Source organism: Thermodesulfovibrionales bacterium (assembly GCA_035686305.1).
GTDB lineage: Bacteria > Nitrospirota > Thermodesulfovibrionia > Thermodesulfovibrionales > UBA9159 > DASRZP01.
In genome coordinates, this window is the sequence record DASRZP010000050.1 from 1 (window position 1) to 57671 (window position 57671).

Below are 57671 nucleotides of genomic sequence, written 5' to 3' on the forward strand. Positions count from 1 at the left end.
CAAGAGATTTTCCGGCAAGGCAGCGTACATCCTCAGCGGTATGAAAACGCTCCTGCACTATTCTCCCGAACCACTGACATTCTCTATGGACGGAAAATCATGCAGGGGATATTCGGCAATCATATGCAAGGCCGCGCGGTACGGAGGAGATTTCAAGGTGGCTCCTGATGCCAGCCTCATGAGTCCTTTGCTCTACGCCGTCATCATGGAGGGCAGGAGACGGTTCGACGTCCTCAGATATTCACTCGGCATCATGTGGGGGCGCCACCTGAGATTTAACGATGTGCACTATCTGAAGGGGGATTCTGTGAGGATCGAAGGAATCGCCAACGTTCAGACCGACGGCGACTACCTTGGCAAGACGCCGGCGGTCATAACGGCCGTGCCGGAGGCCCTGAAGATCGTTTTTTAGCCGGATAATTTATGGTAGTATTGCAAACAACTGCCAGGCGGGGATCGAAGGCCTGTACATAGAGTGGGGGTCATTGGAGCCTGCTGAGCATTCCTTCAAATTCGCAGGCCCGTGTGTCGTGTTCGCCGGTCAGGGACTCGAGCTCTTCAAAAAGAGTGTCGATCCTCTCCTTTGAGATATGGATGGCCTTGGAGAGCCTCCTGATGGACTCGCCATCGCCCTTCACTGAGGCCTCCAGCAAGGCCCCGGTATCCTGTTCGGCTTCTCTTTCGAGCTTCATAATCGTATCTTCGACCTGGGCTATCCTTTGCTGAAGGGGCCCGAGTGTCCTCGATCGGTTTGTGATTATCTCTGCCCGTATGCGCCGGAGCTCTTTTCTGTTGGCCCCCCTGCTTTCCTCCTCTCTGTTGCGGAGAGCAGAGGGTTCGGATCTCTCCTCATCCTTCCATCCGACTCGGTCGAGGAAATCCTGATAGGTGCCTTCAAAGACGCTCACCTCTCCGCCATCGAAGACGATCAGCCGCTTTGCCACGGCGTGAAGGATCATTTCACTGTGGGTGACGATCATGAGGGCGCCGCCAAAGGCGTCCAGTGCCTCGATCAGGGAGTCGATGGATTCCATATCGAGATGGTTTGTCGGCTCGTCCAGAAGAAGGAGGTTCGCAGGGCTGACAAGGAGTTTGCAGAGGAGCACGCGGCTCCTCTCGCCCCCTGAAAGGACGGAGATCTTCTTCAGGGCGCTGTCGCCTTCGAACATCATGGCGCCGCAGATTTTCCGCGCAACTCCCCGGCTGCGATCGGGATGGACGTCCATGATCTCTTCTTCGACGGTCTTCTGGAGGTCAAGACGGCCGATATTTGTCTGGCCGAAATAGGCGGGCTTCAACTGGGGATGTCTCGTTATAGCGCCCTTGAGAGGGATCAGCTCACCGGCGAGGAGGTTGAGCAACGTGGTCTTGCCCTTACCGTTTTTCCCGACAATGGCGATCCTGTCGTTCTTGCCGACGGATATGCTGAAACCCTTGATGAGCGGAGGCGATTCCTTTCCAAAAGAGAACGTAATGTCTTCCGCACCGAGGAGCTGTTTTCCGGTAAAGGGTGCTGTATTGAACTCAAAATCGAGAGTCTTTATCTCTGCCAATTTTTCGAGTCGTTCCTTCTTCTGTAAGGCCTTAATCCTCGACTGCACCGCCCTTGCCTTATTAGCCTGCACGCGGAAGCGATTAATAAATTGTTCCACTTCCTTCCGCTTCTTCTCGTCGTTTATCCGTGTCTGCTCATAGACCTCTTCCTCCATGAGTATCTGCTGGTAGAGCTTCTCTGTCGCTCCTTCTATTTTCCGTATGGTACACCGGTGGATGCCCATGGTATGGGTTGTTACGCTGTCCATGAAGTCACGGTCATGGGTGATGAGGATCATCTCGCTCTTCCATGATCTCAGAAATTGCGTAAGCCACCGGATCGATACGATATCAAGGTAGTTTGTCGGTTCGTCAAGAAGCAGGAGGTTCGGTTCAGAGACAAGGACCTTTGCAAGGTTCAGCCTCACCTGAAAACCTCCTGACAACGCCGAAGGATTGAGACTGAAATCGTCTTTTGAGAAGTCGAGGCCCATGAGAATAGCCTCGACCCTGTAGGTCTCGTCCCTGCCATCTTCACTCGGTTTAAGGCTGAGGCACCCCTCTTTCAGGACCGAATCCTCTGTGAAGCTTATATGCTGGGAAAGATGGCCTATCGTATAGCCGTTCGGGATGCTTATGATTCCTGAATCGGGGTGCTCCTCATTGATGATCATCCTTAAGAGGGTCGTCTTCCCGTGGCCGTTCCTGCCGACGAGACCTACACGTTCTCCGGCATTGATGGTAAAGCCGACATTATCGAAGATCACCTGTCTGCCGTATGCCTTGTCTACGTTGCTGACCTGAATCATGATTACCCGCTTGCCATACCTATTGTATCATCTTCTTTCCGATAATATCCCTACACCAAAAGGGATATAATAGACTCATGAGAGCGGTCTGTTTTGACGGGACGTTGAAAGTCTGCGACAGGGAAAAGCCCCTGAGGCAAAAAGGAGAGGTCTTGATCAGGATAGCCGCAGCAGGCATCTGCAACACGGATCATGAGATAACGAAAGGTTATCTGCCGGGGTTTCGAGGGATTCTCGGCCATGAGTTCCTCGGTTTTGTGGAAGAGGCAGATGACAGGGAACTGGTGGGCAAACGGGTGACGGCTGAGATTAACATTGCCTGCGGGAACTGTGTGTTTTGCAGGAAAGGGCTTGGCAGGCATTGCAGTGAGAGGAAAGTTTTGGGGATAAGAGACAGGGATGGTGCAATGGCAGAGTATGTCGCGGTGCCATGCGCGAATGTTGTGGAAATCCCTCCGTCCATCCCTGATGAATCCGCGATCTTCATAGAGCCTCTTGCTGCGGCCCTCGAAATCCTTGACCAGACAGTCATCGATAAAGAAACGTCCGTTCTCCTCGTCGGCGACGGTAAACTTGCCCTGCTCATTGCTCAGGTGATGAATACCACCGGCTGTGATCTCATGGTTCTCGGAAAGCATCCCGAGAAGCTCACCCTTTTGGACGATGCAGGGATAAAGACTTCCCTCCTCCCCACCTTCAAAAAGCGATACTTCGACGTTGTCATTGAGGCAGCAGGCAATCCTTCAGCCCTTGACCTCGGCCTTGCGTGCGTCAGGCCCAGGGGCATCTTCATCCTCAAGAGCACCTATTCAAATGGATTCTTGTGGAATCCGTCTTCGGTAGTTGTGGACGAGATAACCATTATTGGTTCGAGGTGCGGCAACTTTCAGAAAGCTATGGCGTTCCTCGAACAATACCGGCCCGCCCTCGGCAGGATGATAAGCGGGCAATTTTGCCTTGAAGATGCCGTTGAGGCCTTTGAGTATTCGGCTCGGCCAGATGCCCTCAAGGTGCTGCTGCGGATAGGATAGTATCGTCAGGTTACACGAGTAAAAGGCCTGTTGAGGCTGAGCGACTGGCAGCGTAAAGGCAGATGTCTGACCTCAGGATGGATCGATGAGTATTCAGTGCGACTGTGGGGCTGTTGTTTTCTTCGGAAAGGTGAGAGAGGCATGCCCATTTCAGGCGGTCACGTCCTGAGGACTCGAGGAGTTCGGCTGCCTCGATGTTTGAGAGATGTCCTCCCGGACCCTTGATGCGGCCTTTGAGGAAAGAAGGATAGGTGCCTCGATCAAGCATATCGGGATCATAATTACTCTCGATAAAGACCGCATCGAGGGAGGCGATGATCTCATCGAGCCCTTCAAAGACATGGCCGAGGTCCGTCAGTATCCCGAGACGCTTTCCGTCTGAAGCAACGACAAAGGCTGACCCGTCTGCGCCATCGTGAGGCGTGGGAAGTGCATGAACGGTCACCCTTCCAAAACTGATCGTTTCGTCCGACTGAAAATATCGGATGTCATCCAATCTCCCGATCATCCTTTCATCAACAGCGCCCAGAGTTTTCTCCGTGACATAAAGGGGCAGGTTATATTTCCTCTGGTACACGCCGGCGTAGCCGATGTGGTCGGCATGGTCGTGGGATATGATAAGGGCATCGACGTTACCGATATGACGTCCATGTGCTGCAAGCCTTCGCTCCGCCTGGATGCCGCTGATCCCTGCATCAAAGAGCAGTCTTACGCCGCAGGTCTCAACATAGATGCAGTTTCCGCTGCTTCCCGACTGGAGCGAGATCGCGATCATCGTCATGCGTTGTCTAATCTATCAGTCAACATCCCCTTTGTCAAGAAAGATTTTCAAAAACCAGGTCACCACCCTTTAACCGTCCTGGCTTGTTGACTTGCCGTTCCCGGCTCGATAGAATTTATGAAAGGAAGATGCCGGCAAAGAAGTCGGTACCATACAGGAGTTTGCGTCATTCAGAAATCAATGAAAGGAGGGTCCGAGAGATTCGTCTGAAGGAGGACAGAACTTGGATGAGGGACATCCTGGTAGAGAATTCTCACAGGGGATGAAAATGTATCTTTCGCAACCGCAAAGAAAGGAGAGAATATGCAATTATGTATGGTTCTTGTGATAGCGGCAATGGTTGCTCTGCCTTTTGCGGCTTCAGCAGAGTACAAGACGATCGATGAGGTGGTGAAGGCTTACAGTGACGAGTCCTGCAAAACCTGTCACGCGAAGGTCTATGACGAGTGGAAGGCGTCCTACCATGCGCAGTCAGTGGTCCATTCCGTCGGTGGGATACGGAACTTCATCGTCGTCGGCCTCGGAAAGGAATGGGATAAACCGGTGAGCAAGGAGCATCTTATGCGCTGCATGGACTGCCATGCCCCACATCTCAAAGATGCCTCGGAATCCTTGATAAAAGAGGTAGCCCAGCTCATCGTTGCCTCTGTTGACGAGAAGGACGAAGGGAAGAAGGCTGCAGCGAAAAGGGAACTCGGGAAGCTTAACGTCAACTGTGTTATCTGTCATAATACAAAGGTCTCCATCGAGAAGAACCTCAAAGGAGCCCCCAAAGAGGGAGTTTATTACGGGCCTTCCGGTAACCCTTCGCCTGCGCACGGGACGGAGAAATCTTCGGTCATCACCTCCGCGATCTTCTGCGGACAGTGTCACGGCATGTACACACCTCCTGATGGCGATGTTATCGGCTGCAATACCCTTTACGGGAGCTACCAGGATGCATACCGCGGCAATGGCGGGACCGAGACCTGCCAGGAATGCCACATGGAGAAGGCTAATAGAGGACATACCTTCCCCGGGGCATACCAGGTCGAGATCGTGAGGGAAGGAATCGGTCTCGACGTCCAGGCAGCAGGGATCAGGCTTCATCCTGGTAAATGGGTGCCCACGGCGATCGTCAATGTAGGTCTTATCAACAAGGCCGGCCACAGAATCCCTGACGGCTGACTATGGTCTGCCCAGGTGGTCCTGGATGTGACCGCTAAGACCGATAAAGGAACAGTCGTCAATATGGGCAAGAAAGAGTACTGGGAACTCGGTATGGACCTTGACGGAGACCACAGACTTGGTGCCTGGCAGATCAAAGAGATCATCGACCTGACACTCCCTCCCATGAAAACGACAAAGGAGAGGTTCGTGAGTGAACTGCCGCAGGATACGAAGAACGCAGAGATCGAAGTTACGGTGACCTATTTCCCTTCCGGTCCTGCCGGGAAGGGACTTGAGGCGCACAAGGTAACGAAGAAGCTCAACTTCGAAAGGTAGACCATGATGTAGCAGACAATAGTCAGGCAGGCATGGATCGAAGCCCTGTACATGCGATGAAACTTTGACAATGAGGGACTGCGAGGACTTCACCGAAAGTGGCCTCCGCATTGAGTACACAGCGGTAGTTGGCAACCATCAAAGGTATCGCAATACAATGCTTCTCCCCATGCCTGTCCTGACGGACAAGATAGTTTTTGTGTGATCGAAAGGTAGATCATCCGTCAGGTTCTTTGCCCGGCTTTGAGCGAAGGGTGCGCTCAAAGATGCCGGCGAGATGGGCAAACTCTTCGATACTCAGGGTTTCCGCTCTTCTGCCTGGATCGATCCCTGCCAGGGTCAAGAGCTGTTTCGTCTCGGCTGTCACCGGCTTCAGGGCGTTTGAAAGTGTCTTCCTTCGCTGCGAGAAGGCAGTCTTTATGATCCTGAAAAAGAGCTTCTCATCCGGCACCTTTACAGGAGGCTCTTCATTGATCTCGAGATGAACGAGTGCGGAATCGACCTTCGGGACAGGTCTGAAGGCCCCTTTCGGCACGATAAACTCTAGTGAAGGCCGGCTGTAATACTGCGCCATGAGGGAAAGAACCCCGTACTCTTTTCCCCCAGGGGAAGCCACGATCCTCTCGGCAACTTCTCTCTGTGCCATGATGGTAACTGAGGCGAGACTTCTCCGGTGCTCAAACAGTTTAAACAAGAGAGGTGTAGTAATATAGTAAGGTATGTTGGCCACAACCTTGAAGGGCCCCAGAGACCCGAAGGGATATCGAAGGGCATCCCCATGGACAAGTTCGATAGCAGCATTCCCTGCGAGTTCGTCGGACAATCGTTCATACAACTCCCGGTCCACTTCTATCGCTATGACCTTCCTGACGCAGGATGCAAGCATTCGCGTGAGCCTGCCCGGACCGGGACCGATTTCGACGACCATATCATGAGGGGAAAGCTGAGCAGCCTCTACGATCCTCTTGAGAATGTTCGGGTCAAAGAGAAAATTCTGGCCGAGACGTCTCTTGGTCATTCATTGCCTCTGGATTGCTCATGATTCATCCAAATCAACCAGATTCTTCTGCCGCCTCTTCGAGGAAATTCTCGTACTGAAGGGCGATCGCTTCCCATGAAAGATTTTGCAGAGAGTCTCTGCCCCTCTGCCCCATCTCACGGCGTTCGCTGCTTTTCATAAGGTTTTTCATTGCCTCTGCAAGTGAGCGCGCGTCTCCCGGGCGGAAGGATATCCCGGCTCTCTGGCGCACAACATACCGGAAGCCGGGAATATCACTCACAATGACGGGTCTGCTGCAGGCGAGCGCCTCAAGCGCCGCTATCGACTGGACCTCGTGGCGTGACGGGAAGACAGCAAAGAGCGCCCCGCAGAGGAGATCGAGTTTCTGATCACCGGAGACCCAACCAGCCAACGCTATCTTCCTTCGGACATCGGTTGGAAGGTCGGCAAGCATCGCCTTGAAGGTCGTCATATCTCTCCCGTCACCGGCGATCACGAGTCTCACGTCCGGGAAAAAACCGTGAAACTCCCGGTATGCCTCAAGAAGGATATCGAGCCCTTTGCCATAAACGTCTATCCTGCCGAAGTAGAGCATGTAATCCCTTTCAACAGGGTTGCGGTCGAAGAGCTCAGCTGATACCCCATTCGAGATGATCCTGATCTTCTTGCTCCTTCCCAGAATGAAGTTGCCGACGGTCTCGCTGTTCACAAAGATGAAGTTGCGGTAGAAGAGAGGCCTCACCTGCTCCATGAGGAAGAGGGGCAATGCTCGGAGGACATTGTATTTCCTGAAGTAGATGGTTCCTGTATATCCCTGCATCTGGAGAATGATCGGTCTCTTCGTGAAGAGATGGAGGAATGTCGGTACGGCAGGTGAGAATTCTTCAATAATGATATCGAACTCGGAGGAGTGCTTCTTCACAAACGATGCGGCATGGTAAGCGTAAGACAGGAGAGATCTCATCATGCTGGTGCTCTCGGTGCCGACAAAGATATGCCTCAGGCCCTCAGTATCGCACTCCTTGATCCCGGGATATCTCTTGCATAAGAGCGTGATATCATGACGTTCTCTCAGGCGGCGATAGATCTCATATGCCCTGGTCCCCACCCCGCCAATCCCGAAATAATCGTCCTTGCTCTCATAAAGGAGATGGAGGATCTTCACTCGGTCTTCCTCATGGCCTTCTCGCATGAAGCAGCGCCTGTCGGCTTCTCATTGAGAAACGTAGCATTGGTGGCGATTTTCAAGTTTCCAGGGCCCTTCTGTACGTCAGGACCGGGTCAGCGGCAACCTTCTGCCACAAGTATTCTCCTGCCTTTTTCAGAACAGAAGGTTTGGTATTTAAGAGGACCTGCATGACCGTCTCTGAGAGAATCCTTTCTTCCCCTGTCGGAGAACCGCACGTCCCATTCGTTACAAACGGGAAATTTCAATACGCCTATTGTATAATAGCAGTTCACGATGTCAAAATGACGAGAGCATTAGACGAAATCTCAGAGATAGTCAGGTACAAGGAATTCTTGAGGAACCTTGTCATGAGGGACATAAAGGTTCGCTACAAGAGGTCGGTCCTTGGTTTCCTCTGGGTCATGCTGAACCCCCTCCTCATGATGCTCATTCTCAGCACGGTCTTTTCAGAGGTATTTAAGGTTTCGACGAAGAACTATACCACGTATCTTATTTCGGGGATTATCCTCTGGAATTTCTTCTCGCAGAGCACGGTCACGTCCCTCAGAAGCATTTTCGGCAACGGCAATCTTATTAAGAAGGTCTATGTTCCGAAAGCCATATTCCCTCTGTCGATAATCCTGTCAGCCATGATTAATTTTGTCTTCTCCCTCGTCCCGCTTCTTATCATCTTCTTTATCACCGGCACATCGGTAAGCCTCAATATCTACCTCGTGCCGGTGATCATTATTCTTGTCGCGCTTTTTTCCTTCGGGATCTCCCTCATCCTTTCGACCTTGACCGTATTCTTTCACGACACCATATACATCTATGACGTGCTCCTCCTTGCGTGGATGTATGCAACGCCCATATTCTTTCCTGAGTCTATTATCCCCCAGAGATTCCTCTTTATCCTTAACCTGAACCCTCTCTATTATTTCCTGACTACCTTCAGGGCTGCCCTCTTCATGGACGGCTCCTTCATTTTTGGAAAACTGATGTGCAGTCTTCTCTTTTCCCTTGCTGCGCTTGCGGCGGGGTTGGTTGTTTACAGCCGTTACAGGGACAGGCTAATCTATTATCTCTGACATGAAGAATAGAGCTGGCGAGGTTCGGGCGTTTTGAAAAGGCTTGCCATAGAGATTGAGGGCGTCTCCGTCAGATACCGCCTTGCAAAGGAAAAACCAAAGACCCTTCAGGAATACGTAATCCAGAGGTTGAAGGGCAGGAAGATGGATTATGAAGCTTTCTGGGCAATACGAGGGGTGACGATCCATGTCACAAAGGGTGAAACGCTCGGAATCATAGGGCATAACGGCGCTGGAAAGAGCACCTTGCTCAAGATAATCGCGGGGGTTTTAAAACCCACAGAGGGGCTTGTGACGGTGAACGGCAAGATCGCTCCCCTCATCGAAATCAGCGCAGGCTTTGATATGGAGCTTACGGGAGTCGAAAATATTTTTTTGAATGCCTCCATGCTCGGTCTTTCTCGGAAGGAGATCGAGAGCAGGATAGATCCCATTGTTGATTTCTCTGAGCTCCACGAATTCATCCACAGTCCTTTGAGGAGCTATTCTTCCGGCATGATCGCAAGGCTCGGTTTTTCGATTGCAACGGCGGTCGATCCGGACATACTGATCATAGATGAAAGTCTCTCTGTTGGGGATGAACGGTTCAGAAGAAAATTTGATATGAGGATTGATGAGTTGAAGATGAGGGGAACTACCCTTCTCCTTGTCTCGCACATGATGGGCGACATTGAGAGATTGTGCGACAAGATTCTCTGGCTCGACCACGGCAGACTGAAGGCATACAGTAGTGACGTTGAAGAGGTCATCAAGAGCTATACCGCGTAGAGGCCTATTTCGTCAGTCCTGTGCAGTCCATGAATTCCAGCACAATCCGGACTGATTTGGTCAGATCATTCGCTTCAGTATCAAGGATCAGGTTCGGCGGACTTCGACAACCCTCCGAAGGTTCTTCCTCCTGCCTTCGCAGCTGTAACCCAACAAACAGCCGAAACTTAATAAGGTCACGCCAGTTTCTTTTGAAAAGCCTTTTTGCAAGATTGGAGGATTCTCTCTGCCGTAGTATCCCATGAGTATCTCGTTACATTTCTCAGTCCTTTCTCGATAAGATCGTTGCGCAGATCCTTATTCCTGATTAGAGCAAGCATAGCCTGTTCCAGTGAATTGCCATAAGGATCAAATAGTATCCCTGCTTCACCAACTACCTCGGGAAGTGACCCGTTCCTTGAAGATATTACGGGGGTTCCGCATGCCATCGCCTCCAATACGGTCATGCCGAAACCCTCAGCCAAAGACGGATGCACCAGCATGTCCGCATATGAATAGAATTTCGGGATATCTTCGAGCGGAATGTAGTCCATATATAATATTCTCTTGTCCTCTGCTAGTGGTTCGGTGGAAAGGCGTTTGTTTCCGACAACAACAAGGGAGTGGGAAATTTGGTTCTTTATCCCCATGAATGTCTCTATAAGGGTCTTAACATTTTTGTAAGGAAACAGACTTCCAACAAAAAGGATATAGGGCTTTTTCAATCCGTATCGCGTCATAAATCCATCTCTCATTTCAATTTTTTGGGGCTTGAATAGTTCGGAATTATAGCCGTTAGGAATAACATCAACTATACTGCTGTCAATTGGGGCGACCTTCAATAATTCGCTCTTAACGAAAAAAGAGGGCACCACTATTCTCCCAGGAATTCTGGGTAACATTTTTAGGGACAGCCTGAAATATCTCGATGACAGCCCGAACTGCTGAGGGAAGTAGATAGGATGCAGGTCATGAATGGTAATAACTTGAGGGACTTGGAAGAAAGGAAATTCGGCTATTGGGCACAGAAGGACATCAATCCCGCGATTCGTCACTTTAAGAGGCAAGAGGGTATTGATATACAAGAATCTTAAAAGATTATTCAAGAGATGCAGAGATCCCCTTATGGTAGTCGGCGTCTTTACTAAGTACTGAGGTCCAATGGGATTGCAGGGTACCGATGAAAACACAAATGTTTCGCGATTCAGTTTGTGGATTCGGGAAGATGTTTCCTTAGTATAGACTCCAACACCGGTCGGATTCTCATTCAGAAACGTCGCGTTAATGCCTATCTTCATATCTTCAAACTAGTGCTATAAGCTCGCTTGAACTATCATCATACGTCATATAGTATTGCGGACAAGCGGATCTTATGAGTCAACGAAATGCCATATCTTTCGGTATTTTCTTTGCAGCCATAACAAGAATGGAGAAGGAATTAGCACAGATGCCGTTAAGATCGCCCTTTTGGCAACTCTATGACGTCGCGTGTCCCAAGGGAGAAATCCTTTAAAGGCCAATGCATCTTTTGTCGCTTTGAGCCTATTACCCAGAAGACCGGAGAGAAGGATTCCATAAAGGGATTCCTGTGCTTCGATCCTCTTGTGGATAAAGGAGCAGTCTTTCCCGAGTTTTCGTGAATGCTGCTCCACATGTTCCTGTATGCGGAGCAACAAATTCAATTCTCGTTGCAGTTTGCCGGCGGTCAGAAGGTTGCCCCCCGACAGATTGTTCGTATGCAGCCTGTAATATCCGAGAGCTTTTTTCACAAGCGAAAGATCACGCATATAAAACGGCAAAACGTAATGGAGATAGATATCTGCTCCTATACGAAACTCTTCAGGCAAAGGCATTATCTTTTTCAGGCAGTCAGCTCTAACAATCATGCCTGATGTGGGCGAAAACCAAGGCAAGTTTCCCTTCAAATAGTTATCGATATATGACTGCTCTGAATGCCTACCCGGCTCAGGAAAGATGTACCTATCGACTATCTTCCCCTTGTCGTCAGTTACATCCATGTAATGGTACATGAAATCGATATCGTCGGACTTTTCAAACTCTTCGGCAACAATCCTTAACTTCTCACGATGCCAGAAATCATCAGAATCAAGGAAAGCAATAACTTCTCCACCTGCATGTTCTACTCCGGTATTAATGGCTGATGACTGACCACCATTCTTCTTGCGGATATATTTGACTCTGTCCTTATATTTCGCGACCCGTTGAGCCGTGTCATCAGTAGAGCCGTCGTCAACAACAATAACTTCCATATCTCCGGAAGGAAAATGTTGAGCGAGAACACTATCTATCGCCTGCTGGATGTAACATCCATAATTATAGTTGTCAATGATGATAGAAAAAAGAGGTCGTTTCTTCAATTCCGGCATGTGTTATGATCTCTCAAGACAAAAGCAGTCCTCTCAGGAGAAAGATCTGTTGATCGAGATATACCTTTATTTGCTCTTTTTTAGCCACCCCTGGAAGGATGAAATACCTCATATAGGCTGTGAATGCCGACAGTATTTGCAGAAAGGTCACGATCAATCCCTTCGCAATACCAATGTTTTTCTTATAGAAAAGCAGCAAGCTTTCATTAAAGACTTCTGTTCTGTTCATGAAAGGTGATGCAGACCCCCAGTGGAGAACTCCGGCAGACGGCACATACCAAATCTCAAAGCCCCTTTGCTTGGCCCTGTAACACCAGTCCTGTTCCTCAAAGTACATGAAATAATCCTCCGAAAAACCTCCTAAAGCGTCAAAGATATCCTTTTTTACCAGAAAACAGCATCCGTGAAGAGAATCAATCGATGCAGCCTGATCATCGCTCCAGTACAGACGTGGAAAGATGCGGGTTAATACCTTTTCAGAGAGCAGCTTATCAAGGCCGGTCAAAAACAAGAGAGAGGCCGTTATTGATGGGAAACGAAATCCTTTATTTTGAAGCGTCTCGTCGAAGTTCAGTATCTTTGGGCCTGCGGCAGCGACGTTATTATGTTTTTCCATGAAACCGACCAGATCAGCAACCGTTCTCTCCTTCAGAACGGCATCGCTGTTGAGAAAAAGCAGATAGTTCCCTTTTGCCAACCTTGCCCCTTCGTTGCTAGCCTTTGCAAAACCGAGATTTCTTATATTCCTTAAGAGTTTTACCCATCCAAATTCCTGTTCTATCATCTCCGGGCTACCGTCGGAAGATGCATTGTCAACAACAATGATCTCATAATTGATGCATACGGTTGTCTCACGAACTGATCGTATGCATTCTCTCAGAAGATCCTTCGTATTAAAAGAAACTATAATGATGCTCACATGCGTCCCAGACATTCTTCAGTGTTGCCCACTCTTGCGAATCGTATTAGTTGACCGCCTTGGCTATGACCGTCAGAAACTGGTTAACGGTATCGTATTCGACTCGCAAGGTTTTATACCCGTTTTTCTTCATCAAAGCTCTTATACTTGGCTCGTTATAAAAATAGTGGTGGGTATCGCAAATGTAAGGCTGATGATATTGCGGCACCTGAAAATAAAGCAGGCACCCCCTGTTCTGCACTTTCTTCAGCTCCATAAAGAAGGCCGCTGGCTCAAAGATATGCTCAAGTGTATGCCACATGACAATGCAGTCAGCCCTTTGATGCACCTCCGATATTTCGTGGTACATGGTAATATTGTCGCCCACTTTGACATGCTTCTTTGTCTCTTCAAAGACTGAAAGGCTGAGATCCACTCCTACCACACTCTTGAAGCCTATTTCACTTGCGGCAATCAGCAGCGTGCCTCGTCCGCTCCCTATTTCGAGAAATGTCTGACGATGGTAAGCGGGCATAAGATCAAGAATATTGGCAATAATGCCTTTGTGGGACTCAATAGTGGGCCGGAGCTCAACTATCTCAGATTCCGTATACCGGTAGAATTCAGTGAGACCGGTTTTCTGCAGAGTCAGATCCTGTGCTTGCCTGGTATAGTTCATAATGACAAAACAATTAGAGCAGATATACATGTCATCAATGTTGCCGTTAATGTTGAGTCTTTTTTCAAAAGAAACAAGCCTACCGTCAAAACATACCTTGCACTGTCCGCCGTCAAGTGAGATTATATCCCTCAGCTTTTGAAAAATGGTTTTCAGCAATGAAGTCTTCCCATCGCATGATGAAGTTTCTTGTAAAGTTTTTCCAATTCATTTGGTATTGCACTTTCTGCAAGATCTGCCTTGCCCCCCTCAACACGATAAATAAGGATAATATCACCCAAGGTCCTCAAGTCAGGATTATCATGGTCAGGGGTAGCCTTTCGAAGGACGGTAATCTTCTTATCGCCGAAATGGGCTGCTGCATCAACAACATAGTTAACAGTCTGTTGATTAAAAGCATGCCAATGGAGGTCGTTTCGCTTTGCAGCGGCATGTGCACAATCATGGGCAAGCCATGCTACCGTGTTCTTGTCGCACTCTTTATAAGTCCCCTCATTTATCCATCCCATGATGAAGGAATATATATGCTCCCTGGATTCATAAGTGTCCTCGTCCCTGTCTAATAAATAGTCGAGCAATAAATGTTCTGCCGATGGCAATATCCTGTCCTTATCGGGACAGCAACCGGCATCAGGAATGGAAATTACCGCGATCCCTCCATCTTTTATGAGAGAATTCCAATAAATAAGAGTTTTAACAGGATTAGATGAGTGTTCTAATACATTATGGGCTATTAAGAAATCGGCACCGTTCGGGAGACGCTGATCAAAAGCGGCAAGAGAATAAGTCTTATTAATGTTTCTTTGATCAACGTTAAACAGTGCAGCTAATTCCTGCTCATTTCTTTTATCAAAGTATTCACACGTTGCAGACTCAGGGAGTTTTTGTGGATTGGGACCCGCGCCAATTTCGATCCCATGACCTGAGAGGAACGAAGAGGACACGTTATATCTAATGCTCTGAAACGTACCCGCCGGCAGCTTTTTTTCATGTCTCATTTCTGCTGGCTGGAGTTTATCACCTAGCGGTTCTCCCTGAGGTATCTTTGCAATGACCTGCTCAGGAACCTCCTTGACTTTTTCCCAGCAAAATCCCATTTTCTCAAAAGTCTTCGGACAAACAATCCACCTCCGGCAGCCTCCGTTGACATGAAAAATCTTACCTGAATCAGGCCCCTGTTTCGAATAAATCAGCTGGCCTTCATAGTCAGACCTGACAATCATTTTCATTAGCTTATGAATAAAGGTCATGAAATACTTCTCTCATGCAACTTTTGTGCGTCCTTTTCTATTAATTGTACGGAAGCTATAGTTTTAGTTTGACACAAACATTCAAGAGTTGTTTTGTTCTCGTAGTTGCCCATCTAGTGCTCTTTGGTTACGCTTTCTTGAGAAAGATACTCCTAATGCCTATCTGTGATCACTCCGGGGAACACATGCGTTTCCGAATCGTTCACATCACGAACTTTATTAAGCGGACAAACATTGCATAGACCGTCAACATGATTGCTGTTCACCGTCCTCCTCAGGAATCGCCGCACAGGCCCATTCCACACTTTCCAGAACCCGTCATTAAGGATGTTGCCGTCTTCATTCCCAAAGGCACCGCAGCACAGCAGTGCATCCCCGGTACCCTTGATAAAAATGAAATCCCAAGGATATGTACATCGCAGAGCTGCAGGTTTGGCAATCAAAGGCCGTACAGAAAGGTCTCCCACGATGGAACCGAGCGGCGTTTCGGAAAGCCCTTCATCAAGCGCCTTCTGCCACGCCTTAGCCCTTATGGAATAATTCTCCCTGAAATTATATTCAGGGATAGGAGGAACCGTTTGTTCATTCTTACGGTCAGCACCCTCAAATGGTGGCGGGAAAGTGACGTTAACGCCCAGGTCAAGGGCAAGCTTCCTGCAGCGGTCGAGCATTTTGTTGGTGCGGTATTTCTCGTGTATCACCGAAGCGTCAAACATCTCCTGATGGACAACGGTCATATAGGGAATAGCTGCGCTCTTCACTCCGAGATCGGCACAGACCCTGATGAAGTTCTCCACATCAGCAAGATTGAAGCGACCAAGCACAAAGGACATGCCAATGCCAGGTCTGTCCACCCCAAGTTCAGACTTCCGTCTCTGCATATACGCAATATTCTTCACAATAGTCCTAAAGACGCGAACCCCCACAACCTTTTCGTGGACCACTTCACTTCCAGCATTTAGAGAAACGTTTAACCATGCTAGATTTCCTTCAATAAGAAAATCTGTCACCGATTCTGTCAGGGCAACTCCGTTGGTACACACCCTCATTGCGGAATAAGGAAATTTATCTCTGCAGAACATATATACGTCCCTGAAGTCGGGTTGAATCAGCGGCTCACCTTCTCCCTGCAGATCAACATTTTGGGGGTACCCCCTATCCACATCCTTGAATATGATCTTGAGTTTCTCCCTGTCTATATAACTCAGATTTCGTCCAGCGGCATATTGTTTATGAAATACGGTCTGACCGCAAAACCTGCATAGAATATTGCAGACAGAAGACATACTGATTACGAGTGTCTTCGGCCATGACTTGCAGTATTCAGAAGAATACTCAATCTCTCTGTCGTTCAAAAACCCATGTGCCCCTCTTGGGTCCATCTCAAATCGCTTCTGAAACTCCCGCCAGTACACGCGGGGCAGAACCTCCAGGTCCTCACTTTTGTCTTCCCGTTTACTGCCGAAGAGTTTTCGGAGTCTTCCTGTCAAGTCCATTACAATTAAGCCTCCTCCTTTACTCCTGCGCAGAAATCACGTCTCTCGCGGCCTGGTATGCCGGAAGCGCATGTAAATGCCAGTAACACATGACAAACAGCGTCCATAACTGCAGGGGCAGAATACGCCGGTGCTGATAATACATTTCGACATGTTTTCTTAAAAGTCGCGCATTCAGGACCTCGGCAAGACCTGTCCGGGGAAGGGACTCGAAAACGTCGACAATCAAAGACTTCAGCAGGTCCAGGAGACGGTCGACCGGTACGGTAAACCCCATCTTCTGACGATCGATGATGACCTTAGGAAGGTATGGGGACATCGCCTCTTTGAGCAGCCATTTTGTTGTCCCCCGGGGGTGCAGTTTGTAGCCTTGGGGCAGGCCAGCGACATAATCAAAGAGTTCTTTGTCAAGAAAAGGGAATCGACCCTCAAGAGAATGTGCCATTAAGATCTTATCGGCTTTCATCATCAGATTTTCGGGCATCCATGTCTTCATATCATAGGCCAGCATGCCGTTCAGCTGTGGTTGTTCTTCAAAGTATTTCCTAAAACGCAGCGTGTGAGGAGGAATGAAGGGATCGTTCATGAAATCAAGCGCATTGCTGAAATACCAGCTCCTGTCCATAAACTCTTGAAAGCGTACGTGGTAAGGGATATTCGAAGTCATCATGTGATGATACTGAGTGTAGCCACCAAAGACTTCATCGCCACCTTCGCCTGAAAGAACGACTGTTACATGTCTCTTCAGGTCTTCACAAAGACGAAAAAGTGGTAGACATGCCGGATCAGCGATAGGTTCGTCCAAGGCAACAGTGATACGGTTGAAATCCCTTGCGAGTTCTTCTGCTGTCGTTACCACTTCTATATGTTTCAGCCCGTATTTTCTTGCTACAGCCCGCGAAAATTCAAACTCATTAACCTCAGGGAACCCGATATTGAAGGTTGTTAATTTGGCTCCGGCCTGATGAATAAAATATGCTATAGTGCTGGAATCAATTCCACCGCTCAACAGAACACCAATGGGAACCTCACCCATCAACTGTGATGTGACCGCTTTCAACATCTTCCTCATCAGTTCCTCTTTAACATCATTGAGATCCGGCAAAGGATAGGGATCTCTGTAGTCAGCATCCCAGTATCGGTATTGAGCGGAGATGCCATTCTTTATCGTAAGATATGTCCCGGCATCGAGCCTGCGAATGTTCCTAAAAAAGGTAAAGGGTGCCGGAATATAGCGGAATGTCAGATAATCCTGAAACCCTGCGGAGTCGAGTGAAAGGTCTATGCCGGGAATACCTACGATTCCTTTTAATTCAGAAGAGAAAATAAATCTTTCCCCGTCTTCATAAATATAGAGTGGTTTGATGCCAAACCGATCTCTGACAAGATAAATAGTGTTTTTCCTATCGTCCCATATGCAGAAAGCGAACATGCCGTTCAGCATGGCAAAAGCATCCGCTCCATATACCTCGTAAGCCTTTACGATCACCTCAGTGTCAGAATGGGTTTTGAACGTATACCCTTTTTGAACAAGGTCATCTTTCAGTGTGGCAAAATTATAAATTTCTCCGTTATAGACAATCCCTATCGTCTTATCTTCGCTGTAAATGGGCTGATGTCCTCCTGCGATATCAAGAATTGCGAGACGCAGATTGAGGAAAGCCCGAAATGCATCACTATGGAATCCTGAGTCATCAGGACCGCGATGGCGCATAGTCTTCCCAAAAATTTCCAGATACTCCCCAACAGGTTGAGGGTTCCGCTTGCCGATGACACCGGCTATTCCGCACATATCTGTTCCCCGCAAGCGTCAGAGACGGTCGATCGCAAGACAAAATGGGGGATCCGGTCAATAACCAGCCTTATCCTCTGATGCATGTCTTTTCTGTCTTTGTAACCGGTAAACATGATTTTGACAATCACCTGACTTCGCGTCCCTCCGGGTGGAATGATGCCGAAATCAATGACAGCAGTCCAAATCTTTCCATAAGGGTTATCATAAGCATTTTTATCATTGGGTGTGTCAACATGGGACAATAACTTTTCAAACCTGAACCAATCATCCTGCCAATAAACCACGCCACCACCCTCGAAGGTATAATTATCTATATAAGCTACGTGCTTTTCCTTTCTCCGGTCCGGCATGAGAGGTTTCTCCGCGTCCCATGTAGCAAAATATCTGATCCCTTCTGACTCAGGAGGTGCGTAAAGACCTGCAAACATCCCCCCATTCGAATCGTTATAGAGTCCCAACCAGTTGTTTTTGTTATGCCGATTCTTATCGTCAATGGTCCATCGACGGGCGAAACCGTACTCGCCATCGTCCCAATATTGATGAACGTTCTTCTGTGAACTGTCATTCTCAGTCATATATGCGCCATCCTGAAGCACGTAGAGGAACCTGAGCGGTTTTGGGAAGTCATTCTTTATGGAGATGCTCATCGGCACATACTGTTCTTCAAAATACATTTCATGCCGTACCCTTATAGTTGCCGGAGGCGCTTTTGATCTTGCCTTCTCTTCAGCCTCACTCATTGCGAAAGGATTGAAACCAGCCCCATTGAAGTAGGTATGCTCAACAAAGGCAATCTTGTTGTTGCCTTTCAGCCCGTGTGAATAGCTCCATTTTAGGGCAGTAGCCCTTGTCCTGAAAGAGGTGTCATCATTATATGCAATGATCAGATCATCAGGGATGCAGAAATAGTCATACAATTTCTCGTAATCATAGACAAAAAAGTTCTCGTAAAAATACCCTTCACCGTTTCCCTTATCGCCAAAGGTCATGGCAATGTTGTTGAGTTTACTGCGGTATCCCTGTCTGTTTTTGAACTCGAGCCAAGTAAAATACTGGTTTTCAGTCGTGTCCTCTTCGAAAAGTTCCTCGCGGGAGCCTATACTAAAGCTGGCTTTATCAAAGAGGACACTATGTTTGTCCCTCACCCACAGGTGAAGCCGTACGACCTGCGTCGTCTCAGAAATAATCCCGCACACGACAAGATGCTCCCAATCGCCTGACCCTGAGTGCGGCACTGAATTCTTCCATTGCTTGCCGTCATAGACACTTAAAAAAACGGAATCCTGGACGTCGCTTTTTACCCAGCCGCTAAAAATAAAAGCCCGAGCATCGCCGCTGACTCCAGCCTTAACGTCTTGGTACAAGGCAATGGCAACACCTGAATTCTTAGCCACCTTTGCACTTGCTCTTCCTGATTTGACGAGAGTCGTCTCTCGTGTAACGGTCCCTGTCCCTTCACCCCCGATTATCCAGCCATCAGGGGCCTCAGCTTCCCCTTTGCTCCAGATCTCGAAATCTCCATTGACGAGCGAGTCGCTTGCCGCCAGCGCCGGGCAAACATCAAAAAGGACCAGCAGGCAAAAGAGGGCGAAGAGAAGCCTTATGACTGCATGTCTTATAACAGCTGACATAGAGACGCTACCCAAGAACCTCAGACATGATCTCTTCCCATGCCTTCAAATATCTGTCGTGGTTGAAAATATCCATAGCAGTCTTTCTTCCTTCCAGCCCTATCTTTCGGCATGTATCAGGATTCTTCAAAAGGTAAACCAGATATTCCCTCAGCTCATCGGGGTCGTTTGAATAAAACCCGTTCACTCCATTCTTCACGAACATCTCAACATCGTGATTATTAACACTAACAGTAGCAAGCCCGCACATCATGGCTTCCCCTCTCGCACGAGGCATAGGAGAGCGTACTGTAGGGTTAAAATAGATTGAATACTGCCGGATACTGTTGGCATAGTTGCGGAATTTTGCAGTGGCGTAAGCGTTGGTGGCCTTTTCATATTTCGTATGCGGTTCCGGCACCAAATAACTGTCAGGCAAGTTGACAAGAGGAAACTTCTTGAACACTTCCCTATACACGAAATGGCCCCGGTAATGCGGACGCTCCTTCATTTTTTCCCCCAGTGTTAGCATGCCTTTTTCGAAGGTCGAAGGAGGGAATTCAGCAGGATCGAATCCCTGCCAGACCACTTTCGACTTACTGAATCTCCATTCCCTCTGTGCCTGATGGGAATTCACTATGACAGGCGTATCCCCCAAGAAATCTACCAGTTTTACCCTCTCATGTTCGATGACCTTTGTTACCTCTCTGTCATCGCACGGCATATTATATTGGCCGTAAAACTGCGGCGTGCCGTGACATATGGCAACTTTCGGGATATGGGCATTTTTCATAAACCATTGAAAATTTATTCCCCACTCAGGCCCAAGAACTCCGTTGGTGTTTTGAGGCGATAGAACGTTTTCGTCAAAATGCAGGATCGCAAAGTCGAAATCGTTGACATCCACATCGTCATAATTCTTGAAGACCGCATTCCGGGGTAGCGGTCTCTGATCATAATCCCATTCATTAGTAAAGCCGGGAGCTATCCCCTTTATCAGAACAAATTCATGCGGAAGTTTGTAAAGCTCGTATTGGTGGGGGCAGTGCCAACGATATGTCACTATCCTCAGTCTTCGCTTCGGTCTTTTCACATAAAAGGGTGGCGGCAGGAATCTCTGAAACATGTTATCGAGATACAGCCTGTCGTCATTCTTGGGATGGCCGTTCTCTTCTACCCATCTGCAGATATTCTGATACGTCTCAAGGGTCCATCTCCTGGATACCAACAGAAGGTCTGGATGCTTTTCAAAAAGTTTTCTGAAATTCTTGAGAGATCGCAAAGATTTAGTTCTTTCGTCCACAGAGGAAGGATGAGAAATATGGATGCTGAGACCACGGGGCGTGAACTTAATTCGTGCACCTCTCGTATAGAGCCGGTACCCCATCTCTATGTCTTCCCAGCCAAAGCCAGAATCCTTATCTGTCGAATAGGAGAAGGCGGTATCGAAAAGTTCTTCCCTTATGAAATCCCTCTTTATCGAGAAGTTCCTTGTGATACAGTTCAAGAAGCTCTGGAGGTTCACCCGATCCTGCAATACGCAATCAAACATAGCTTTGGCAGGGTCGTCCTCATATCTCTTGAGGACAGCAAAAGGAGCCTGACCGTTCGTCTCAATGTTAAAGGGACCTACGGCAGCGTCGCAATCATCATATGCATATGCCTCGGCGTGTGCTGACAGGAAGTCCTTGTTCACGATACAGTCCGAGTCGATGACGATGATGATGTCACCTTTTGCATTCCGTATCCCGGTATTTCTTGATCCACAGTTTCCCATGTTCTCTTGGTTTTCTATGATACGGATGTCGCACCTTTTCCCGGCGTCGCCTTTCTCCTGGAGATCTGCAATGAACTGCCTGACAATCTTCACCGAATCGTCATCTGACTCGTCGTCGACAAAAATAACTTCAAAATTTCCCGGGTATTCCTGCCTCATGAGGGCTTCAAGAAAGAAGCCGACTTGTTCTCCTTTGTTGTACAAAACGCTTACAATGCTGAATAGCGGCAGGCTTTCAGGCAGGACGAATTCCCTGTGTGCGTCAAGAGGCTTCACACTATCGCAACTCGCATCTCCAAGGACTACTTCTATGTCGTCCCCCCTTGTCAGGGAATGCCCCCCATTTGTGTAGCCTTGAATTCGGTTATATCGTTCCACCGGGATTAAGTCCCTACTGGGGGAGGAAAACCGCTTTATCAATGTAAAGAGAAGGGGTCTGATCAAACGCGATCTCCTCGTATAGACAGGCAACAGGTGATAATCAACGAGATTCTGAATTTTCTTCAGTACCTTCCATGATGCGCTGTCTTCTATAGCCTTCAGGCGGGTTAGATCGTGTTCCGCAAGTGCGTCAACGACATAATTTTTATGGAGCTGGATCTCTCTGTCTTTTTGCACTATTACCAGATCCTTCTGTTTCAATAAGGCTTCTTTGCGGCTGATCTCCTCCTCTTTTTGCCTGATCTGGTCGTCTTTAGCCAGCAGCGACGACTCCTTCTGACGGAGGACGACATCTCTTTCTTTCAGATCCAGTTCCAGCTTCTGGTTCAGCATGTGAATATATTGTATCTCTGACTCCCTCTGTTTCAATATGGTGTCCTTCCTATCCAGTTCACTGGTTCTCTGCTGCAGTAGTCCTTCTTTAAATTTCAAGGTAGCATCCCTATTGTATATCTCCTTGAAATTGAATACATCGCAGTTCCCTGTCAATTTTATAAGGTCGGAGCAAGTGAAATTGAACTTCTCCTTAAGCTCCAATGCCATCCCTGCATCGCCTAGAAGTTCATACAGTTTGTTCAGAGCATAATTATGGTAAACGTGATAATTTGTATTCACTTGAAGGGCCAACTGGGCAAGATAGAAAGGGATGAACCGGCTGGACATCTCCTCATAAACGTTGTTGACTTCGGGAAATATTTTTCGGAATTCATCGATTGACGTCATGCTCGAATAGTTCTCAAGAATATGGGTATACTCCCATATAAATCGAGCTGTTGTATCACTGCCGTATCCACTCGTATTTGCATTATTCATTCTGACTCGGAATCTGATCAGGTTTTCAGGGATAATATAAATTTCATATCTTTGACAAAGTCTTATCCAAAAATCTAGGTCGGGCAATTGCGCATAACGGGGATCGTACTGACCCACGTCATTGTAACACCCTCGTCTGATCAGAGCACTCGGGTGGCAAAGACAGTTTCCTCTGAAGAAGAAATGGTTCATCCATTCATGCCGCGAACGATTCGACTGCTTGAATATGCTGTAGTAAAAGTGTTCTTTGTCGCTGAAGTCATCCCCTTTTTCGTCGATGATCTGAGCGTAGCTGAAGACTGCACCGATGTCTTTGTGCTCGTCCAGAAACTGCACCTGCTTCTGAAGCTTCTCAGGGAGAAAAACATCGTCAGAACTCAGCATTGCAATATACTCACCGCTTGATTCCTTAAGGCAGTTGTTCGCAGCAATACAGGCTCCTTGATTTGTTTCGAAACGGAAGAATCTTATTCTCGGGTCGGAGAACTTGAGTATTTCATTGACCGTGCCGTCTGAAGATCCGTCATCGGTAATGACGATCTCGAAATCCTGGAAGGTCTGGTCAAACACTCCCCATATTGCTTCTGCCACGTATTTCTCATGGTTAAAGGACGGAATAATAACGCTTACTTTCGGCATGCGGTCCTAACCCTTTTCCCCTTGCATGAAAAGCTTTTCAAGAGCATACAGATCTTTACTGCATCATCAATCGCTAGGTCTCCATAAAAGGGAAGTGACAAGACCTCTCTTACCACCAGCTGCGCAACTGGCAGTTTGGACGGATGGGAAGATGGCAGCTGTTTGTAGCAGGGATAGTCACTGCAGAGAGGATAAAAATATTTTCGCGTGAAAACGTTATAATTTCTGAATCCCTGATACACCTCATCCCGTGAGCGGCCGAACCGTCGCTCATCAATCCTGATCACAAAGTACTGATCGGCATCCTTGACGTTCGGGAGGGGAGCGATCAGGGTAATCCCCTCAACATCTGCAAGATGTTTCGTATAGACTTCCTTGATTATCTTTCTTTTGCGCTGCTCCTCTTCTACAAGATCGAGCACCGCAAGTCCAAGAGCTGCCTGCAGTTCATTCATCTTGCCGTTGATTCCAGGCATTGCGACCTCTTCTTCGTTCTTGATCCCAAAATTCTTGAGTAGATCGATCCGAGATTTCAGGTTCTTGTCACTGAAGGTCAGGGCACCTCCTTCGGCCGTATGGAAGAGTTTTGTTGCGTGGAAGCTGAACATCGTGACATCGCCGAAGTTACCGATCCCAGTACCATCAATCTCGACACCGAAGGCATGAGCAGCATCATATACCACCTTCAGACCGTACCGGTCAGCAACCTTCTGAATTCTGTCAACATCGCAGGGGGTACCAAAAACATGCACTGCCAGTATCCCCGTGGTCTGAGGCGTTATCATTGTTTCGACTTTGTCCGCGTCAATGTTCATCGTCTTTTCATCGATGTCGCAAAAGACCGGACGTATGTTGTTCCATGTCAAAACGTGTGGTGTTGCGGGAAAGGTGAATGGTGTAGTTATTACCTCACCGGAGAGCCTGAGGCTCTGACATGCCACAATCAACGCGATGGTTCCATTATTGAACAAGGAGAGATACGGGACCTTTAATACCCGCAGCAACGCTCTTTCGAGCAATTCGTGCTGGCGACCATTGTTCGTAAGCCACTGAGAATCCCAGATCTCTTTAAGTTTTTCTGATACCTTGGTAAGATCGGGCAGCAGGGGACGGGTGACATAAGTAGGTTGGTTGAAAGGTTCTACATCAGTTTTCATCATTCACTTTTCTCATGCTGCGTATCTGTCAAGAACGCTTCATACGTCTTTAAAACGGCATCCCTGTTCCTGTCATGTATCTTCTTGTTGCCTATATAGATACCCCAGGGGTCCAGATCGCTACTGACCACAGAACATGCTCCTACCATTGCCCCTTCGCCTATCGTAACACCAGGCAAAACGACGCTGTTCGCTCCCACGATACAAAAGCGGCCAATGCTAATAGGTGCTTGCCTGACATTTCTGTATTTCTCAGAGATCGTCGGATTTCCGAAACCCCACTCCTTAAAATCCTCCGTTCCCGTCAATATCCTGCACCCCTGTGAAATTCCGGAGAAGTCTCCCATTTCCAATGCTTCGCCGCCTGTAATTGAGGTGAAACACGCAATATGAACGTTGTTCCCGATGATTATTCTCTTCTTGGCGTAAATAAATACGAAGTCGTCTATAATAACATCTTTACCAAACTCAATTTTCTCTAAGCCCACTATCTTTGTGAACTCGAACGTTCTCACCCTAGGTATCTGGTACTGGACCATAGTTGCCTCCTATTTTATGGCCTCGATGACGAGTCTCGAATCCCTTCTCGTTTCTCTCTTCCTGAGCTCAGCGTAAGCGCTCGCGTTCCAATGCTGTCTCCGGAGTTTCATGAAGCCTGCCTCTTTAAGTCGGCGCTCGAGTTCTTCTCTATCATAGAGGTACTGATGACCCCACTCCTTGAAACATAGGTTTATCATCTCGGCTTTTGTCTTCATCCACTCATATCCATACTTCTTGATCCAGTCCTGCCTCTTCCATAAGAAGAAATACTTGAGAAGCAGATAGCGCAGGTCCGGCGTGGCAATGCGGACGACGCCGCCGGACTTCAGTACCCGATGGAACTCCCTGAGCACATCCAGTGCCTCTTGAACTGTCAAGTGTTCCAGAAAGTGCTCGCTGTAAATGAAATCTATGGTTCCTGGCCCACACGGCAAAGGCTTTCGCATATTATGGTGTAAGTCGGCTCTTGGTGAATCCACGTCGATATTTATCCACCCGTCAAAGTAGACGTCCCCGCAGCCGACATGGAGCATCACCATAAAGAATTCCTAGATCGAGACCTTTTGCACATCCACGGCGTTATCCCAATGGACATGGCCGTAAAGGATTGCTTCCCTTCGCGGCTGCATCTGGAACTGGACAGCCACGGGAATAAAATCGCAGAACTCCACCTGCCCCAGCTGGAGATTGATCGGGATCGACAGCACACAGGCAACGCTGTACGCCCCGCTCATGAGAGCTGCCTTAAAGCGCCAGTCGACAACGTAGCGGCCGCCTCTCTTTGCTCCTCTGATGGACTTCCCCTCGATCACGCTGTCGGAGTATACGACGTCAACGCCGTTTCTGTCCCTGATATGGTAACCGTATGCGAGCATCTGCAGGTCACGGTCGACTTCGACTGCCATACGCAAGACGAGATCCTGTTCATACTCAACGTCGACGATCTCCCTGCCATTTCCGTCGAGAAGCTGCACATTTACGAAGCTCGCCTTTCCATTCCGTATCCTCTGGAAATCTGCTCGCTTCCGGAACTCCAGACCGGGCAGAAAGGTTGCCGAAGAGTCCGGCGCTGAACCGAGGGACCTTCCTCGGGATGGTTCATAGTCGATGATTCCTTGTTCACCTTCTACTTTTCTCGAAAAATACCTCTCGACGACCTGGTCCGGCTTGCCGGCGCAGATGACTTTCCCATTGTCGAGAAGGATCGCTTTCTTGCAAAGGCTCTTCACCGATGCCATGTCGTGGCTCACAAAGACCAGCGTGATTCCATCTTCTATCATGGCTTTCATTTTTGTCATGCACTTTGCCTGGAAGAACATGTCGCCCACGGCAAGGGCCTCATCGACGACGAGGATGTCCGGGTCTATATGAATCGCTGCTGCGAAAGCGAGACGGACCTGCATGCCGCTTGAGTAAGTCTTTATCGGCTGATCGATAAACTCACCGATATCGGCGAATTCAGAGATAGCCTGAAATCTCCTATCCATCTCCTGGCTGGTCATACCCAGCAAGGCACCGCTCATATATACGTTTTCTCTGCCGGTGAATTCCGGATTAAATCCCGTACCCAATTCGAGCAAAGCTGATAGTTTGCCGTTCTTGACTACAGAACCCTCCGAGGGCTGCAGTATTCCGCAGATAATCTGGAGAAGCGTGGATTTCCCGCTGCCGTTTCTGCCAATAATCCCAAAAGTCTCTCCTTTTTCTATCTCAAAGGAAACCTCATTCAATGCCCAAAAATCATGATGATATTTCCGGCGTAAGGGGTGAAAGGCTTCTTTGAGCCGGTGACTCGGTCTGTCATAAAGACGGTATTTCTTGCTCACATTATTAACGCTTATTGCAATCTCTGATGCCATGTACTTCGTACTCACTTCGTTGGGCAGTTCTACATGGGGTCGAAATTTATCATCCGTAAGACCTCATAGCACGTCTGCAAAATGAGGTCGTAGACGGAGAAAAATCAGAGCACCTAGAATGAAAATAAGGCCCGTTACTCCCCAGAAATAGAGGGTCATCTGCCAGTTGTACCAAAATGGCACACCGTAGAGAAAGGACTCGCGGTAACCCCGAACGATATAGAACATTGGATTTAACTTTACGAAGAACTGGTATTTATCCGGCATGATCGATAAATCCCAAAAAATCGGTGTGCCCCAAAAGCCAATCTGCAAGATGACACTGACGACTTGACTGATGTCCTTCGTAAAAATATTTATAGAGGACGTTATCCATCCAAGTCCCAACGCAAGCACGCTCATCGCACCGAAATAATAGAACGCTTGAAGCCAGTACAGGCTGAATGGCATTCCTTGGAAAATAATCAGCAAGATTAAAAAGACGAGAAAAATAACATGAGTTACAAAGGACGCAACGAGCTTTACTACCGGAAGAATGCTAAGGGGGAAGACGATTTTCTTGACCAGATGGGGGTTGTTGCTGATCACGGACGTTGACCCATTTATGACCTCGACGAAGGTGTTCCATATACACATCCCGGCAGTTAGCCAGACAACAAAAGGCACATTGTCTCTGGGCATAGTCTTAAATCCGATACTAAAAACAAACCATAGGATGAAGATCATAATCAGGGGATTTATGAAAGTCCAAAAAAAACCGAGGAGTGATCCGATGTGTTGACTTGCAATGTCACGCTTGGCCATTTCCATGATCAAACGTTTTCGTCTGAAGAGAGTGAGGAGAAAGTCTATAAATCCTCCCCACAATGCCAGGATCTTATACATATGTCGGATAATTATTATGAGCAAACCTATGTTGGAAGAGAGATTCCATACTTTTTCAATCCCTCCATTGAAAGCAGACGATTACCAAGATTTGACCAGGGCGACAACGTCCTTCACTCAAAGGAGACCTGAAAACCCATTTAATGTTCTATTATAGCATTTCCGGCCTTCCCACTATTGCCCCTTCTGGACTTACACTCGATAAGACTGTTTCGTGGGATGACGTATCGCGTGGGTGACCTCATCTAACGTTCCTTGCAAATTTCAAAAAAATGCTGCCCGTTCCGAACAGGCAGCATTTTTTTGGGATTGATACTTTTGACAAATTACTTCGCAGCGCCCTTTTCGATTCTATCAATCTTCGCAGATAAAGCCTCTATCATCTTATTTTGCTCCTGAACAACCTTTGTCAGAACAGCGACGATGTCCATCGAACTTAAGCCCTTCCTGTCTCTCATAGCAACGAGATCGGGAACATCTTCCGCGATGAATCCGACATGATTCTGCTCTGGCATGGTCTTGTAGGTAAAAGTTACGGGGTTGAGGTTATTCAGCGCATCCATGGCTTTGTCTGCACTAAGGGTCTGGATATTTTCCTTGTACTCCCTGCTCGAAGCATCGACCCATGCAGTACCTCCATCATTATAAGAACAACCGCCGGGACCACAAACCTGCAATTTATGGGCAGGCGTGCTTGTCCCGATACCAACATTCCCGGAATTGAGAACCAGCGTATCTTGGACTGCATTTGCCTTTATCGCCTTAAAGACATTCTTCCCCCCCAATCTGAAATAAAAATCATGGGTGGTAGTATTCAAGAGGGTAACCATAGGCAAGGATGGATGAGAATCTGAGAGCACCTGAAGGATTAGATGTTCACCCCCTTTGGGACCAAGAGCAAATTGCTCCTGAGCGCTTGCAGCACTTGCACCTATGATGTTTGAATTTGCAACCCGCAACGCTGTGCTTGCATTTTGGTTATTCAGCACGTTAACCATCTCATTTGTTGGTGCAGTCCCCACACCAACCTGACCAGTATCCTGGACCACAAATACCGTGTTCGTGCCGTACGAATCCTTTACGATCAGCTTATCCGCCGCAAACATCGGGACAGTCATCACACTTGTAATGATCAACACACCCATCAGAACTACGAACAACTTTTTCATATCCTCTCTCCTCTCGGTGACAAAATTGCAAAATAATCGTTTCTCACCCCGGACATTCTACGACATTCTTTTTCATCACCTCCCTATATCGTTGTGATCACCCATGAGTCGTCCCTGCGTGAGGTCCTTGTTCCAGCTATTTCGTTCGACAGAAGACACCCCATTCCCCCTTGTCTCCCTACTTTTCGGGTTGATTTGATCTCCCATAAAATTCTTGGCCGTAATTCTTCGAAATCTCATTGTCAGTGCTTCTATGCTGCATGCGCTGGCATTACGCGTATACGTGAGTCATTACCCTCCCTAATCTTCATTTATAGATTCATCCAAAAGTAATAATGGCCTCGATGAAATTTCCTGTGCAAAACTCAACGGCACCTCGGGTCAGATCCTTGCCTCCCTTCAGTTAATTATACTACAAAATATGGTAGTGATAGATTTTGAATCATGAAAATCCATCACTACCCAAAATATTGATTACCCGACAACTACTCCATCTATGATCACCGTCCCTTTCTCTATTGTGATTGAGCCGTCGAGCGTCGAGTAGCCGACGATGCAGGTACAGTCGCAGTTGTAACCACCCTTCAGGGTTACTGTCTTGTCCTGTCCAAGAACAAGGGCTTCAATGAAATCAACAGCCTGCATCTCTATGACATCTCCGCTGAAGGACTGGTCATAGGCTGTCTGGATCGAAGCAAAGTATGACGAAGCCATGTGCACCTTGGCGTTTGGGCATGGTGAGACCGTAATATAATTTGTCTTCGTTACTGTGACGGAACCGTTTTCGTCTGATGCTGTGAGCTTTACGTTGTAAGAACCGACGTTCTTGTAAAGATGAGAGGGATTCTGCGCTGTGTAGGTAGTGCCGTCTCCAAAGTCCCACAACCAGGAACTTGGGAGAATTGAAGAGGCGTCAGTGAGGCTGACGAGTAAAGGCGCATAACCGCTTATTGGCGAAGCGGTGAAATCAGCCGTGAACGAGAAGGTTGCCGTTACCGACTTAGTATCATTCATGGTCATGTCGCAGGAAGAAGCATTTCCGACACAGTCCTCTGACCATCCCGCAAAGAACGCCCCGGCATCAGCATTTGCCGTGAGAGTTACCGGCGTGTTGGCTCCATATGTTGCAGTCCCTGTAGTTCCGTTCCAGGTGAGAGTTCCGGTTGAGACCGTCACTGTGCCGGGGCCTTGCTTTGTAACGGTGAGAGTGTATTGCGGCTCATTGCACGACCCGTTCATGGGACTGTCATAGGAGTTTCCGAAATCAGCGGTCCAGTAGTGACCATAGGTGGACAGGGCGTCATAGGCGTAGCCGACGCCTATGTCTCTCATGGAGCTGTTCAGGATATTTGCCCGGTGGCCCGGGCTGTTCATCCATCCGTTTACAACGGCAGCGGCCGTGGAATATCCTGCAGCGATATTCTCAGCAGCGGTATACCAGAAGTAGCCTGAGTTGTCGATCCGGGTTGTAAAGTCGGACCCGTCCGAACCGGTGTGGCTAAAGAAATTATTTGAGGCCATATCCTGACTGTGCAGCCGCGCGGCCTCAACAAGGCGGACATCGAGAACGAGCGCGGGCAATCCATTGTTCTGCCTCTCCTGATTGATAAGGGCGACCACCTCCTCTTCCACCGCAGTGGGACACATCCAGGCATGAGCCGGGGACCACTGTGCCATCACCGTTGCTGTAACAGCGAGTCGAAGGATACAGGGGAGAAGGTTTCTCGCTGCGGTCTTCATAATCCCTTGCATCATCGCTGTTTCGGTTGCAGCCAAATCATATCTTTCATCTCGCCAAAGGCAGCATACTCCATATGCGAATAGCAATTTTTGTACTTATTCCCGGGGGCATATGAAGAGCGAGGGAACACAAAAAAATCCTTTCTCTTTTGGTATTACTGGGATTGTGAGGAGAGGTAAGTGAAGCCATATGACGGAAAATGTCATCTCCGGGACCAAAAAGAGACGTATATTAACTTTTGTCCAGGCCTCTGTGATATCATGTATGTCATAGCAGGGGCGATATTCTTGACCGGGATCTGATACATTCGTCACCATATCTCAATCGAGCAAGGGATCGAGGATCATACGTTGAAAAGGGCGCTTATCACCGGCATCAGAGGACAGGACGGAGCATATCTGGCAAGGCTTCTTCTCGAAAAGGGATATGAAGTCTACGGCGCTGACAGGAGCGGCGATACCGGTTCCTGGAGGCTGAAGGAGTTGGGCATCGAAGGAGATGTAAGGATCAGATATATGGATCTCCTTGAACTGACGAATATCATGCGGGAGATCGAGAAGATCAGGCCGGATGAGATCTATAACCTCGCGGCCCAGAGTTTTGTCCAGGCTTCCTTTGAACAGCCGATCCTGACGTCTGATATTGATGCCATGGGCGTGGTGAGACTGTTCGAAGCGATAAGGGCAACGAAATCCGGCGCGAGGTTCTATCAGGCATCGACGTCTGAGATGTTCGGCAAGATCCAGACAGTACCCCAGAACGAGAGAACACCTTTCTATCCCAGGAGTCCCTACGGAGTCGCAAAGCTCTTCGGCCACTGGACGACCGTAAACTACCGGGAGTCGTACGGAATATTTGCCTGTTCCGGCATCCTCTTCAACCATGAGTCGCCGTTGAGAGGGACCGAGTTTGTCACCCGAAAGGTCACCCGTGGCATTGCGAGATTACGCTGTGGACTTCAGGACAAGATCGCTGTCGGCAATCTCGACTCAAGACGGGACTGGGGTTATGCTCCTGAGTATGTGGAGGCGATGTGGCGCATGCTCCAAAAGGATGGGCCTGATGACTATGTCATCGCAACGAATGAATCTCACACGGTTAGAGAGTTTATTGAGTTTGCCTTCCGATACGCAGGCTTTGATCTTCTGTGGGACGGCAAAGGTCTGGAAGAAAAAGGCATAGACCGGAAGACAGGCAAGACCATCGTCGAAATAGCCTCTGAATTCCTGAGGCCCGCGGAGGTCGATATGCTGATCGGCGATTACTCCAAGGCTAGGGAGAAACTGGGATGGGAGCCGAAGGTGAAGTGTGAGGAGCTTGCGAAGATCATGGTCGAGGCCGATATCAGGAGGGTCGGGAAAAGACTATGAAGGCTCAAGGAAGCGCCTGGTGAAGCGGACCGATCAATGGTGAGGTGAGTCGTGGATCATCTTGACGACAGAGAGGCCGAGCGTACGGAGTTATACCGTCTCTTCGCTTCGTTGTTCATGCAGGAACCGGCCATGGAGACGATTCTGACCATGAAGGAGATGTTCCGGATGGAATGCGATGATACACCCGATGAGGTGGCTGAGGATTTCAGGCATCTTTTTCTGGCGCCGCAAGGGGAACTCCCGTCCTACGAATCTCTTTACAACTATCCCCTGAAGGAGAGACCGGGATTGTGGGGGAGGGTGACTGAAGAGGTCCAGAATTCATACCGGGCGGCGGGACTTGTGATCGATGCGGAGATCGGTCTTGCTCCGGACCACCTATCGGCTGAGCTGCTGTTCATGAGTTACCTCATTGAGCATGGTCTCTCTGGGCATCAGAAGGACTTTCTCGAAACCCATATCCTCACCTGGGTCCCTGAATACTGTGATGAGATCAGGAAGCGGGCGCATACAACATTCTATCGGGAAGTCGCTGACCTGCTCAAGGAATTCGTGACCTCGGACTATGAAGAATTCGGGCATGAGTGAGGTCTGCGGTGCCGGAAGAGCCAAAGGAAAAACCCCTTTTCAGACAGCTCCTCGAAGCGAGTTCGGTAGGCATCCAGCTTGTCCTCTCGACATTTGTGGGATTCGCCATCGGGTATTACCTCGACAAGTTCTTGAAGACGACCTTTCCATGGCTGACGATCATATTCCTCATCATCGGCATCATCTCAGGGTTCCATGAACTCCTGAGGGTCGCGAGAAAGCAGAATGGGCCTCGGAAAAAAGATCGTTAAACAGAGCGTCATCGTGATCATCCCCCTGGTCATCCTCTCGTACCTTGTGGACTGGAAGCCAGAGAATATGAGATTCCTGAGGATCTTCGGCAATCCTGACTTTATCCCTGTCAGTATTATCATCGGCGGTCTTTTGGGGCTTGCAAATCTTCATGGCCTCCTGTGGAGCCTCGAAAGACTCCTCGGTGCCCGGAGGGCAGACGCCAAGCTCATCGTCCTCAGCATGCTCCGGCTCTTTGTCCTCTTCGGTCTCATCATTGTCCTTACGGCCTTCAAGGTCATCAATTTCCTCGGCCTCCTCATAGGAATGACGGTCGTCTTCATCATTCTTATTAAGGAAGCGGTGAAGACCGCGCGGAAACAGGCGGAGGAGTAGAACCTATCTCATAATTGGTTCTTGCTCGAAGGCTGTCATTCCCGCAAGCGAAGCATGTCGGGAATCCTTCTGGAAATAAAGAAAGATTCCTGACAAGCCGGAATGACACGGAAGAGGCTGATGATGAATGTTTCGATTTTGAGATAGGTCCTCAGGTTGCCCTATGTTGTCTTTTTCCGTGACCATGGAAGGTCGCCTGCCAGAAAATCACAATATAATAAGGAGAATCCCGTGATCTCTCAATATCGCTGAGCGGTGTTGGCATTCCTGAGATGTGGTATGATAAAGTGCTTGAAGGAGGCGGAATGCTCATTGATGCGAGGGGTCTCAAACATCCTGAGCCTTTACAGAAACTGAGGGAGATCGCTCCAACAATGTGTTCCCTCGATGGTTACGTCGAGCTGTTCATTGACGATGAAGAAGCTCTCAAGCATCTGAGAACATATGCTGTCGTCTCCGGTTGCAAATATGAGATAGAGAAAAGAGATTCCTATTATTCAATAAGGATCGAAAGCTCATGTTCATAAGTCCGGGCTGTCGGATGTCACAGTCCCTGTTCCCATAGGACCATGAAGGTTGCGGTCGTAACCGGCGCAGCGAGGGGTCTCGGAAGACAGATCGCGATCACCTTGCGTTCGTGCGGATACGCTGTTGTAATCAATTATAACCGCTCTCTGACTGAAGCCAACGAGCTGGCAGAGCTCCTCGGTGACACGACAATGGCTCTGCAGGCCGATGTGAAGTCCCTCTCGGAGATGGGAGAGATGGCGGAGAAGGTTAAGAGCCGTTGGGGAAGGGTGGACGCTCTTATCAATAATGCGGGAATAACAAAGGACTGCCTGCTCATGAACTACCGTGAAAGCGATCTTGACGAAGTTCTTCGAGTCAATCTCAAAGGCTGTTTTAACGCGGTGAAGGCCTTTGCGCCACTCATGATAAAGTCCGGCGGAGGGCATATCATCAACGTATCTTCGCGGTCGGGCGTGAAGGGCAAGGCCGGTCAGGCCGCTTACAGCGCTTCAAAAGGAGGAGTCCTCGGGTTTACGATTGTGGCGGCGCAAGAGTTATCGGCCCATAACATAAGGGTCAATGCCCTCCTTCCCGGTTATATGCCGACAGGGATGGGAAGAGCGGCTGAGAAGTCCATGGAAGAGGCGAAGGCGGACAGTCTTCTTAAGCGTCTTTCTGATCCTGAAGAGGTCTCGCGATTTATCGCGTATCTCCTGACAACGAGGGGCATAACGGGGCAGGTCTTCGGTCTGGAATCGAGGGTTTAGTCTCTCAGCCATGAGAGGAAGGCATGAGCTCCACGGTTACTAAGATTCTTCATAATGGGATTTACATGATTCCAAAAGAATCCCTCCCTACCTCCCTTTTCCAAAGGGAGGAAATAAACCCCTCTTTGGCAAAGAAGGGTGAGGGGAGATTTTCCGATCAAATGTCTATCCAATTCTTAGGAAATTAATAATTTCGATAAAGTACATGGCAAGAGGGTTTTTTATCACCGGCACTGATACCGGCGTCGGGAAGACCGTTGTGACGGCAGCGCTTATCAGGGCCTTCTGTGTACTCGGTATGCGCGTTGCCGGAATGAAGCCTATAGAGACGGGGTGCAGGCGCGAAGGGGATGTCCTTTATCCTTCAGATGGTATCGTTCTCAGGAAGGCTGCCGAAATGCACGAGGCAATAGATGAAATAACACCCTGCTGTTTTGAGGCACCTGTTGCACCGTTTGTCGCGTCAGAAAGGGAGGGGAGGGACGTCAATGTCAATTCCGTCATTGAAAAGTTCAATGTCCTTCTGAAGAAGTACGACGCGGTGCTTGTGGAAGGAGCAGGCGGCATCCTTGTCCCGATAAGGAGAGACTATTTCATGATCGACCTCGCGAGAGAAATGGGTCTTCCCCTCATTGTCGTGTCGAGCCCGTCCCTGGGCACGATAAACCATACCCTTCTCACTGTTCGCCATGCGTTGAGGGAGGGGATAACCGTTTCAGGGATCATCGTGAATTTCAGCAAGCCGCCAGGCGGCACGATGGCTGAAGAAACCAATCCTGACATCCTGCGAAAGATCAGCCCTGTGCCTTTGATCGGGACGCTCCCCTATCTCGCTGATCTCGGATACGACGCACTCTCACAAACTGCGTTGGGGGCAATCGATACGAAGCAGCTCCTCAAGGAACTCGGCTGGTCTCAGGGCACGATAAAATAAGTGTCCCAGCGATAATAAGTGCTGAGATCCTCCACCGGGGTCCCTGTCGGTGTCACCAGGGCATGAAGGTAGTACGTACCAGACGGCAGCGATCGTGAAAAAAGCGTTCCGAAGGGCACCGCATCAATCTGACCTAACGTATTGGAGCGCCACTTCACAATCCCGGCGGAGAGCAGCTGGACAAGATTGTCCTGTGTTATGAGGTAATAGGTATTTCCGACAGAGATTGCAAGGTAAATATCTACGGGTGCTGAGGAGGGCAGAAAACTGATATGGAGAGTCAATTCGCCATGAGCCATATCTCCAACGGCAAGAGGCCTATTTAAGGAGGGATCGGTGCTGAAGATGGGATCGGGGTTTTGAGGATAGGCATAACTGTCAGGTGCTGCGGGTAAAGGCAGTTTCATCTTCGGATAGAGGTAGGTGATACCGTTCATGTCGTCCTCACTCAAAGTCCTTTGACTCGTCCCTCCCATATCGGCATAAGCGAACATCGTCTTCTGAGAATCTCCCGGGCTATAGAGGTCATCCAGGCTCAGGGCATGGCCCAGCTCGTGAGTCAGCACGCCCTGAAGGTCATAGGCATGAGGCGAACCGTCCGTCGCCCACGCGTAATTTGTGTTAAACTTGATGTCACTCTCAAGGAGCTCTCCTGTATGAGGGTTATACCAGAATGAATTTTCTGCAAGCGTCCCGTCTGTTCCCATCTGGCCGAAACTGATGACATTGATGTTGTCGTTTATCTCAGCGTTCTTTGAGGTGGTCCCGCCGTAGAGAAAAGAGAAATCAGAGGTAGTTACGTATGTCCAGGTCTCCATGGCGGCCTGGATAGCCGGTATGCTGTTCTGGGGCCCACCCTGAGGATCGACAAGGTAAGCAGCCTGGAGCGAATTCCATTTCAGATCAAGACCTGAATCGGTCTTGATAACCATGAACGCTGAGGCGTCAAAAGACCAAGCATGGAGGAGAAGGACGAGCGTCAGGGAGACGAAGAAGAACGCTGAACTCTTCACTCTTTTACCCTCTTTATCTTCTCTATGAGGGCGTCAACAGGGATCACATAATCAATGGTGTCTCTTCCATCGATAACAGAGAAGCCGGTCTTCCGCGCAATCCTGTTTTCATCAACGGAGTATTTACCCTGTCCCTTGCCTACCGTGGTGTAAACGGTCCCGCCATTCCTGCCTGCTCCCGATCTGAGAAAGAGCAATACCTTCTCCTTTTTCCTGAGCGGCGCTACGTCTGAGACCCTGAGGCCGATATCACCGGTCTCCCCTCCAGGATACTCTACGACGATCCTTTTCTGAAGACTCCGACCTTTTATAACTTCGTTGACGAGGACGACGGCGCGGGTGAAGATACTTTTCCCATCACCAGTCCAGTGCGATGAAAGGGCCTCAACTTCTCCTGATACGACGATCTCAGATTGTTTCGCGAGGTCTTCTGTGGTCATGGCCTTCATGACCGCAAATGACGGAGACAAAAGACCGAGCACCGTGAGGAACAAGAGAGATAAAGAAACAGGGACTCTACGTTCCATCCTTACCTTGTTGTCCAGGTTGTCCAGGGCGATTTGTACATTCTTTTATTATAAGATGGCGTAAGTTTTTTATAAAGGTGAAAAACTACCCGGTCAGGGGCCCACGATTCGGCTAGCTCACATACTTCATAGACTTTGGGGCCGACGTCCGATTCGCAGGCAAGAGGCGGGGTTATTGGCGGGTCAGCTCATGGGGACCGTAAGTGTCTCTTCAGGACAGGCCGTTATTGGGACCATGTGGTCGGAAAATCACCGGCGGCTATTCTCTTGCCGAAAAGATGATGACGGTTCCGGCACGACAATGGATGAATCGTATGTCTACAAAGACGTTTTAAATGGTATCACATAGTAGCCCGGTGAGACCTTGTATTGATCCAGAAGGGCCATGAGAACAGCTCCTGACTGAAAAGAGGAGTCTGTCATCAGCTCGAGAGTTAGATTCAGGCTCTTTCCCACCGCTCTTCCCTTAATCCGTGCATAGACGCCCTTGCCCTGGAGGCTAAAGGATTGTACCTCTATCGCTGTGCCCTTTATGGAGATGAGGGACTTGATTTGACTGAATATCTCGAGGGGGAGAAAGAAACCACCGATTGATGCATTCCTGAACTGAGCGTTGTCGACTATGAGTCGAAGCTCTCCGGCCCCGTCTCTCAGGTGCAGATACCCAGAGAGAGTGCCTTCACCCTGAAGGCCGATAAGGTCAAGGACAGGGAGGCCCTTTACCGGGATGTCGCTGCCTTTCAGTCTGACCGGCCCCTTGACCGTGAGACCTATCGTACCGGTCACCGTGCCGCCATGAAGATGAGAATCCAGACTTAACTGAGGGTTCAGTCTCAATACCGAGGGGATCATAATGGTTCCATGAACTCCGTCAAGAATCAGGAGCGGGGATTCTGAAGTTGGCGGACTGTCTGGCTGACTTTCTGAAGTGGCCTTATTCCCAGGAGTCCCTCTCTTCAAGATGGAGAGCTTCTCAGCGTCGAAGCTGTAAAAAAGGCCTTTTCTGAAACCCTCAATCTTTAGAGAGATCTCTTCTCCTGAGATGGAACTCTCAATGAGATCTATGATGAATCTATCCGGTATGACAAACCAAAAGCCGGTGACGACAAGCAAAAGAACCGCGACGATGAGCGCGTATTTTTTCACTTCTTGACAAAGAGTGAAAGGGAGATCGTTACATTGAGAAGTTCAGGATTCTCAAAAGTCTTTTTTACGGCGATCCTCTTGACCGAAAGCATAACAGGGGCTTCATCTATCTTATAAAGGAGGTTGACCAGTTCGTTTAACGTGATCTTCTCTATCTGGGCCTCTGCACTTTCTTCGGTGCCGCCGCTCACCTCCCTGCTTCCTGTGGCCTTCACCGATTTCACTTTTCCCTGCAGCCCCAATGAACCTGATATGTCATCGAGGGCCTGAGGTACGCCATTCACTCTTGTGAGAGACTTCCGCTGTTCAAGGGAATCGAGACGTCCTTTCAGGGATTTATATTCGGCCCCCAGGGTGAAGAGCTCCTTGTGCCTTGCCCTGAGAAAGTCGGTCTCCTTCGTCGTTGTCTTCTGCAGTATGAAGAGAGGGACGATAAGGAGGCTGAGGCCGATGACAACCAGTGATAAAGGATGAAAGATGAAGGATGAAGAACGGAAAAGAGACAATAGCCCTTCATTGTCCACCCTGTTTCTTGTCCTTTCTGTTATCGTTTCATCTTTCATCTTTTTCGCTCTTTCAGCTCTGCCTGTACCCTTTGGCGACTACCGTAAAGCGGATTTTGCCGTCCACGGCGGTCTTTATGTCGGACACGATGACGCCTCTCAGGAAGTCAGAAAGCTTCGACTTTATCCTGTCCGCGTCGTCCATAGAGTTTGCTTCCCCTTTTATCGTCACAACATCCTTATCGAGGGAAATCTCGTCGAACCTGACTCCCGGGAGAGTTCTCCTTGAGAGTTCCGTCAAGAAAGGGAGCGGAGAAACTCCGGTCAGAAGTGCTTCTCTTTCCCCGAGTTCCTTCATGTGAGACTTCAACTGGTAGAACTCATCACCTATCTTCTTATCATTCGGAAAAAGGCCGGTGTAAATGCTCCGCATTTCGTTCTTCATCGAGGCGGCCCCTTTTTTTGCAACAATCAGTCTGAGGACGAGATCGGAATTAATCACGAGGGCCAAAAGGAGCAAAAGGGTTGCGGTCACTTTCAGCCTCTTCCTTGTCTTCTCAACATCCATTGTATACGCAAAGGGACCCGTTCTGAGATTAATCGTTGGGGCTGCAAGCTCCTTTTTCGCAAGTTCGATCCTCTGTTCGGAACTCATCCCTTCAGGTTCCATGAGATATGGACCGAGGTTGTTCGCGCCCTTAGAGATGGCTGCGCCAAGTTCCAAGGACGTGACGGTCTGAGGGTCTATACCGAGAGAAGCGAGTCTTGTGAGTACATCCCTGAGTGTCTTCCTGTCTCCATACGCTACGAGGAGATCGGAGGCATTGTTGGTCTTTCCCAGCACCACAGAGTCAAAGACCGCGTTCTCTGCTCCACCTAAAATCAAATTGTCGAGTTCGAAAGGGATGACGCTCTTCAACTTCTCCTTGTCAGAAAAGGGGAACTGCATCAGCCTGAAATTCAACTGATGCAGGGGAAGGCTCAGGAAGAATTCGATGACGCCGTTGAGTTGACCTTCAGGAGATGACGGACCGAAATCTACTGTCTTCTCAAATTCATATCTCCCTGCACGGCTCTTGAAGACGTGAATGGTGAGCGGCTCTTTGCCGTCCCACCTGTCCTGCATGTCAATGAATCCGGCTGTCCGTGTCAGCACGCTTGCACTACATCTCCTTCCAGTATTCTATGGTCGTCTGTCCGCTTATTGCGACAACGCTTTCTATAACTCGCTTGATCTGGTTCTCCTCTGCAATAACCTTAATACGAAAGCGGGATGACTTCACGTCTAAATTCTGCTGGAGGGGGGGGCCGATGTCCTTCCCCACCCGGTGTATGAAATCTGAGGATATATCTGCAAAGGGCTTGCGCTCTCTCTCCTGTATAATACGTTGAGCTTCAGACGATCCTACATTAAGCGACATTATAACAGGTAATGATGCTGTATTAATATTGATGCTTACATTGTCACTTCTCCCAAAAACAGTGACGTAGGGTAACAGCTTCGAGAAGGTTTCGCTGTCGATCCCCTTTATCTCTAACAGTTCATCGGTGCTGTCCAGGAATGCATGCTTGGTGCCCTTCCTCGGGTCACTGATTCTGGGGTCACTGTTACCGAGATCCAACCAGTTGGCTATCCTGTCTGCTATGTCCTCTTTCAGCCCGAGATTCTGGGTCAGTCTCTTGAACGCATCGAGTGAATGGGGATTCCTGAGTGAATTAAGGTTGAACCGTGAAGTCTCATCCTCCACGGTGACGATCACTCTTCCGGTGAATCCTCCCAGGATATCCTCGACCGGTATCTCGATCCTGTCAGGGTATGTATACGGGGAGAGGCTCTGGAAATCGATTATGGTCTTGACCGCCAGCGTGACACCCGACCTCGCCACAAAGGAGAGCCTCTGGGATTCCTTCCAGTTATTCAGGGCCGACGTGGTCGTAAACACCCCATAGGAAAACTCCGTGACCAGCGCGGTTATGAGTACGAGTATCATGAGGGTCAGGACTAAGGCGAAACCCCTTTCATCCCTCATCCTCCTCATATCGTTTTCCCTATCCTTGGTCTCGCTACATCGGAAATTCTCAGAACCCCCCAAGGCTTCGAGTCTTCATTCTCAGTCCCTTTCTTCGGATTGATCTGGACCGATATGCGTATCTCGTCAGGTAAGGGTGCCTTTGTCAGTCCGCTGTCCCAGGTCTTTATCCATTTGTCATTGTATCTTGCCTCAACGGTAAAGGACTCTATGTCCTCCATCAATTCGATGCTCTTTGTCTCGGCGGGTTTCGCGTAAGCTGAGATGACCTTCTTCTTGAGGGAAAGTCTTCCATCGGTCTCCTCTACCGAATAGGTGATCTGTGCAAGCCCGGGGAGCAACGGAGAGAAGGATGTGAAGACAAGCCGGGAAGCCTGCTTTCCGTAGAAATCCCGGTCATCGAGTTTAAAGACCGTGTATGTCTTGTTGCTGTCGTAGACGGCAGATTCTATCTCCCTCTTCAGGACATCAAGAACGGTGCGGGATTCCTGAAGCCTCAGGAGCGAATCATCAAGGGCGTCAACGGCTTTGTGGGACATAAAGAAGGTGCTGTAGAGGCTGGCAATGATCACGGAGAATATCGCGAGGGCAATAAGGACTTCGAGAAGGGTAAACCCACAGCGCGTGATAAAGGATGAGGGATGAAGGATGAAGCACGACCCTTTCGTGCGGAGGACTTCTTCTGTTCTTATGTCATCCTTCATCCTTTCTTCCTGATCAGCTCCGAGATTGAAACATCTTCCTTCCCATTCCTGACGATAACGGCTATCTCAGTCATCCCGGGGAATGATGAAGCCTTTACCGATGTTTCGTAGAAAAATGATGAAAAGGGTACGGGAAATGAGCCTTTGCTCTCTGAGGGGTTCTTCTCCATATCATAGAGCTTTTCCTTTGCAAGGCCCATGGACACCGTCGTAACACCGTGTCTGTCAGCTATCCCGAGATGATAGTTCAGGGTATAGATGAGAGTAACAAGGAGCCCTCCGATGACAGCAAGACTTATCATGACCTCGAGAAGAGTAAAACCCCTCCTCGCAAAACGTTGCACATGAGACAGCTCGAAATCATTACCTATCATTCGTTTGTTACGACCCTCACCCTTCCGCTCATAGCATTGAAGGCGACTGATACGTTCTTCCCATCATCTCTCAAGTCAAATTGAAGACTCTCTGAGGCGCCTGAGGGTCCGAAAAAGACGGTCACTTCTCCTTCGGATATTTTCCCTTTTGACTGTGTTTCGACGTCCGAGAGGCTGCTGAACCTCTCTCTTTTCTCTCCGTCAGGTCCATTATACTCTATCAGTTTGTCGGAGAATAAGACCTTCAGGAAAAATCTGTCCTTTGTGGCTATGGCGCTGTCGTTCAGGTATCTCATGACGGATGCAAGCCTCCTTGCATCGGACTTCATCCTGCCTTCGTCAAGTTCGGTGAAGGAGGGCAGGGATAGGGCAAGGACGATGGAAACGATGAAGATGGCGATGATGAGCTCCAAAAGGGTGAAGCCCTGATATTTCACTGCATCTCCCAGCTCTTGATGTCGGCATTTACCCCTTCGCCGCCCTCCTTGCCGTCCGCTCCGTAACTCATGATGTCGAAGTCGCCGTGGAGCCCGGGCGATACATAGACATAGGGATTGCCCCAGGGATCGAGAGGTATCTTTTTCTGCTCGAGATACCCTCCTTCCCGGTACTTCGCGGGGAGTTTTCCTGATGTCGGCATCTGGACGAGGGACTCAAGGCCCTGCTGGGTGTCAGGATAAAAACCATTGTCCATCTTGAAGAGTTTCAGAGCCGTCTCGAAATTCCTTATCTGGACCTTTGCCTCAGCGATGCGCGCATCGTCTGTTCTCCCGATGATCCTTGGAGCAACGATTGCCGCAAGAATGCTCAGGATAAAGACGACAATAATCACTTCAAGGAGGGTAAACCCTGTATGGGCATGAGAGGTTGCAGGTCGCAGATCACAGGTTGTTACACTGTTCTTCTCTTTTTTCATGATCTTCGTCTCCTTACTTGATCAGCTGGTTCAACTGGAACATCGGCAGCAGTATGGCAAGCACGATGAATCCTACGACGAGGCCCATCAAGACTATCATTGCAGGCTCAAAGAGGGAGACCGCCTGATTGATCCTCCTCGTGAACTCTTCCTCATAGGCGTCTGCTGCCCTGCTGAGGGTTTCTGGGAGCCTGCCGCTCTTCTCTCCTGTCGAGATGAGCTGTACGAATACCGGCGGAAGGTTCTCAAGGGATGCGGAAAGCCGCTGCCCTTCGGCGACCCTTTCGGCGCCCCTCAGGACCGAGGCCTCGAGTTCACGATTCCCCGTCGATTTTGCGGAAAGACCGAGGGCTTTCAACATCGGCAGTCCTCCGCCGAGGAGGAAAGCCAGCGTCCTCGCAAATCTGGCATGGTAGAGACTCTGTATGATGTTCCCGGGTATCTTGAGGATAAGCCTGTCCACGAAGAGCCGGTGATTCCTTACGAACTTCCTGACAGAGAGCGAGAGAGCCACTGCGAAGCCGAGCAGCACCCACCAGTATCTGATAAATATGTCACTGATAACGATGAGGACAACGGTCACAAAAGGCAAGGCGTTCTTCGTGTCCTTGAATATCTTCACGATCTTTGGAACGACAAAGGTGAAGAGGAAGGAGAGTACGACAATGCTCACCCCCATCATAAAGACCGGGTAGAGCATTGAAGAGCGGACCTTTGACTTTACGGTATTCTGTTTCTCAAGGAAGTCCGCGAGCTTCTGGAGGACCCTGTCGAGATTGCCGCTGTCCTCGCCGGCCTGGACCATGTTCCGGTAAAATTCCGGGAAATGGTCACTGAATTCTTCGAGGGCCCTGGAAAGACCGACTCCTCCGGAAAGGCGTTCTTTAACTGCCAGGAGCATCTCTTTATAAAAGCCGTGGTGCTCTGCCGCAAGGGAAGCAAGGGCGTCCATGAGAGGGACACCTGCCGACAAGAGCGTCGAGAGCTGCCTCGTCATGTTCGGGAGGAAGGTCTCGTCGATGCGCTGGAAGAACCTCTTCTTCCTCTTGATGCCGGGTTCCGTGATCTCACTCGGAAAGATTCCCTCAGCCTTAACCTGCGACAGTGCGTCACTCATGCCTGACGCCTCTATGATACCTCCTGCTTCGGTACCGTCAGGCCTGTATCCTCTGTAACGAAATATCGGCATCCTTCGCTATCCTTCCACGTAATCTTTTTGCGTGACCCTCAATACCTCCTCGAGGGTCGTTTCGCCGTTCAGCGCCTTGCGGAGACCGTCAAGATAGAGGGTCTTCATGCCCCTTGAGAGAGCAGCATCTTTGATGGATTGCGCCTCGCGGCTTGCGGTGATCATCTGTCTTACTTCACTGTCGATGGGGAGCAGTTCGAAGATGCCGGTTCTGCCGCTGTAGCCGGTCCCTTTGCATCTCTCACACCCTTCCCCCCTGAAGAGAGTGAGAGGTGAAGAGTGCGTGAATGACGAAAAATAGGTGGCCTCAGAGGATGCGGGCTCGTAGGCTCTCCTGCAATTCGGACAGATCTTCCTCACGAGTCTCTGGGCAAGGACTGCCACAAGGGATGATGCAACGAGAAAGGGTTCCATGCCCATGTCCACAAGCCGGGTAATGGCAGAGGCAGCGTCATTCGTATGGAGGGTGCTCAGGACGAGGTGGCCGGTGAGAGAGGCCTGAATGGCGATCTCCGCTGTCTCCACATCACGGATCTCACCAACCATGATGACGTCCGGGTCCTGTCTCAGGATGGACCTCAGTCCCGACGCAAAGGTGAGGCCGATCTTCGGATTTACCTGTATCTGACCGATGCCCTTCAGCTGATATTCAACGGGGTCTTCGACAGTGATGATATTCTTCTCTTCCGTATGGACCTTGTTCAATGCCGCATAGAGGGTGGTTGTCTTTCCACTTCCCGTTGGGCCCGTAACAAGGATGATGCCGCTCGTTCTGGCCAGGAGCTCCTCAAAACGCTTTCCGTCAGTTTCATCGAGACCGACCTCATAGAGGCCCTTGATCCCCTGCTTTCTATCGAGCAATCGTAATACCGCCCTTTCCCCCAGTGATGTCGGGACGATGGATACTCTGATGTCGATATCCCTTCCCCCGATGAGAAGGCGTATCCTCCCGTCCTGTGGAAGTCTCTTCTCCGCGATATCCATGCTTGCCATGATCTTCACCCTGCTGATGAGGGCGTCCTGGATGATCTTGGGAGGCGTAAGGACCTTCCTGAGAATGCCGTCTATCCTCATCCTCACGTCGAGTTCCTTCTCATAGGGCTCTACGTGGATGTCGCTGGCCTTCTCTTTCACGGCCTGCTGGAGGAGGGCGTTCAGGAGGCGTATGATGGGCGCCTCCTCCGTCAGTTCGAGGAGGTCTTTCGGCGATTCAAACTCTGTTGCCACCGAAGAGAGGTCCTCCCCGGTGATCCCTTCCATCACCTCCTGCGCAGTCCCGATCTGTCCGTAGACCCTGTTCATCGCATCGATGATCACGCCTTGGGGGGCCTTGAGAGGAAAGGGTTTCAAGCCGTATCTTCCGGCTATCTCAAGGAGTGCCAAGACTCCCTTATCATCGGAGACAGCTGCCCTGAGGAATCCATCCTCCTTTCTCAGAGGCATGAGGAGATTGTTCCTGAGGAAGGAGAGGGGGATCTCCTGGAGAAGGGAACTGTCGATGTCTTCGTCTCTTATGGTCTCAAGGGATTGCATAGTTCACTTTATCGTGGGCATTTTCAGCATATAATTCGGCTCGGCATACTGGACCTCGGGAAGGGCCGAAAACTCCTTGACCGCGTCTTCCACCGATAAACCTTTTGGCAGCTGGATATGGTAGACCATCGTCCCCTCAATGACCCCGATGAGAGAAGCGCCCTTCAGGGAAATGATAGAGAGCGCCTCATTCTGAGTGACGCCCTCTTTGAACTTCACGAGAAGCTCACGTTCCGCAAAGCTTTGTGAAGCAACGGCAAACTCAGTCTGTTTCTTTTTTGTTATTTCTGCTAGCCTCTCGGACTCCTTGATGATGTGGGGATTGAGGAAGACGATCAGATTCGTCTTCGATTTCGAGGTGGTCTTTGACTGGAAGAGTTGTCCGACAAGAGGGATATCCCCGAGCAGGGGCACCTTTGTTATCTGTGCCTCATCGTTGTCCTGGAGCAACCCGCCGATGACGACGATCTCGTTATCCTTCACAACGACGGCTGTCTTGGTAGAGCGCTTATTGATGGTAGGACCGACGCTGACCGTAATCTGAGTGGACTGATTCACGACTGCTGAATTCTCCAGGTAGATGTCGAGTTTGACATGGTCTCCTTCGGTGATCTGGGGCGTGATCTTCAGAATAATGCCGACATCCTGCCTCACAATGGAATTGACAACCCCCTGGACTGACGTGCCCGTCGTTGTGACGCCCAGGCCGGTAGTTGTTGAGCTCTGCGTTATGAACGGCACATTCTGCCCGACGAGAATCTCTGCCTCCTTATTGTCCGAGGTGAGTACTTGGGGAGTTGAAAGGACATTGATTACATCGTTGAACTCGTTTAACTGAAAGAGGACTGCAAAGCCGGGGATCGAAAGTGTCGTTGTGGTAGGGTTGCCATTTTGATCGGTCGTAGTAATCGGTATATTAAGGAAGTTCCCCAATCCACCGAGGGTCGCGCCTTGAAGCCCCTGGACTATGCCCTGAATTGCAGCGTTGTCTATCGTTCCAAAGCCGCCTATCGTCACAGGGTTCCCGCCGACTTTCGCCGTTGCCCTCCATTGCGCGCCCAGTTCCTTCAACTTATTTACGGTCGCCTCGATGATCATCGCCTCGACATAGACCTGTCTGCGCCTCTTGTCGAGTTGCCTGATCACCTGGGCGATGTTCTGATAGTCAGCGGGGGAAGCAACGACAATCAGGGAATTTGAGGCCTTGTCGGCAGTGATCGTTATGCCGCCGGCTGCCTCAAAGGGGGTTACCGGCGGCGTTCCCGGCTGGGTCTGGCGCTGTGTCTGGGCGCCTCTGATAATGCCCTCAAGAACCTTTGCAAGGTCAGTGGCGTCTGCGTTTTCGAGGAAGTATACGTTGATCCTTCCCTGCGCTCCGGGGGCAGGGACATCAAGGAGTGCGATGAGAGACTTCATTGATTCCCGCATACCCTTATCGCCAAAGAGGACCACTGCATTCAGACGGGGGTCTGCCACCGCCTTTGCCTCTTCCCCTGTCATAGGTTGAGGTGTGGCCTTCGTCTTGCGCATGCCGTCGGTGAGGATCTTTGCGACGGTATCGGCACTCGAATACTGGAGAAAGACGATCTCGGGCCTTTCCATGAGAGAGGGCTGGTCAATAGTCTCGACGAGTGAAAGGATCTTGTCAACGTTGAGCCCGGAATCGATGACGAGGAGGAGGTTACCAGGGCCGAAGGCAGAGACGTATCCGTCCTTTGATATCATGGGCTGGACAAACTTCAGGGCGTCATCGGATGATATGTTCTTCAACGGGATGACCCGGGCGATGTAGCTCTCATTTACCGGTTTCCTTTCACTCTCGATCCTGAGCCCCCGCTGCTTCGCCTCGGCAGAGGGGATGATCTTGTAAGCGTTGATCCCCGAGGGGACAACGGTAAAGCCCTTCAGTTCGAGGACAGAGGTGAAGAGGTTGTAGGCGTCATCAATGCTTAGTTTCGAGGGAGCGATGATCGTTATCTTCCCCTTGACCCGTTCGTCGAAGATGAAATTCTTCTTTGTGATCTCGCTGATGAACTTCGTAATCACCGTCAGATCTACATCGACAAAATTGAAGGTCACCTTCTGATCCTTTGATGCGTCAGCCTTCTCATCGGCAAATGAACCTGAAAACGTCAGAGATACGGCAAGGGCGGTGAGAAGAACGACGGAAAGGATGAAGGATGAAGGACGAGTTTTTTCCATGGGCTTTTCGACCTCGCTCACTATTTTATTTGGTACGTCAGCGTCGTTCTTGCGCCGTTTCTCATAATGTCGAGCTGGATCCTGTCCATCCCTCTCAGGGCGGTAAATGCCTGTAACGCGCTCTCAGGGTTCGAAATATTATAATCATTAATACGCAAAAGAATATCGCCGTTCTGTATCCCGAGACTCTGGTAAATGCCTCCGTCCCTCACTTCCCTCAGCACGAAGCCTTCCTGCTTGCCGTCCTTGATGTTTGGCTGAAGCCGTGCGTCCGTCATGAGCTGGTTCGGGTTCTCTATGGCCTGCTGGACCCTTCTCTGGTCAACAACATAACTTCCTCCACCGAGGCTCCGCACAAAATCCGACGGCCTCGCGCCGGCCGAGGCAGGAGCGACGTCCGTGATTTTCAGGATATCGGCTATCGGCATATCGAGGAGCCGACCGGCTCCCTTCACCGAGACCCTGTCCTTCTCTACGCGCTCGAGTCTCCCCACACCGGGTATCGTGTCTCCGACCCTGTATACCTCCTGCATCCCGGTGCGATCTGAAAAAATGGCGAAGCTGTTTCTCGGCTGGCCTGAAATCGTCCCTATGAGGGTCATCTCTGTCTGGGAGGCGCCTGCTTTTTCCTGGGAGGCCGAAAGGGGTATGAGGGATGCGGCAGGAAGACCGAAGGGATTATTCCTCAGGATGTTCTCATAATCCTTGAGATTGTTCCTCCTGAAACTTGTTGCAGTCGAAGGAGGGGAGGTCTTTTCGATCCTCTTGTATCTGATCGTCATGGCGTCCCGGACAAGGATCAGAAGGAAAAAGAGCACCAAGAGTCCTAAGAACAGATTGCCTATAGTCAGCAGCGTGGAATATCTCGGTCTGATATCAAAATTGCCCATAACAGATGGTTCTGAATACTCATTATACAAAAATGGCGGGGAATTTAGAAACCGCCCTGCAGCCGGAATGTCGTGTCATATAATCATACATACATAGTCCGAATCTCCGTCGTTTCTGGATTCAGCGGGGATCTTGTGGTAGAATTCCGGTATGAAGCAGTACCGGCCGATCTCCCTGAAAAAGGTGAAGACCTATCCGCTCTGTTCGAGAAAGAGCAAGGTCGATAGTGAAGATGCGGCTTATCCCTACGCAAGGGGCTCTTCCTTCAAGACCTTTCTCGGCAGTCTTCCCTCCGTCCTTGCCGCCGGTGACTTCAGAGACGTTGTCGGTTCCATCGTCCAGGCAAGAAAGGAGGAGAGGCCGGTCATCCTCGGCATGGGTGCCCATCCCATAAAGGTCGGATTATCACCGGTTATTATCGACCTGATCAAGAGAGGGATCATAACCGCCATCGCTACAAACGGCGCATGCATCGTCCATGATTTCGAGATCTCCCTTACCGGCATGACATCTGAGGATGTTGCCGGTGAACTCTGCACCGGCAGGTTTGGTATGGCACGGGAGACAGGAAGTGCGATAAACAGGGCGATTCAGGCCGGTGTGAGAAAAGGCGATGGTATCGGCCGGTCTCTTGGCGAGTATATCTTCAGGAGTAAGAATAGGTTCAAGAAAAAGAGCGTCTTTTCGGAAGGGTTCAGATTTGGAATCCCCGCTACGGTGCATGTGGCCCTCGGCACGGACATCGTCCACATGCATCCACAGGCTGATGGTGCCATGATCGGCGAGGGGAGTCTGAGGGATTTCAGACTGCTGGCGTCTGTTGTTTCAGACCTCGAAGGAGGAGTGTATATCAACCTCGGCTCGGCTGTCATCCTGCCCGAAGTCTTTTTGAAGGCCCTTACCGTGGCGAGGAACCTCGGCCACAAGGTCGAGAGGATCACAACGGTGAATATGGATTTTCTCCAGCATTATCGGCCGAGAGAAAACGTTTTGAGGAGACCGACGATGATGAAGGGGAGGTCCTATGCCCTGACCGGTCATCACGAGATCATGTTCCCCCTCTTGGCGGCGGGGATCATCGAGGAGATGGGATGAAGCTGAATATCGATATCGATCTCTGTATCGGCTGCGGCACCTGTCAGGAGATATGCCCTGCTGTCTTTCATCTGAATGAGGTGATCGGCAAGGCAGAGGTCATGGATGCAGATGCCTGCGAGTATGCCGGCTGCTGCGAGGCGGCAGAAGAGAATTGCCCGGTCAGCGCCATCAGTCTTAAAGAATAGGGTCTTCCTGTCCCCGGAGCGCCTGAGGCACGGGAACTCGAACATCGCTTACAGGGCACAGGACTGTCTTTGAGGTGAGAGTTTTTGAGGAGCCTGTCGTCCTGCAGGAGCGGAGAACAATTGAAAGGGGGCGAAGAGACATGCCAAAGAACCTGACCCATAAGATCCTGGAATCCCACCTTGCTGAAGGTCAGCTCATCCCCGGCGCCGAGATCGCTATCAGGATCGATCACACCCTTCTTCAAGACGCAACGGGCACGATGGCGATGCTTGAATTCGAGTCGCTCGGGATCAGCAAGGTGAAGGCTGAACGTGCGGTGCAGTATGTTGATCATAACCTCCTCCAGACAGACAACAAGAATGCCGATGACCACAGGTACCTCCAGACTGCCTCTGCCCGCTACGGGATCATCTTCAGCCGACCCGGCAACGGCGTTTCCCATCAGGTGCATATGGAACGTTTCGGGGTCCCCGGCAAGACGCTGTTAGGGGCTGACAGCCATACGCCCGGTGCTGCAGGTGTCTCGATGCTCGGCATCGGCGCAGGAGGCCTCGATGTTGCCCTGGCCATGGCGGGATATGCCTATCATCTCCCCTGTCCGAGGGTCCTCGGCGTGAAACTCACCGGAGAACTGCCTGATTGGGTCAGCGCCAAGGACGTCATTCTTGAGATGCTGAGGCGCCGCGGTGTTAAAGGGTGCGCGGGTAAGATTGTAGAGTATTACGGACCCGGAGTGAAGGGTCTTTCCGCAACAGACAGGGAGACCATCGGCAATATGGGAACGGAGATGGGGGCCACGAGTTCGATCTTCCCTTCAGATGAGAACACGAAGAGATACCTTGAGGCCCAGGGCCGGGGCGAGTCATGGGTCGAACTTGCTCCCGACGAAGGAGCCCTTTATGACGAATATGATGAGATCGGCCTGGCAAGCATCGAGCCTCTCATCGCCTGTCCTTCTTCTCCGGGAAATGTTGTTCCGGTACGTGAAGTTGCCGGTATCAGGGCCGATCAGGTTATTGTCGGCAGCAGCGTAAACTCTTCTTTCAGGGACCTTATGGTCGTTGCCAGGATTATGGAGGGCCGCCACAGTCATCCCGACACAGCACTTAACATCAATCCCGGCAGCAGGCAGGTGATGGAGAATATCGCCCATGAGAGCGGGATGCTCTCCCTTCTCTTTGCCGGCGCACGCATTCATGAATCGGGCTGTCTCGGCTGCATAGGCATGGGACAGGCTCCGGGCACAGGACAGGTGAGCCTTCGTACCTTTCCCCGCAATTTTCCCGGCCGGTCCGGCACAAGGGATGACAGGGTCTATCTCTGCTCCCCTGAAACTGCAGCTGCCTCGGCACTGAAGGGCGTTATCACCGACCCGAGGGAACTCGGGGGAGAGATGTCCTATCCCAGCATCAAGGACCCAGAAGAGTATATCGTCGACGAATCCTCGATCATCTTTCCTTCAGAGGAATTAAGCAAAGCGGAGATTGTCCGTGGTCCGAATATCAAGCCCCTTCCGACGCTTGAGCCTCTGCCGGAAACGCTCGAAGCCGAGGTGGTGCTCAAGGTAGGTGACAATATTTCGACGGATACGATTATGCCCGCAGGCAACAAGATCCTGCCTTTGCGCTCGAATATCGAGGCGATCAGCGAGTATATCTACTCCCAGATTGCGCCGGATTTTGCCAAGGAATGCAGGGAGAAGGGCACCGTCGTTGTTATCGGCGGTGAGAACTACGGGCAGGGATCGAGCAGGGAGCACGCTGCCATCGGGCCCCGCTTTCTCGGCGTTCGGGCCAAGATCGTCAAGAGCTTCGCCCGGATCCACAAGGCGAACCTCTGTAACTTCGGCATCCTTCCCCTGACCTTCAAGGACCCTTCCGACTATGATCGTGTTGATAAAGGTTCAACGGTCATCTTCAGGAATCTGAGAAGGCGCCTCGAGCAGGGTGACAGGGAGATCCCTGCCGAGATGGGAGAAACGTCAGTCGTTACCATCCTCGATGTCTCTGACCGTCAGCGGGAACATCTCCTTGCTGGCGGGACATTGAACTTTGTGAGACAGACCATAGGCAAAGGGCTGTAGGCGATGGGCGAAAAGAGTGAAGGGTTTTTTTAAAAGAACACGAACGCTGCAAACCATGGTAAGACAGGCATGGATCGAAGCACCGTGCATGCGATGGGATTCCGGCAATGGGGGAGCTGAGGACTTCACCGAAATTGACTTCCCGCATTAAGCACCCGGCGGCATGCGGCAACCAGTAAAGGTATCGCAATACATGACTTCTCGCCACCCCTGTCTACCCGAACAAGATAGTTTAATGAGCATGGTAGGTAAATCACGATGAAAGGTTCTGGGTGAAAAACGATGAGTGAAGTTAACGTAAAGAACATTGGGCTTCGCGGAGTGATCGTGGCGGATACGAAGATCAGCTTTATTGACGGAGAACAGGGCGTCCTCATTTACCGTGGATATAGAATTGAAGAACTTGCCGAGAACTCTTCATTCATAGAAACCGCGTATCTCCTGCTCTATGGGGTATTACCGACGTCGACGGAACTCGAAGCCTTCGAAAGAAGAGTGCTGGAGGCGAGGCGTTTGCCGGATTTTATTCTCGAGAGCATGAAAAGGTGGCCCCGCGAGGCTCAGGCGATGGATATGCTCCAGGCATCGGTGCCCCTTCTCGCAATTGATGACCCCGATCTCTCCGCCGAGACGAGAGACGCCAATGTCAGCAAAGCCATCCGTCTTATCGCACGTCTGCCTGTCGTGATCGCCGCCTGGCACAGAATACGGCAGGGTCTGAAGCCGCTTCCGCTGAATGATAGCCTGTCCCATGCCGCCCATTTTTTGTGGCTGCTGAGCGGGAGGGAACCCGATGGGGAGCTGGCCCGAGATCTTGACACGTGCCTTATCCTTCATGCCGATCACACCTTCAACGCCTCGACCTTTGCATGCCGCGAGGTCGTGTCGACAATGGCCCATATGTACGCGGGTGTTTCAGCAGGAGTGGGCGCTCTTTCCGGAAGTCTTCACGGCGGCGCAAATGCGCGGGTAATGAAGATGCTCACCGAGCTTCAGTCTGAAAAGGATATTGCAGGGTGGGTGAAGAGACAACTCGATGAGGGCAAGAAGATTATGGGGATGGGCCATGCCGTCTACAAGACGACGGATCCCCGCGCCAGGTTCCTGAAGGATATGTCTTCCCGCCTGGGGAAGAAACTCGGCCAGGAACGCTGGTATGAACTTTCGACCCAGATAGAGGAAGCGGCTCTCAGCGAATTTGAAAAGAGAGGAAAGAGTACGATAAAACCGAACGTGGATTTCTACAGCGCGTCGGTCTACCACCTCATGGGAATTCCCGGCGATCTCATGACCCCTGTCTTTGCCATGTCGAGAATAGCGGGATGGTGCGCTCATATCATCGAAGAGAAGTTTTCCGAGGCCCAGGAAAAACCGGCCCTCTACAGGCCCGAGACCGAATATGTCGGTAATTACTGCGGCCTTATGGGCTGCTCCTATCAGCCGCTTCAGGAAAGAGGTTGATTTAGGGGTTGGTGACTCAGAAAAACATCGGCCAGGTCATGTCCCTCTTGAAAAAAGCGGTGAAAGCCGTTCATGTTCCATGGCTCGATTCCCTTGCCTCGGGAGAGAGGGACCCCTTTAAAATCCTTGTGTCCTGCATCCTGAGCCTGAGGACCCAGGACAAGACGACAGAAGAAGCTTCTGCGAGGCTTTTTGATCTGGCATCATCACCTCCTGAAATGGCTGCACTCTCCCAAGGGAAGATAGAGAAGGCGATCTATCCCGTGGGCTTTTACAGGATCAAGGCAAGAACGATCAAGACCCTGAGCGAGACGGTCGCGGGAAGGTATGAGGGCAAGGTTCCTGACAGCCTTGATGAACTCCTGAAACTCAAGGGCATAGGCAGGAAAACGGCGAACCTGGTAATCACGCTCGGTTTCGGAAAGTTCGGGATCTGCGTTGATACCCATGTCCACAGAATCGTCAACCGATGGGGCTACGTCAGAACCAGGACACCCGAGGAGACGGAGTTCGCCTTACGAGAGAGGCTCCCCAGACGATACTGGAGAGAGCTGAACGGCCTCCTTGTAGCCTTTGGACAGAATATATGCAAGCCCCTGTCGCCCTTCTGCAGTGCGTGTAGTCTGAAGAGTTTTTGCGGAAAGGTTCATGTTACCAGGCGCCGTTAACCATCCTGTCCTGACCATGGATACCCCTTCTCTATCCGGCCCGCATTCTTAAGAATTCCTTCCCGCGACCCAGGGTATCATCTGCACCTGTAACCACGTGATCCTTCCCGTCGTCTATGTTTCAAAGACCGGGTTGGAGGCATGAAGAAGATCTTCTGACCCATGACAAGTCACCGTACAAAAGGGTAGAATGGAGTGAGATGAATGGGGCCGAAGAGGTGCCAACAGATGAAGGCCTTGTCAAAGCCGCCCTTTCCGGCGACGACGAGGCCTTCGCAGAACTGGTCAGGAGACATAAGAGAAGGGTCTTCACCACGGTTTCGCGTTTTGTGAGGAATCATGATGAACTCGACGATGTCTGCCAGGAGATATTCATGAAGGCTTACATGAGCCTGAAGAAATATCGGGGCGATGCTCCCTTTGAGCACTGGTTGTCGAAGATTACGATCAATGCCTGTTATGATCTGCTGAGAAAGCGGAGTCGCGAGCGAGACACCATGCCCTTGGATGCGGTAGCACCGTTTCTCAGAGATCCCGCGTCCGGAGACAAGGCCTCCGGAAGGGAAGCGTGGGAAATCCTCAAGCAGGGGCTGGCGAGATTGCGTGCCGAGGACCGGCTGGTGATTACACTGCTCCATCTTGATGAAAAGTCCGTTCGTGAAGTAGCGGAGTCGACCGGTTGGAGTGAGGCAAAGGTGAAAGTCCGGGCCTTTAGGGCACGGAGGGAACTCAAGAGAATTTTGGAGGATGCCAATGGAAACCGACCCCAACGATGAATGGATCGAGAGGCTCTTTGATGCCGCCCGCAAGGCTGAGCCCTATAATTCCGAGGGAGAGATTGGGTTTGAGACCCGTCTCATGGCAAAGATCCGTACCCAACGCAGTGGAGAGATTCCTTTTCTCTTATGGGCGTGGAGACTCATTCCTGTTTTTGCCTCTCTTGTCCTCTTCCTGGGTATCTGGAGCTACGCGTCCGAAACACACGACCTGGCTGACCTGAATGCACTGGCGAAGATTGGCAATGAAGAGACGGTGCTCACGGCTTTCCTGACAGGTGAGTGAGATGAAAAGGTGGCAGACGATCGCCAGCATCATTATCGTATTCCTCCTCGGTGCGCTCACGGGCAGCCTCGTGACGGGTACCATCTACCGGCACAGGGTGGAAGGCGTTTTGAGAGGTGAACCGGGGAGGACGGAGGAATTCATCGTCCAGCGACTGAACAGCGATCTTCACCTTGATAAGACCCAGTTGGAGCAGTTGCGGGGTATTGTTAAGGAAACCCACGGAGAACTGAAGAAATTACGAAGAACGTTGAGACCCCAGACTGAGGAGATCCTGGCGCGCTCCCAGGAGAGGGTCAGGGCAATATTGCGACCTGATCAGCGCGAGCACTATGAAAAGATCCTCGCAGAGCGTAAGAAGAGATGGGAGAGCCGGGAGAACAGGGAGAATGGCAGGTAATTTTAATTTCCGTTGAACGGTAAGGAAGGTCGTAAGAGCCATTTGAGCCATTTCGTTGACAAATAGTGCCTTTTGTGATATCAAATATGGGTACTTCAGACTTCTTTCCGGGCACGTAAGGCCCCTTACTACGTCCTTTGAAGAGAGGCAGATAAAACGACAGGAGGCGCTCATGGTAATGTTGTCTACAAATATACGACGAAAGGCCTGGTTGCTCTTTCTTAGCTTCCCCCTGGTCCTCATAGGCTGCGGCAGGCAGAACGATGAAAATCTATACAACGTTCAGGGCACCTGGAATTTTTATCACACAACCAAGGGCATGACAGGCCTGCAGGGACCTGAACCCGCTCTCTTTTCTTTCTCACAGTCAAAAGAGGATATTACGGGAACGGCGCCTGACGGCAGCTCGCTTTCAGGCTCTACGAGCGATGTGAACATCTCTTTCTCCTTGACCGAAAAAGACGGAACCGTCTTCAACTACACAGGGACCATACTTGTTATTGCGACGATGTCGGGAACCTGGACAAGCAGCAATGGTTACTCCGGGACATGGCAGGCGATAGTAAACACTCCTGCTTTAGTCAATGTTGCAGGCAACTGGAACATTACGACGAGCGGTATTCCAGGTACGTCTCTTTTTGAGCTCAAGCAAAACACTGGCAGCAGCAGCCTCGATCAATCAATCTTTGCGGGAACCGTGGGCACCGGCCTTGTCAGCTCAGGAACGGTCCTCTTTACGTGGGTAGGGGATGACGGAACCACATATTTCTATACTGGTACAGAGAGCGGTGGAAATGCGATGTCCGGCACGTGGCTAACGGACAAAGGACAAACAGGGACATGGAGCGGCACAAAGATCATCTGAGGGCAGCTGCGTGAAGGCCTCTGTCGACCCTGTCAGGGTGATACCCTGAATATGACGCCGACTGAAAGACCAGGGGTAGATGATATCGGCGGACATTCCGGCCCTTGTCCGTCACGCAAACGTTGGCGGGTTGTGGTTCTCGCGACTGGTATTCTCATGGTCGGGGCCTATCTCCTTTTCCCCAGGACGGACAAGACCCAACCCTCTCCTTCAAAACAGGGACTGGGTGCGCCACGAAGTATTCCTGTTGTAGCCATGGCGGCGCGGAAAGGCGATATCAATGTATATCTCAGCGGACTCGGTTCGGTAACTCCCCTGAATACGGTCACGGTGAAGAGCCGAGTTGACGGGCAGCTGATGAAGGTCCTCTTCCGGGAAGGCCAGATCGTGAGCGCCGGCGACCTGCTTGCGGAGATCGACCCAAGGCCCTTTGAAGTCCAGTTGACTCAAGCCGAAGGGCAGATGGTCCGCGACGAGGCCTTGCTGAAGAACGCCAGACTCGATCTCGAGCGGTATAAGACGCTTGTTGCAGAGGACTCGATCCCGAAGCAGCAGCTTGATACGCAGGAATCCCTGGTACGGCAGTACGAAGGCGCGATAAAGGTCGACCAGGGCCAGATCGACAACGCAAAGCTCCAACTGGTCTATAGCCGCATCATTGCGCCGATCAGCGGAAGGGTCGGGCTGCGGCTTGTCGATCCCGGCAATATCATTCATGCGACCGATCCGAACGGGATGGTCGTGATCACACAGCTTCAGCCTATCTCAGTAGTCTTTTCGATCCCCGAGGACAGCCTTCCCCAGGTGCTCTCCAAACTCAAGGGCAGCGCTCCTATGGCTGTCGAGGCGTTTGACCGCGAGCAGAAGCAGAAGCTTGCGACAGGACATCTTGTAACCGTGGACAACCAGATCGATCCGAACACCGGGACGGTAAAGCTCAAGGCGGAATTTCCGAACAAGGGAAATGAGCTCTTTCCGAGCCAGTTTGTGAACGCCCGTCTCCTCATAGAAGTCAGGCGCGAGGCGGTGGTGGTGCCGGCATCGGCAATTCAGCGGGGACCGCAGGGTGCTTTCATCTATGTGGTGAAGCTGGACAACACCGTCGCTGTCCGTCCTGTCACCGTTGGTGAGACCCAGGCGGGCGAGGCAGCGATCACCGCGGGGCTGTCGGCAGGCGAGATCGTGGTGGTGGATGGAGCTGAGAGGCTTCGGGACGGCAGCAAGGTTGAGGTGAAAGGCCGCA

General features: G+C 50.3%; 57 protein-coding genes (1 of these 57 running past the window's edge). 23 read left to right on the forward strand and 34 right to left on the reverse strand.

Annotation, left to right across the window (positions count from 1 at the left end):
• Positions 1-412, forward strand: a 412-nt coding sequence (locus VFG09_05525; GenBank protein ID HET6514601.1) for a hypothetical protein, incomplete at its 5' end; no start/stop codon positions are given.
• A gap of 70 nt (positions 413-482) precedes the next feature.
• On the opposite strand, the gene VFG09_05530 is transcribed toward VFG09_05525, so the two are convergent.
• Positions 483-2342, reverse strand: a complete 1860-nt coding sequence (locus tag VFG09_05530) for an ATP-binding cassette domain-containing protein (GenBank protein ID HET6514602.1) — start codon at positions 2340-2342, stop codon at positions 483-485.
• A 77-nt stretch (positions 2343-2419) separates the two neighbouring features.
• Here VFG09_05530 and VFG09_05535 point away from each other — a divergent pair, with 77 nt between their 5' ends.
• Complete coding sequence (locus VFG09_05535; GenBank protein ID HET6514603.1) at positions 2420-3373, forward strand: alcohol dehydrogenase catalytic domain-containing protein; 954 nt, start codon at positions 2420-2422, stop codon at positions 3371-3373.
• Between the two features lie 10 nt (positions 3374-3383).
• Here the strand turns inward: VFG09_05535 and VFG09_05540 are convergent, their stop codons facing one another.
• The gene (locus VFG09_05540) at positions 3384-4154 is read right to left on the reverse strand and encodes an MBL fold metallo-hydrolase (GenBank protein HET6514604.1); all 771 of its coding nucleotides are present in this window, start codon (positions 4152-4154) and stop codon (positions 3384-3386) included.
• Between the two features lie 303 nt (positions 4155-4457).
• On the opposite strand from VFG09_05540, the gene extKL reads away from it, so the two are divergent.
• Together extKL and VFG09_05550 are read left to right on the forward strand one after the other, a co-directional pair.
• On the forward strand, positions 4458-5321 hold the full coding sequence (extKL, locus tag VFG09_05545) for a multiheme c-type cytochrome ExtKL (GenBank protein ID HET6514605.1): 864 nt from the start codon (positions 4458-4460) through the stop codon (positions 5319-5321).
• A gap of 27 nt (positions 5322-5348) precedes the next feature.
• Positions 5349-5639 carry a hypothetical protein gene (locus tag VFG09_05550; protein HET6514606.1) on the forward strand — a complete coding sequence of 97 codons (291 nt, stop codon included), beginning with the start codon at positions 5349-5351 and terminating at the stop codon, positions 5637-5639.
• 217 nt (positions 5640-5856) lie between these two features.
• On the opposite strand, the gene rsmA is transcribed toward VFG09_05550, so the two are convergent.
• Positions 5857-6657, reverse strand: a complete 801-nt coding sequence (gene rsmA / locus VFG09_05555) for a 16S rRNA (adenine(1518)-N(6)/adenine(1519)-N(6))-dimethyltransferase RsmA (protein ID HET6514607.1) — start codon at positions 6655-6657, stop codon at positions 5857-5859.
• A 34-nt stretch (positions 6658-6691) separates the two neighbouring features.
• Positions 6692-7804, reverse strand: a complete 1113-nt coding sequence (locus tag VFG09_05560; GenBank protein ID HET6514608.1) for a glycosyltransferase family 4 protein — start codon at positions 7802-7804, stop codon at positions 6692-6694.
• A gap of 305 nt (positions 7805-8109) precedes the next feature.
• Here VFG09_05560 and VFG09_05565 point away from each other — a divergent pair, with 305 nt between their 5' ends.
• Positions 8110-8895: an ABC transporter permease gene (locus VFG09_05565; protein ID HET6514609.1), complete on the forward strand. Its 786-nt coding sequence runs from the start codon at positions 8110-8112 to the stop codon at positions 8893-8895.
• A gap of 33 nt (positions 8896-8928) precedes the next feature.
• Positions 8929-9663, forward strand: coding sequence for an ABC transporter ATP-binding protein (locus VFG09_05570; GenBank protein ID HET6514610.1), 735 nt, complete (start codon positions 8929-8931; stop codon positions 9661-9663).
• A 176-nt stretch (positions 9664-9839) separates the two neighbouring features.
• Here VFG09_05570 and VFG09_05575 read toward each other — a convergent pair whose 3' ends face one another.
• The 16 genes from VFG09_05575 to VFG09_05650 form a co-directional block, all read right to left on the reverse strand.
• Complete coding sequence (locus VFG09_05575; protein ID HET6514611.1) at positions 9840-10940, reverse strand: glycosyltransferase family 1 protein; 1101 nt, start codon at positions 10938-10940, stop codon at positions 9840-9842.
• Positions 10941-11012: 72 nt separating this feature from the next.
• Complete coding sequence (locus VFG09_05580) at positions 11013-12029, reverse strand: glycosyltransferase (GenBank protein HET6514612.1); 1017 nt, start codon at positions 12027-12029, stop codon at positions 11013-11015.
• Between the two features lie 13 nt (positions 12030-12042).
• Positions 12043-12948 carry a glycosyltransferase family 2 protein gene (locus tag VFG09_05585; GenBank protein ID HET6514613.1) on the reverse strand — a complete coding sequence of 302 codons (906 nt, stop codon included), beginning with the start codon at positions 12946-12948 and terminating at the stop codon, positions 12043-12045.
• Positions 12949-12994: 46 nt separating this feature from the next.
• A complete protein-coding gene (locus VFG09_05590) occupies positions 12995-13765 on the reverse strand; it encodes a class I SAM-dependent methyltransferase (protein ID HET6514614.1) in 771 nt (256 codons plus the stop codon).
• Positions 13759-14856, reverse strand: a complete 1098-nt coding sequence (locus tag VFG09_05595) for a hypothetical protein (GenBank protein ID HET6514615.1) — start codon at positions 14854-14856, stop codon at positions 13759-13761. The genes VFG09_05590 and VFG09_05595 overlap by 7 nt, the downstream gene beginning before the upstream one ends.
• Positions 14857-15008: 152 nt before the next feature.
• Complete coding sequence (locus VFG09_05600; protein HET6514616.1) at positions 15009-16238, reverse strand: radical SAM/SPASM domain-containing protein; 1230 nt, start codon at positions 16236-16238, stop codon at positions 15009-15011.
• Between the two features lie 133 nt (positions 16239-16371).
• Positions 16372-18144: an asparagine synthase (glutamine-hydrolyzing) gene (gene asnB / locus VFG09_05605; GenBank protein HET6514617.1), complete on the reverse strand. Its 1773-nt coding sequence runs from the start codon at positions 18142-18144 to the stop codon at positions 16372-16374.
• On the reverse strand, positions 18132-19778 hold the full coding sequence (locus tag VFG09_05610) for a hypothetical protein (GenBank protein ID HET6514618.1): 1647 nt from the start codon (positions 19776-19778) through the stop codon (positions 18132-18134). The genes asnB and VFG09_05610 overlap by 13 nt, the downstream gene beginning before the upstream one ends.
• A 7-nt stretch (positions 19779-19785) precedes the next feature.
• Positions 19786-23427: a glycosyltransferase gene (locus VFG09_05615; protein HET6514619.1), complete on the reverse strand. Its 3642-nt coding sequence runs from the start codon at positions 23425-23427 to the stop codon at positions 19786-19788.
• Positions 23415-24587 carry a DegT/DnrJ/EryC1/StrS family aminotransferase gene (locus VFG09_05620; protein ID HET6514620.1) on the reverse strand — a complete coding sequence of 391 codons (1173 nt, stop codon included), beginning with the start codon at positions 24585-24587 and terminating at the stop codon, positions 23415-23417. Before VFG09_05620 ends, VFG09_05615 begins: the two co-directional genes overlap by 13 nt.
• Positions 24584-25123, reverse strand: coding sequence for an acyltransferase (locus tag VFG09_05625; protein HET6514621.1), 540 nt, complete (start codon positions 25121-25123; stop codon positions 24584-24586). Before VFG09_05625 ends, VFG09_05620 begins: the two co-directional genes overlap by 4 nt.
• 9 nt (positions 25124-25132) lie before the next feature.
• The gene (locus VFG09_05630) at positions 25133-25663 is read right to left on the reverse strand and encodes a methyltransferase domain-containing protein (protein ID HET6514622.1); all 531 of its coding nucleotides are present in this window, start codon (positions 25661-25663) and stop codon (positions 25133-25135) included.
• Between the two features lie 9 nt (positions 25664-25672).
• Positions 25673-26983, reverse strand: coding sequence for an ABC transporter ATP-binding protein (locus VFG09_05635; protein HET6514623.1), 1311 nt, complete (start codon positions 26981-26983; stop codon positions 25673-25675).
• Between the two features lie 63 nt (positions 26984-27046).
• Positions 27047-27793 carry an ABC transporter permease gene (locus VFG09_05640; GenBank protein ID HET6514624.1) on the reverse strand — a complete coding sequence of 249 codons (747 nt, stop codon included), beginning with the start codon at positions 27791-27793 and terminating at the stop codon, positions 27047-27049.
• A gap of 401 nt (positions 27794-28194) precedes the next feature.
• The gene (locus VFG09_05645) at positions 28195-29037 is read right to left on the reverse strand and encodes a tail fiber domain-containing protein (protein HET6514625.1); all 843 of its coding nucleotides are present in this window, start codon (positions 29035-29037) and stop codon (positions 28195-28197) included.
• Between the two features lie 474 nt (positions 29038-29511).
• The gene (locus VFG09_05650; GenBank protein ID HET6514626.1) at positions 29512-30777 is read right to left on the reverse strand and encodes a CAP domain-containing protein; all 1266 of its coding nucleotides are present in this window, start codon (positions 30775-30777) and stop codon (positions 29512-29514) included.
• Positions 30778-31128: 351 nt separating this feature from the next.
• On the opposite strand from VFG09_05650, the gene gmd reads away from it, so the two are divergent.
• The 7 genes from gmd (at position 31129) to bioD (ending at position 35577) form a co-directional block, all read left to right on the forward strand.
• The gene (gmd, locus tag VFG09_05655) at positions 31129-32148 is read left to right on the forward strand and encodes a GDP-mannose 4,6-dehydratase (protein HET6514627.1); all 1020 of its coding nucleotides are present in this window, start codon (positions 31129-31131) and stop codon (positions 32146-32148) included.
• Positions 32149-32199: 51 nt separating this feature from the next.
• Positions 32200-32739: a molecular chaperone TorD family protein gene (locus VFG09_05660; protein ID HET6514628.1), complete on the forward strand. Its 540-nt coding sequence runs from the start codon at positions 32200-32202 to the stop codon at positions 32737-32739.
• Positions 32740-32747: 8 nt separating this feature from the next.
• Positions 32748-32990, forward strand: a complete 243-nt coding sequence (locus tag VFG09_05665; protein HET6514629.1) for an AtpZ/AtpI family protein — start codon at positions 32748-32750, stop codon at positions 32988-32990.
• A complete protein-coding gene (locus VFG09_05670; protein ID HET6514630.1) occupies positions 32965-33366 on the forward strand; it encodes a hypothetical protein in 402 nt (133 codons plus the stop codon). The genes VFG09_05665 and VFG09_05670 overlap by 26 nt, the downstream gene beginning before the upstream one ends.
• A 305-nt stretch (positions 33367-33671) precedes the next feature.
• On the forward strand, positions 33672-33893 hold the full coding sequence (locus VFG09_05675) for a hypothetical protein (protein ID HET6514631.1): 222 nt from the start codon (positions 33672-33674) through the stop codon (positions 33891-33893).
• Positions 33894-33935: 42 nt separating this feature from the next.
• Complete coding sequence (locus VFG09_05680; GenBank protein HET6514632.1) at positions 33936-34643, forward strand: SDR family NAD(P)-dependent oxidoreductase; 708 nt, start codon at positions 33936-33938, stop codon at positions 34641-34643.
• Between the two features lie 205 nt (positions 34644-34848).
• Positions 34849-35577, forward strand: coding sequence for a dethiobiotin synthase (bioD, locus tag VFG09_05685; protein ID HET6514633.1), 729 nt, complete (start codon positions 34849-34851; stop codon positions 35575-35577).
• Here bioD and VFG09_05690 read toward each other — a convergent pair.
• The 14 genes from VFG09_05690 to gspC form a co-directional block, all read right to left on the reverse strand.
• The gene (locus VFG09_05690; protein ID HET6514634.1) at positions 35559-36590 is read right to left on the reverse strand and encodes a matrixin family metalloprotease; all 1032 of its coding nucleotides are present in this window, start codon (positions 36588-36590) and stop codon (positions 35559-35561) included. The genes bioD and VFG09_05690 overlap by 19 nt on opposite strands.
• Entirely contained in the window at positions 36587-37117 is a 531-nt protein-coding gene (locus VFG09_05695) for a hypothetical protein (GenBank protein HET6514635.1), read from the reverse strand. Before VFG09_05695 ends, VFG09_05690 begins: the two co-directional genes overlap by 4 nt.
• Positions 37118-37435: 318 nt before the next feature.
• Positions 37436-38263, reverse strand: a complete 828-nt coding sequence (gspN, locus tag VFG09_05700; GenBank protein ID HET6514636.1) for a type II secretion system protein GspN — start codon at positions 38261-38263, stop codon at positions 37436-37438.
• A complete protein-coding gene (locus VFG09_05705) occupies positions 38260-38826 on the reverse strand; it encodes a hypothetical protein (protein ID HET6514637.1) in 567 nt (188 codons plus the stop codon). The genes gspN and VFG09_05705 overlap by 4 nt, the downstream gene beginning before the upstream one ends.
• Before the next feature lie 13 nt (positions 38827-38839).
• Positions 38840-39922, reverse strand: coding sequence for a hypothetical protein (locus tag VFG09_05710; protein HET6514638.1), 1083 nt, complete (start codon positions 39920-39922; stop codon positions 38840-38842).
• A 7-nt stretch (positions 39923-39929) separates the two neighbouring features.
• Positions 39930-40805: a type II secretion system minor pseudopilin GspK gene (gspK, locus tag VFG09_05715; GenBank protein HET6514639.1), complete on the reverse strand. Its 876-nt coding sequence runs from the start codon at positions 40803-40805 to the stop codon at positions 39930-39932.
• Positions 40802-41500 (reverse strand): type II secretion system protein GspJ, encoded by a 699-nt coding sequence (locus VFG09_05720; GenBank protein HET6514640.1) that lies wholly within the window; start codon positions 41498-41500, stop codon positions 40802-40804. Before VFG09_05720 ends, gspK begins: the two co-directional genes overlap by 4 nt.
• Positions 41497-41874, reverse strand: coding sequence for a type II secretion system protein (locus tag VFG09_05725; protein HET6514641.1), 378 nt, complete (start codon positions 41872-41874; stop codon positions 41497-41499). Before VFG09_05725 ends, VFG09_05720 begins: the two co-directional genes overlap by 4 nt.
• Complete coding sequence (locus VFG09_05730) at positions 41871-42311, reverse strand: prepilin-type N-terminal cleavage/methylation domain-containing protein (protein ID HET6514642.1); 441 nt, start codon at positions 42309-42311, stop codon at positions 41871-41873. The genes VFG09_05725 and VFG09_05730 overlap by 4 nt, the downstream gene beginning before the upstream one ends.
• Positions 42308-42790 (reverse strand): type II secretion system major pseudopilin GspG, encoded by a 483-nt coding sequence (gspG, locus tag VFG09_05735; GenBank protein ID HET6514643.1) that lies wholly within the window; start codon positions 42788-42790, stop codon positions 42308-42310. The genes VFG09_05730 and gspG overlap by 4 nt, the downstream gene beginning before the upstream one ends.
• A gap of 13 nt (positions 42791-42803) precedes the next feature.
• Positions 42804-43979 (reverse strand): type II secretion system F family protein, encoded by a 1176-nt coding sequence (locus tag VFG09_05740; protein HET6514644.1) that lies wholly within the window; start codon positions 43977-43979, stop codon positions 42804-42806.
• 6 nt (positions 43980-43985) lie between these two features.
• Positions 43986-45512 carry a type II secretion system ATPase GspE gene (gene gspE / locus VFG09_05745; GenBank protein HET6514645.1) on the reverse strand — a complete coding sequence of 509 codons (1527 nt, stop codon included), beginning with the start codon at positions 45510-45512 and terminating at the stop codon, positions 43986-43988.
• 3 nt (positions 45513-45515) lie between these two features.
• Complete coding sequence (gene gspD, locus VFG09_05750; protein ID HET6514646.1) at positions 45516-47714, reverse strand: type II secretion system secretin GspD; 2199 nt, start codon at positions 47712-47714, stop codon at positions 45516-45518.
• Positions 47715-47734: 20 nt separating this feature from the next.
• Positions 47735-48604, reverse strand: coding sequence for a type II secretion system protein GspC (gene gspC, locus VFG09_05755; GenBank protein ID HET6514647.1), 870 nt, complete (start codon positions 48602-48604; stop codon positions 47735-47737).
• Positions 48605-48755: 151 nt separating this feature from the next.
• Between gspC and VFG09_05760 the strand changes: the two genes are divergently transcribed.
• From VFG09_05760 to VFG09_05805, 10 genes are all read left to right on the forward strand, one after another.
• Positions 48756-49700: a hypothetical protein gene (locus VFG09_05760; GenBank protein HET6514648.1), complete on the forward strand. Its 945-nt coding sequence runs from the start codon at positions 48756-48758 to the stop codon at positions 49698-49700.
• Complete coding sequence (locus VFG09_05765; protein ID HET6514649.1) at positions 49697-49888, forward strand: ferredoxin; 192 nt, start codon at positions 49697-49699, stop codon at positions 49886-49888. Before VFG09_05760 ends, VFG09_05765 begins: the two co-directional genes overlap by 4 nt.
• 140 nt (positions 49889-50028) lie before the next feature.
• Entirely contained in the window at positions 50029-51972 is a 1944-nt protein-coding gene (locus tag VFG09_05770; GenBank protein HET6514650.1) for an aconitate hydratase, read from the forward strand.
• Positions 51973-52254: 282 nt separating this feature from the next.
• Positions 52255-53433, forward strand: a complete 1179-nt coding sequence (locus VFG09_05775; protein ID HET6514651.1) for a citrate synthase — start codon at positions 52255-52257, stop codon at positions 53431-53433.
• An 11-nt stretch (positions 53434-53444) separates the two neighbouring features.
• On the forward strand, positions 53445-54101 hold the full coding sequence (gene nth / locus VFG09_05780; protein ID HET6514652.1) for an endonuclease III: 657 nt from the start codon (positions 53445-53447) through the stop codon (positions 54099-54101).
• A 200-nt stretch (positions 54102-54301) separates the two neighbouring features.
• Entirely contained in the window at positions 54302-54877 is a 576-nt protein-coding gene (locus tag VFG09_05785; GenBank protein ID HET6514653.1) for an RNA polymerase sigma factor, read from the forward strand.
• Entirely contained in the window at positions 54855-55163 is a 309-nt protein-coding gene (locus VFG09_05790) for a hypothetical protein (protein ID HET6514654.1), read from the forward strand. The genes VFG09_05785 and VFG09_05790 overlap by 23 nt, the downstream gene beginning before the upstream one ends.
• A 1-nt stretch (position 55164) precedes the next feature.
• On the forward strand, positions 55165-55563 hold the full coding sequence (locus VFG09_05795) for a hypothetical protein (GenBank protein HET6514655.1): 399 nt from the start codon (positions 55165-55167) through the stop codon (positions 55561-55563).
• Positions 55564-55735: 172 nt separating this feature from the next.
• The gene (locus VFG09_05800) at positions 55736-56428 is read left to right on the forward strand and encodes a hypothetical protein (protein ID HET6514656.1); all 693 of its coding nucleotides are present in this window, start codon (positions 55736-55738) and stop codon (positions 56426-56428) included.
• A 51-nt stretch (positions 56429-56479) separates the two neighbouring features.
• A protein-coding gene (locus VFG09_05805; protein HET6514657.1) for an MdtA/MuxA family multidrug efflux RND transporter periplasmic adaptor subunit crosses the window boundary here: on the forward strand, positions 56480-57671 show its 5' portion. 74 nt of this gene lie beyond the right edge of the window; 1192 of the gene's 1266 nt are visible here — the first part of the coding sequence; its start codon is at positions 56480-56482; the stop codon falls past the right edge of the window.

Bases quoted from the DNA above. Each gene is read 5' to 3' on its own strand.
- VFG09_05530 (HET6514602.1), bottom strand. From the start codon at position 2,342: ATGATTCAGGTCAGCAACGTAGACAAGGCATACGGCAGACAGGTGATC.
- VFG09_05535 (HET6514603.1), top strand. From the start codon at position 2,420: ATGAGAGCGGTCTGTTTTGACGGGACGTTGAAAGTCTGCGACAGGGAA.
- VFG09_05540 (HET6514604.1), bottom strand. From the start codon at position 4,154: ATGACGATGATCGCGATCTCGCTCCAGTCGGGAAGCAGCGGAAACTGC.
- extKL (HET6514605.1), top strand. From the start codon at position 4,458: ATGCAATTATGTATGGTTCTTGTGATAGCGGCAATGGTTGCTCTGCCT.
- rsmA (HET6514607.1), bottom strand. From the start codon at position 6,657: ATGACCAAGAGACGTCTCGGCCAGAATTTTCTCTTTGACCCGAACATT.
- VFG09_05565 (HET6514609.1), top strand. From the start codon at position 8,110: ATGACGAGAGCATTAGACGAAATCTCAGAGATAGTCAGGTACAAGGAA.
- VFG09_05575 (HET6514611.1), bottom strand. From the start codon at position 10,940: ATGAAGATAGGCATTAACGCGACGTTTCTGAATGAGAATCCGACCGGT.
- VFG09_05580 (HET6514612.1), bottom strand. From the start codon at position 12,029: ATGCCGGAATTGAAGAAACGACCTCTTTTTTCTATCATCATTGACAAC.
- VFG09_05595 (HET6514615.1), bottom strand. From the start codon at position 14,856: ATGACCTTTATTCATAAGCTAATGAAAATGATTGTCAGGTCTGACTAT.
- VFG09_05600 (HET6514616.1), bottom strand. From the start codon at position 16,238: ATGGACCCAAGAGGGGCACATGGGTTTTTGAACGACAGAGAGATTGAG.
- asnB (HET6514617.1), bottom strand. From the start codon at position 18,144: ATGTGCGGAATAGCCGGTGTCATCGGCAAGCGGAACCCTCAACCTGTT.
- VFG09_05610 (HET6514618.1), bottom strand. From the start codon at position 19,778: ATGTCAGCTGTTATAAGACATGCAGTCATAAGGCTTCTCTTCGCCCTC.
- VFG09_05615 (HET6514619.1), bottom strand. From the start codon at position 23,427: ATGCCGAAAGTAAGCGTTATTATTCCGTCCTTTAACCATGAGAAATAC.
- VFG09_05620 (HET6514620.1), bottom strand. From the start codon at position 24,587: ATGATGAAAACTGATGTAGAACCTTTCAACCAACCTACTTATGTCACC.
- VFG09_05625 (HET6514621.1), bottom strand. From the start codon at position 25,123: ATGGTCCAGTACCAGATACCTAGGGTGAGAACGTTCGAGTTCACAAAG.
- VFG09_05630 (HET6514622.1), bottom strand. From the start codon at position 25,663: ATGGTGATGCTCCATGTCGGCTGCGGGGACGTCTACTTTGACGGGTGG.
- VFG09_05635 (HET6514623.1), bottom strand. From the start codon at position 26,983: ATGGCATCAGAGATTGCAATAAGCGTTAATAATGTGAGCAAGAAATAC.
- VFG09_05640 (HET6514624.1), bottom strand. From the start codon at position 27,793: ATGGAAATGGCCAAGCGTGACATTGCAAGTCAACACATCGGATCACTC.
- VFG09_05645 (HET6514625.1), bottom strand. From the start codon at position 29,037: ATGAAAAAGTTGTTCGTAGTTCTGATGGGTGTGTTGATCATTACAAGT.
- VFG09_05650 (HET6514626.1), bottom strand. From the start codon at position 30,777: ATGAAGACCGCAGCGAGAAACCTTCTCCCCTGTATCCTTCGACTCGCT.
- VFG09_05670 (HET6514630.1), top strand. From the start codon at position 32,965: ATGGGCCTCGGAAAAAAGATCGTTAAACAGAGCGTCATCGTGATCATC.
- VFG09_05675 (HET6514631.1), top strand. From the start codon at position 33,672: ATGCTCATTGATGCGAGGGGTCTCAAACATCCTGAGCCTTTACAGAAA.
- VFG09_05680 (HET6514632.1), top strand. From the start codon at position 33,936: ATGAAGGTTGCGGTCGTAACCGGCGCAGCGAGGGGTCTCGGAAGACAG.
- bioD (HET6514633.1), top strand. From the start codon at position 34,849: ATGGCAAGAGGGTTTTTTATCACCGGCACTGATACCGGCGTCGGGAAG.
- VFG09_05695 (HET6514635.1), bottom strand. From the start codon at position 37,117: ATGGAACGTAGAGTCCCTGTTTCTTTATCTCTCTTGTTCCTCACGGTG.
- VFG09_05705 (HET6514637.1), bottom strand. From the start codon at position 38,826: ATGAAAGATGAAACGATAACAGAAAGGACAAGAAACAGGGTGGACAAT.
- gspK (HET6514639.1), bottom strand. From the start codon at position 40,805: ATGAGGAGGATGAGGGATGAAAGGGGTTTCGCCTTAGTCCTGACCCTC.
- VFG09_05720 (HET6514640.1), bottom strand. From the start codon at position 41,500: ATGAAGGATGACATAAGAACAGAAGAAGTCCTCCGCACGAAAGGGTCG.
- VFG09_05725 (HET6514641.1), bottom strand. From the start codon at position 41,874: ATGATAGGTAATGATTTCGAGCTGTCTCATGTGCAACGTTTTGCGAGG.
- gspG (HET6514643.1), bottom strand. From the start codon at position 42,790: ATGAAAAAAGAGAAGAACAGTGTAACAACCTGTGATCTGCGACCTGCA.
- VFG09_05740 (HET6514644.1), bottom strand. From the start codon at position 43,979: ATGCCGATATTTCGTTACAGAGGATACAGGCCTGACGGTACCGAAGCA.
- gspE (HET6514645.1), bottom strand. From the start codon at position 45,512: ATGCAATCCCTTGAGACCATAAGAGACGAAGACATCGACAGTTCCCTT.
- gspD (HET6514646.1), bottom strand. From the start codon at position 47,714: ATGGAAAAAACTCGTCCTTCATCCTTCATCCTTTCCGTCGTTCTTCTC.
- gspC (HET6514647.1), bottom strand. From the start codon at position 48,604: ATGGGCAATTTTGATATCAGACCGAGATATTCCACGCTGCTGACTATA.
- VFG09_05760 (HET6514648.1), top strand. From the start codon at position 48,756: ATGAAGCAGTACCGGCCGATCTCCCTGAAAAAGGTGAAGACCTATCCG.
- VFG09_05765 (HET6514649.1), top strand. From the start codon at position 49,697: ATGAAGCTGAATATCGATATCGATCTCTGTATCGGCTGCGGCACCTGT.
- VFG09_05770 (HET6514650.1), top strand. From the start codon at position 50,029: ATGCCAAAGAACCTGACCCATAAGATCCTGGAATCCCACCTTGCTGAA.
- VFG09_05775 (HET6514651.1), top strand. From the start codon at position 52,255: ATGAGTGAAGTTAACGTAAAGAACATTGGGCTTCGCGGAGTGATCGTG.
- VFG09_05785 (HET6514653.1), top strand. From the start codon at position 54,302: ATGAATGGGGCCGAAGAGGTGCCAACAGATGAAGGCCTTGTCAAAGCC.
- VFG09_05790 (HET6514654.1), top strand. From the start codon at position 54,855: ATGGAAACCGACCCCAACGATGAATGGATCGAGAGGCTCTTTGATGCC.
- VFG09_05795 (HET6514655.1), top strand. From the start codon at position 55,165: ATGAAAAGGTGGCAGACGATCGCCAGCATCATTATCGTATTCCTCCTC.
- VFG09_05800 (HET6514656.1), top strand. From the start codon at position 55,736: ATGGTAATGTTGTCTACAAATATACGACGAAAGGCCTGGTTGCTCTTT.